Annotated in this window: 53 protein-coding genes and 1 tRNA gene (2 of these 54 only partly in view); 45 read left to right on the top strand and 9 right to left on the bottom strand. The window is 72.6% G+C overall.

Features of this window, described 5'->3' with window-relative positions; genetic code table 11:
* The 6 genes from ACWDBE_RS07495 to ACWDBE_RS07470 form a co-directional block, all read left to right on the top strand.
* Positions 1–367: the 3' portion of a GNAT family N-acetyltransferase gene (locus ACWDBE_RS07495; protein WP_449807456.1), read on the top strand. It extends 152 nt beyond the left edge of the window; only the last 367 of its 519 coding nucleotides appear in the window; its start codon lies beyond the left edge, outside the window; it ends in the stop codon at positions 365–367.
* 10 nt (positions 368–377) lie between these two features.
* Positions 378–1328: an ABC transporter substrate-binding protein gene (locus tag ACWDBE_RS07490; RefSeq protein WP_449807455.1), complete on the top strand. Its 951-nt coding sequence runs from the start codon at positions 378–380 to the stop codon at positions 1326–1328.
* Between the two features lie 28 nt (positions 1329–1356).
* A complete protein-coding gene (locus ACWDBE_RS07485) occupies positions 1357–2349 on the top strand; it encodes an amino acid ABC transporter permease (RefSeq protein ID WP_449807454.1) in 993 nt (330 codons plus the stop codon).
* Between the two features lie 38 nt (positions 2350–2387).
* Positions 2388–3140 carry an amino acid ABC transporter ATP-binding protein gene (locus ACWDBE_RS07480; protein ID WP_402401846.1) on the top strand — a complete coding sequence of 251 codons (753 nt, stop codon included), beginning with the start codon at positions 2388–2390 and terminating at the stop codon, positions 3138–3140.
* Between the two features lie 46 nt (positions 3141–3186).
* Positions 3187–4173: an ABC transporter substrate-binding protein gene (locus ACWDBE_RS07475; protein ID WP_449791569.1), complete on the top strand. Its 987-nt coding sequence runs from the start codon at positions 3187–3189 to the stop codon at positions 4171–4173.
* Between the two features lie 112 nt (positions 4174–4285).
* A complete protein-coding gene (locus ACWDBE_RS07470; RefSeq protein WP_449807453.1) occupies positions 4286–5491 on the top strand; it encodes a protein kinase domain-containing protein in 1206 nt (401 codons plus the stop codon).
* A gap of 86 nt (positions 5492–5577) precedes the next feature.
* On the opposite strand, the gene ACWDBE_RS07465 is transcribed toward ACWDBE_RS07470, so the two are convergent.
* Positions 5578–6327 carry a TetR/AcrR family transcriptional regulator gene (locus tag ACWDBE_RS07465; protein ID WP_449791571.1) on the bottom strand — a complete coding sequence of 250 codons (750 nt, stop codon included), beginning with the start codon at positions 6325–6327 and terminating at the stop codon, positions 5578–5580.
* Between the two features lie 119 nt (positions 6328–6446).
* Between ACWDBE_RS07465 and ACWDBE_RS07460 the strand changes: the two genes are divergently transcribed.
* The 4 genes from ACWDBE_RS07460 (at position 6447) to ACWDBE_RS07445 (ending at position 11997) form a co-directional block, all read left to right on the top strand.
* A complete protein-coding gene (locus ACWDBE_RS07460) occupies positions 6447–8171 on the top strand; it encodes a DUF885 domain-containing protein (RefSeq protein WP_449807452.1) in 1725 nt (574 codons plus the stop codon).
* A 223-nt stretch (positions 8172–8394) separates the two neighbouring features.
* Positions 8395–9933, top strand: coding sequence for an MFS transporter (locus ACWDBE_RS07455; protein ID WP_449791573.1), 1539 nt, complete (start codon positions 8395–8397; stop codon positions 9931–9933).
* 75 nt (positions 9934–10008) lie between these two features.
* A complete protein-coding gene (locus tag ACWDBE_RS07450; protein ID WP_449807451.1) occupies positions 10009–10914 on the top strand; it encodes a carbohydrate kinase family protein in 906 nt (301 codons plus the stop codon).
* 132 nt (positions 10915–11046) lie between these two features.
* A complete protein-coding gene (locus tag ACWDBE_RS07445) occupies positions 11047–11997 on the top strand; it encodes a trypsin-like serine peptidase (RefSeq protein WP_449791575.1) in 951 nt (316 codons plus the stop codon).
* A 117-nt stretch (positions 11998–12114) separates the two neighbouring features.
* Here ACWDBE_RS07445 and ACWDBE_RS07440 read toward each other — a convergent pair.
* Positions 12115–12186 (bottom strand) — tRNA-Arg (locus tag ACWDBE_RS07440).
* Between the two features lie 187 nt (positions 12187–12373).
* Between ACWDBE_RS07440 and ACWDBE_RS07435 the strand changes: the two genes are divergently transcribed.
* From ACWDBE_RS07435 to ACWDBE_RS07310, 26 genes are all read left to right on the top strand, one after another.
* A complete protein-coding gene (locus ACWDBE_RS07435; protein WP_449807553.1) occupies positions 12374–12805 on the top strand; it encodes a response regulator in 432 nt (143 codons plus the stop codon).
* 83 nt (positions 12806–12888) lie between these two features.
* A complete protein-coding gene (argS, locus tag ACWDBE_RS07430) occupies positions 12889–14550 on the top strand; it encodes an arginine--tRNA ligase (protein WP_449791576.1) in 1662 nt (553 codons plus the stop codon).
* A gap of 90 nt (positions 14551–14640) precedes the next feature.
* Positions 14641–16032: a diaminopimelate decarboxylase gene (lysA, locus tag ACWDBE_RS07425; RefSeq protein ID WP_449791577.1), complete on the top strand. Its 1392-nt coding sequence runs from the start codon at positions 14641–14643 to the stop codon at positions 16030–16032.
* Between the two features lie 139 nt (positions 16033–16171).
* On the top strand, positions 16172–17464 hold the full coding sequence (locus ACWDBE_RS07420; protein WP_380667946.1) for a homoserine dehydrogenase: 1293 nt from the start codon (positions 16172–16174) through the stop codon (positions 17462–17464).
* A 9-nt stretch (positions 17465–17473) separates the two neighbouring features.
* A complete protein-coding gene (gene thrC / locus ACWDBE_RS07415) occupies positions 17474–18622 on the top strand; it encodes a threonine synthase (protein WP_449807450.1) in 1149 nt (382 codons plus the stop codon).
* A 363-nt stretch (positions 18623–18985) separates the two neighbouring features.
* Positions 18986–19924: a homoserine kinase gene (gene thrB / locus ACWDBE_RS07410; protein WP_449791580.1), complete on the top strand. Its 939-nt coding sequence runs from the start codon at positions 18986–18988 to the stop codon at positions 19922–19924.
* A 604-nt stretch (positions 19925–20528) separates the two neighbouring features.
* The gene (gene rho / locus ACWDBE_RS07405) at positions 20529–22619 is read left to right on the top strand and encodes a transcription termination factor Rho (protein WP_449807449.1); all 2091 of its coding nucleotides are present in this window, start codon (positions 20529–20531) and stop codon (positions 22617–22619) included.
* Positions 22620–22759: 140 nt separating this feature from the next.
* The gene (locus tag ACWDBE_RS07400) at positions 22760–23875 is read left to right on the top strand and encodes an LCP family protein (protein ID WP_449791582.1); all 1116 of its coding nucleotides are present in this window, start codon (positions 22760–22762) and stop codon (positions 23873–23875) included.
* Between the two features lie 159 nt (positions 23876–24034).
* The gene (gene rpmE, locus ACWDBE_RS07395; protein ID WP_030057539.1) at positions 24035–24256 is read left to right on the top strand and encodes a 50S ribosomal protein L31; all 222 of its coding nucleotides are present in this window, start codon (positions 24035–24037) and stop codon (positions 24254–24256) included.
* Positions 24257–24404: 148 nt separating this feature from the next.
* Positions 24405–25481, top strand: coding sequence for a peptide chain release factor 1 (gene prfA, locus ACWDBE_RS07390; protein ID WP_449791583.1), 1077 nt, complete (start codon positions 24405–24407; stop codon positions 25479–25481).
* 58 nt (positions 25482–25539) lie between these two features.
* On the top strand, positions 25540–26406 hold the full coding sequence (prmC, locus tag ACWDBE_RS07385; RefSeq protein ID WP_359899971.1) for a peptide chain release factor N(5)-glutamine methyltransferase: 867 nt from the start codon (positions 25540–25542) through the stop codon (positions 26404–26406).
* A 158-nt stretch (positions 26407–26564) separates the two neighbouring features.
* On the top strand, positions 26565–27212 hold the full coding sequence (locus ACWDBE_RS07380) for an L-threonylcarbamoyladenylate synthase (RefSeq protein WP_392873119.1): 648 nt from the start codon (positions 26565–26567) through the stop codon (positions 27210–27212).
* Positions 27213–27244: 32 nt separating this feature from the next.
* Entirely contained in the window at positions 27245–27886 is a 642-nt protein-coding gene (locus ACWDBE_RS07375) for an arsenate reductase/protein-tyrosine-phosphatase family protein (protein WP_392874204.1), read from the top strand.
* Positions 27887–28041: 155 nt separating this feature from the next.
* Entirely contained in the window at positions 28042–29322 is a 1281-nt protein-coding gene (locus tag ACWDBE_RS07370) for a serine hydroxymethyltransferase (protein WP_449791585.1), read from the top strand.
* Positions 29323–29494: 172 nt separating this feature from the next.
* Positions 29495–30784, top strand: coding sequence for an MraY family glycosyltransferase (locus ACWDBE_RS07365; RefSeq protein WP_449791586.1), 1290 nt, complete (start codon positions 29495–29497; stop codon positions 30782–30784).
* Positions 30785–31080: 296 nt separating this feature from the next.
* On the top strand, positions 31081–31524 hold the full coding sequence (locus ACWDBE_RS07360; protein WP_392913608.1) for a hypothetical protein: 444 nt from the start codon (positions 31081–31083) through the stop codon (positions 31522–31524).
* Positions 31525–31791: 267 nt separating this feature from the next.
* Positions 31792–32622, top strand: coding sequence for a F0F1 ATP synthase subunit A (gene atpB, locus ACWDBE_RS07355; RefSeq protein ID WP_449791587.1), 831 nt, complete (start codon positions 31792–31794; stop codon positions 32620–32622).
* Positions 32623–32712: 90 nt separating this feature from the next.
* Positions 32713–32949: an ATP synthase F0 subunit C gene (gene atpE, locus ACWDBE_RS07350; protein ID WP_031074289.1), complete on the top strand. Its 237-nt coding sequence runs from the start codon at positions 32713–32715 to the stop codon at positions 32947–32949.
* Between the two features lie 41 nt (positions 32950–32990).
* The gene (locus ACWDBE_RS07345) at positions 32991–33545 is read left to right on the top strand and encodes a F0F1 ATP synthase subunit B (RefSeq protein ID WP_359830931.1); all 555 of its coding nucleotides are present in this window, start codon (positions 32991–32993) and stop codon (positions 33543–33545) included.
* Positions 33542–34357, top strand: a complete 816-nt coding sequence (locus ACWDBE_RS07340; protein ID WP_449807448.1) for a F0F1 ATP synthase subunit delta — start codon at positions 33542–33544, stop codon at positions 34355–34357. Before ACWDBE_RS07345 ends, ACWDBE_RS07340 begins: the two co-directional genes overlap by 4 nt.
* Before the next feature lie 156 nt (positions 34358–34513).
* A complete protein-coding gene (gene atpA, locus ACWDBE_RS07335; protein ID WP_396303043.1) occupies positions 34514–36088 on the top strand; it encodes a F0F1 ATP synthase subunit alpha in 1575 nt (524 codons plus the stop codon).
* A gap of 32 nt (positions 36089–36120) precedes the next feature.
* Positions 36121–37035 (top strand): F0F1 ATP synthase subunit gamma, encoded by a 915-nt coding sequence (locus tag ACWDBE_RS07330; protein WP_449791588.1) that lies wholly within the window; start codon positions 36121–36123, stop codon positions 37033–37035.
* 2 nt (positions 37036–37037) lie between these two features.
* Entirely contained in the window at positions 37038–38483 is a 1446-nt protein-coding gene (gene atpD, locus ACWDBE_RS07325; RefSeq protein ID WP_449791589.1) for a F0F1 ATP synthase subunit beta, read from the top strand.
* 186 nt (positions 38484–38669) lie between these two features.
* Entirely contained in the window at positions 38670–39053 is a 384-nt protein-coding gene (locus ACWDBE_RS07320; RefSeq protein ID WP_396247040.1) for a F0F1 ATP synthase subunit epsilon, read from the top strand.
* A gap of 148 nt (positions 39054–39201) precedes the next feature.
* Positions 39202–39702, top strand: a complete 501-nt coding sequence (locus ACWDBE_RS07315; protein WP_030057523.1) for a DUF2550 domain-containing protein — start codon at positions 39202–39204, stop codon at positions 39700–39702.
* Positions 39703–39743: 41 nt separating this feature from the next.
* Complete coding sequence (locus ACWDBE_RS07310; protein ID WP_392873091.1) at positions 39744–40316, top strand: cob(I)yrinic acid a,c-diamide adenosyltransferase; 573 nt, start codon at positions 39744–39746, stop codon at positions 40314–40316.
* A 12-nt stretch (positions 40317–40328) separates the two neighbouring features.
* On the opposite strand, the gene ACWDBE_RS07305 is transcribed toward ACWDBE_RS07310, so the two are convergent.
* Positions 40329–40922, bottom strand: a complete 594-nt coding sequence (locus tag ACWDBE_RS07305) for a hypothetical protein (RefSeq protein ID WP_449807447.1) — start codon at positions 40920–40922, stop codon at positions 40329–40331.
* A gap of 155 nt (positions 40923–41077) precedes the next feature.
* Here ACWDBE_RS07305 and ACWDBE_RS07300 point away from each other — a divergent pair, with 155 nt between their 5' ends.
* The 5 genes from ACWDBE_RS07300 to ACWDBE_RS07280 all read left to right on the top strand — a co-directional run bounded on the left by ACWDBE_RS07300 (position 41078) and on the right by ACWDBE_RS07280 (position 47216).
* Positions 41078–42286, top strand: a complete 1209-nt coding sequence (locus tag ACWDBE_RS07300; protein WP_449791591.1) for a sensor histidine kinase — start codon at positions 41078–41080, stop codon at positions 42284–42286.
* Positions 42283–42933 (top strand): response regulator, encoded by a 651-nt coding sequence (locus ACWDBE_RS07295; RefSeq protein WP_449791592.1) that lies wholly within the window; start codon positions 42283–42285, stop codon positions 42931–42933. The genes ACWDBE_RS07300 and ACWDBE_RS07295 overlap by 4 nt, the downstream gene beginning before the upstream one ends.
* 211 nt (positions 42934–43144) lie before the next feature.
* Entirely contained in the window at positions 43145–44014 is an 870-nt protein-coding gene (locus ACWDBE_RS07290; protein ID WP_449791593.1) for a 3-hydroxyacyl-CoA dehydrogenase family protein, read from the top strand.
* Between the two features lie 353 nt (positions 44015–44367).
* Positions 44368–44697: an STAS domain-containing protein gene (locus ACWDBE_RS07285; RefSeq protein ID WP_449791594.1), complete on the top strand. Its 330-nt coding sequence runs from the start codon at positions 44368–44370 to the stop codon at positions 44695–44697.
* 248 nt (positions 44698–44945) lie between these two features.
* On the top strand, positions 44946–47216 hold the full coding sequence (locus ACWDBE_RS07280; protein ID WP_449791595.1) for an ATP-binding protein: 2271 nt from the start codon (positions 44946–44948) through the stop codon (positions 47214–47216).
* A gap of 4 nt (positions 47217–47220) precedes the next feature.
* Here ACWDBE_RS07280 and nucS read toward each other — a convergent pair whose 3' ends face one another.
* A complete protein-coding gene (nucS, locus tag ACWDBE_RS07275; RefSeq protein WP_360187373.1) occupies positions 47221–47880 on the bottom strand; it encodes an endonuclease NucS in 660 nt (219 codons plus the stop codon).
* 482 nt (positions 47881–48362) lie between these two features.
* Between nucS and ACWDBE_RS07270 the strand changes: the two genes are divergently transcribed.
* Positions 48363–48755 (top strand): SCO5389 family protein, encoded by a 393-nt coding sequence (locus ACWDBE_RS07270; protein ID WP_392873067.1) that lies wholly within the window; start codon positions 48363–48365, stop codon positions 48753–48755.
* 82 nt (positions 48756–48837) lie between these two features.
* Here the strand turns inward: ACWDBE_RS07270 and ACWDBE_RS07265 are convergent, their stop codons facing one another.
* Positions 48838–49986, bottom strand: a complete 1149-nt coding sequence (locus tag ACWDBE_RS07265; RefSeq protein WP_449791605.1) for an LLM class flavin-dependent oxidoreductase — start codon at positions 49984–49986, stop codon at positions 48838–48840.
* A 370-nt stretch (positions 49987–50356) separates the two neighbouring features.
* Between ACWDBE_RS07265 and ACWDBE_RS07260 the strand changes: the two genes are divergently transcribed.
* On the top strand, positions 50357–50680 hold the full coding sequence (locus ACWDBE_RS07260; protein WP_449791596.1) for an ATP/GTP-binding protein: 324 nt from the start codon (positions 50357–50359) through the stop codon (positions 50678–50680).
* Between the two features lie 37 nt (positions 50681–50717).
* Here the strand turns inward: ACWDBE_RS07260 and ACWDBE_RS07255 are convergent, their stop codons facing one another.
* Positions 50718–51485, bottom strand: a complete 768-nt coding sequence (locus ACWDBE_RS07255; RefSeq protein WP_449807446.1) for an ABC transporter permease subunit — start codon at positions 51483–51485, stop codon at positions 50718–50720.
* A gap of 1 nt (position 51486) precedes the next feature.
* Positions 51487–52491, bottom strand: a complete 1005-nt coding sequence (locus ACWDBE_RS07250; protein ID WP_449807445.1) for an ATP-binding cassette domain-containing protein — start codon at positions 52489–52491, stop codon at positions 51487–51489.
* Positions 52492–52584: 93 nt separating this feature from the next.
* On the opposite strand from ACWDBE_RS07250, the gene ACWDBE_RS07245 reads away from it, so the two are divergent.
* Positions 52585–53382 carry an alpha/beta fold hydrolase gene (locus ACWDBE_RS07245; RefSeq protein ID WP_449791598.1) on the top strand — a complete coding sequence of 266 codons (798 nt, stop codon included), beginning with the start codon at positions 52585–52587 and terminating at the stop codon, positions 53380–53382.
* A complete protein-coding gene (locus tag ACWDBE_RS07240) occupies positions 53379–53699 on the top strand; it encodes a hypothetical protein (RefSeq protein ID WP_449791599.1) in 321 nt (106 codons plus the stop codon). The genes ACWDBE_RS07245 and ACWDBE_RS07240 overlap by 4 nt, the downstream gene beginning before the upstream one ends.
* A gap of 109 nt (positions 53700–53808) precedes the next feature.
* On the opposite strand, the gene ACWDBE_RS07235 is transcribed toward ACWDBE_RS07240, so the two are convergent.
* Positions 53809–54738: a cellulose-binding protein gene (locus ACWDBE_RS07235; protein WP_449791600.1), complete on the bottom strand. Its 930-nt coding sequence runs from the start codon at positions 54736–54738 to the stop codon at positions 53809–53811.
* A gap of 117 nt (positions 54739–54855) precedes the next feature.
* On the bottom strand, positions 54856–57671 hold the 3' portion of the coding sequence (locus tag ACWDBE_RS07230) for a hypothetical protein (RefSeq protein WP_449807444.1). It continues 2140 nt past the right edge of the window; 2816 of the gene's 4956 nt are visible here — the last part of the coding sequence; its start codon lies off the right edge, out of view; its stop codon occupies positions 54856–54858.

The raw sequence follows: 57671 nt of genomic DNA, 5'->3' as shown, positions 1-57671 counted from the left end.
CGAGCCGCACGGTGTGCTGCTGCTCCTGCTGGAGGACGGCGAGCCGGTGGCCGGCGGCGCGTACAAGCGCTACGACGAGCACACCGCCGAGGTGAAGCGGATGTGGACGCACTCCGCGCACCGCCGCCGGGGCCTGGCCCGTCGGGTGCTGGCCGAGCTGGAGCGGACGGCCGCCGCGGCCGGCTACACCCGGATCCACCTGACCACAGGGCCGCGCCAGCCCGAGGCCGTGAACCTCTACCTGGCGGCCGGCTACGCCCCGCTGTTCGACGTCTCGGCCGACCCCCTGACCATCGGCCCGCTCCCCTTCGAGAAGCGGCTGCCCGCCGGCGCGGCGCAGCCGCCCGTCCTGGCCCCGACCCCCTGAAAGGCCCCCCGTGAGAACCAGCACCGCCCGCCGCCGCCTGCTCGCGACCACCGCCCTGCTGCCGGTCCTGGCCCTGACCCTGGCCGCCTGCGGCTCGGACCCGAAGATCGCGGGCGCGGCGGTGGCGGGCGGCCCGTCCGCCGCCACCGAGGACCTCGTCTCCGGCCTCACCAGGTCGGACGCCGCCGCCGCGCTGCTGCCCGAGGAGGTCCGCAGGGCCGGCACGCTGAAGTTCGGCTCGTCCTTCGGCACGCCGCCCAGCGCCTTCTACCTCGACCAGGTCACCAAGAAGCCCGCCGGGATCGACGTGGACCTCACCGACGCCGTCGCCCGGCTGCTCGGCCTGACCGTGCAGCGCGAGGAGGCCGCCTTCGAGACCATCCTGCCCGCCCTGGACAGCGGGAAGTACGACGTCGGCACCGGCAACTTCGGGGTCACCGCGGCCCGGCTGAAGACCATCGACTTCGTCACCTACATCGACGACGGCCAGGGCTTCGCGGTGCGCAAGGACAACACCGCGATCCAGCCGGTCACCGACCTGGTCCAGCTGTGCGGACTGACCGTCGGCACCGGCGCCGGCACCACCTTCGAGACCACCCTCAACAGCCGGCGCGGCGTCTGCGCCGACGCCGGGAGGAAGCCGTACGAGGTCAAGGCGTTCAGTGAGAGCGGCGCCCTGCTGACCAGCCTCCAGCAGGGCCGGGTGGACGTCGAGATGTCCACCATCAACGGCCTGCGCCACCAGGCCGCCCGGGAGGCCTCCGGCACCCGCTTCCTCGGCGAGTTCCACCGCCTCGACGTCGGCTTCGCCCTGAAGAAGGGCTCGAAGCTCGCCCCGGCGCTGCAGGCGGCGGTCAACCAGCTGATCAAGGACGGGACGTACGAGCGGATCCTGCGCAAGTGGGGGGTCACCGAGTCGGCGATCACGGAATCGCGGATCAGCCCGCCCGAGCACGCCTGAGCGCCGCCCCCGTCCGAGGAGACCTCCGATGACCGTCAGCACCGAAGCACCGCCCGCCCCGTCGAGGCCGGCGGCCGCCCCCGACCTCGACGAACTGGCCGACCTGCGGACCGTCCCGGCCCGGCACCCCTGGCGCTGGGCCCTCGGGATCGCCGCGCTGGTCGTGCTCGCCCAGTTCGCCCACGGCCTGGCCACCAACCCCGGCTGGGACTGGGCCACCTTCCGGCTCTACTTCACCGCCGACACCATCCTCCGGGCGATCGGGCGGACCCTCGAACTCACCGCCTACGGCACGGTGCTGGGTTTCCTGCTGGGCACCGTGGTGGCCGCGATGCGGCTGTCCCGCAGCGCGATCCTGCGGTCCGTCGCCTGGGCCTACGTGTGGGTGTTCCGCTCGATCCCGCTGATCGTCCAGCTGGTGTTCTGGTTCAACCTCTCCTACCTGTACAAGCGGTTCGGCATCGGCATCCCGTTCGGCCCGACCTTCGGCGACGTGGAGACGGTCGGGGTGCTCGGCGCGCTCGGCGCGGCGGTGCTCGGCCTCGGGCTGCACCAGGCCGCGTTCGCCGCCGAGATCATCCGCGGCGGCATCATCGCGGTGGACGCCGGCCAGCGGGAGGCCGCCGCCGCGCTCGGCATCCCGCGCTGGCGCCAGGGGTGGCGGATCGTGCTGCCGCAGGCCATGCGGGGCATCCTGCCGGCCGCCGCCAACGAGGTGATCTCCCTGCTCAAGGGCACCTCGGTGGTCTACGTGATGGCCATCGGCGAGCTCTTCTACCAGGCGCAGGTCATCTACGGCCGCACCGGCCGGGTGGTGCCGCTGCTGATGGTCGCCACCGTCTGGTACGTGCTGCTGACCACCGTGCTCTCGATCGGCCAGTACTACGTCGAGCGCCACTTCGCCCGCGGCGCCGAACGCACCCCGCCGCCCACTCCGTGGCAGCGCGTCCGGGCCTTCGCCCGGAGCCTGCCCGACCGCACCCGGCCCGCCGCCGCCCGTACCTCCGGAGGACAGTCGTGACCGCCCTGACGAAGCCCGCCCCGGCCCCGGCCGCCCCGATGGTGCAGGTCCGCGGCCTGCACAAGAGCTTCGGCCGGCTGGAGGTGCTGCGCGGGGTCGACCTGGACGTCCCGGCCGGCTCGGTGACCGTGGTGCTCGGCCCGTCCGGCTCCGGCAAGTCCACCCTGCTGCGCGCGATCAACCACCTGGAGAAGCTCGACCGCGGTCACGTCGCCATCGACGGCGAGCTGATCGGCTACCGGCGCTCCGGCGACCGGCTGTACGAGCTCAGGGAGCGCGAGGTGCTGCGCCAGCGCACCGGCATCGGCTTCGTGTTCCAGAACTTCAACCTGTTCCCGCACCTCACCGTGCTGGAGAACCTGGTCGAGGCGCCGGTCGCCGCGCTGCGCCGCCCCAGGGCCGAGGCCAGGGCGACGGCGCTGGCGCTGCTGGAGCGGGTCGGGCTGGCCGACAAGGCCGCCGCCTACCCCCGGCAGCTGTCCGGCGGGCAGCAGCAGCGGGTGGCGATCGCCCGGGCGCTGGCGCTGGAGCCGAAGGTGCTGCTGTTCGACGAGCCGACCTCGGCGCTCGACCCGGAGCTGGTCGGCGAGGTGCTGGACGTCATCAAGGACCTGGCCCGCAGCGGCACCACGATGATCGTGGTCACCCACGAGATCGGCTTCGCCCGCGAGGTCGCCGACACCGTGGTCTTCATGGACGGCGGCGTGGTGGTCGAGCAGGGCCCGCCCGCCGAGGTCCTGGACCGGCCGCGGCACGAGCGCACCCGGGCCTTCCTGGCCAAGGTCCTCTGACCCTCCCGCCCTCTCTCAATCCCCTTTCACCGAACAGGAGTTCGCCATGTCCCTACCCCGTCGCGCCCTGGTGGCCGCCGCCGGCGCGCTCGCCGCCGCCCTCGTCCTGGCCGGCTGCGGCGGCAGTGCCACCGGCGCGGCGGGCCCCGCCCCGGCCAAGGGCAGTACCGCGCCGAACGGCACGGTGGTGAACCTGTCGCCGAACCAGAACCGGGTCACCACCCCCAAGGTCGACGCGATCGCCGCGCTCGTCCCGGAGGAGATCAGGAAGAAGGGGACGCTGGCCGTCGTCGGCTCGGTCGGCAGCATCCCGCCGCTGGGCTTCTACGCCGACGACGACAAGACGATCATCGGCGTCGAGCCGGACCTCGCCTCGCTGATCGGCGACGTCCTGGGCCTCAAGGTCGCGTACGACACGGTCTCCTGGGAGAACATCTTCGTCGGCCTGGACAGCGGCAAGTACGACGTGGGCGTCTCCAACATCACCGTCACCGAGGAGCGCAAGGAGAAGTACGACTTCGCCACCTACCGGCTGGACGTCCTGGGCTTCGAGGCGAAGAAGGGCAGCGGCCTCAAGGTCACCGGCGCCAAGGACCTCGCCGGCAGGTCGGTCGGCGTCGCCACCGGCACCAACCAGGAGAAGCTGCTGGTCTCCTGGAGCGAGGAGAACGTCAGGAACGGCCTCAAGCCGATCGACATCAAGTACTTCCAGGGCACCGAGTACTACCTGGCGCTCGCCTCCGGCCGGATCGAGGCCTACAGCGGCCCCAACCCCAGCCTGGCCTTCCACGCCGTGCAGACCGGCGAGACCGAGGTCGTCGGCACCTACTCGGGCGGCGGCGCGGACGTCCTCGGCAAGATCGCGGCGACCACCCGGAAGGACAACGGGCTGGTCAGGGCGCTGAACGGGGCGATCGACGAGGTGATCGCGAACGGCACGTACGGGCAGGTGCTCAAGCGCTGGGGCCTGGACGGCGAGGCGGTGCGGAAGTCCGAGATCAACCCGCCCGGCCTGCCCAAGGCCAAGCCGTAGCGGGATCCGGGCACACCGGCCCGCGGTCGTTCACCCGTTCGTCCCCACCCGCCGCTATGGTGACCCCTCCGACGGCGAACGCCGGGCGGACGCGGTCGAGTTGGGGGAGGGCATGGAGAAGGGCGAGGTGCTCGGCGGTCGCTTCCGGCTGGAGCAGCAGCTGGGCAGGGGCGGGTTCGGCGTGGTCTGGCGGGCGACCGACACCACCATCGACCGGGAGGTCGCGGTCAAGGTGCTGCTCGCCGAGCACGCCACCGACCGGGAGGCGGTCAGCCGCTTCGTCCGCGAGGCCCGGACGGCCGGCGGCCTCAACAATCCGCACATCGTGACGGTGTACGACTACGGTTGGACCGAGACCGGCTCGGGGAAGATCCCGTACCTGGTCATGGAGCTGGTCCGCGGCCGGGCGCTGTCCGAGGTGCTCAAGGCCGGCCGGCCGGACCACAAGCAGGCGCTGCGCTGGATGCGGCACGTGTGCAAGGCGCTGGACGCCGCGCACCGCTCGGGGATCGTCCACCGGGACATCAAGCCCGAGAACGTCATGATCGCGCAGGAGGGGGAGCGGGCCAAGGTCCTGGACTTCGGCATCGCCCGACTGGTCACCCAGACCGTCCGGCTCACCTCCACCGGCAACGTGGTCGGCACCGTCCCGTACCTGGCCCCCGAGTGCTGGTCCGGCGGCACGGTGGACGGCCGGGCCGACCTCTACGCCCTCGGCATCATGCTGTACGAGGCCTGCACCGGCGCGCGCCCGTTCCGCGCCGCCTCGGCCGCCGAGTACATGTACAAGCACCTGGAGGAGGTCCCGCCCCCGGTGCGCGGCAAGGACCCGGCACTGGTCGGGCTGATCGCCGAGCTGCTCGCCAAGCGGCCCGAACAGCGGCCGGCCGGCGCCGCCGAGGTGCTGGAGCGACTGCGTGGCATCCGGCCCGGGATGCTGCGCCCGGAGGATCCCAGCCCGGAGCAGCTGCGCCGGCGGGCCGACCGGGCCTGGCGGCACGGCGAGGCCGGCGAGACGGCGGAGGCGGTGGAGATCCTCACCGCGCTCGTCCCCGCCTTCGCCCGGATCTGCGGCCCGGAGGACCCGCGTACCCTGCGCACCTGCCACGACCTGGCCCTCTGGCTGGCCGCGGACGGCAGCCCCGGCGCCGCCGTCGACCTGCTGGACGAGCTGACCCGGGCGCCCGGCGCCACCCCGGAGGCCCGGGCGGACGCTCGGCGCGACCTCGCGCACTGGCAGCGGGAGGTCGCGAGGTCGGGACCGGGCCGGCCGCGGGCCGGCGAGGCGGCGAGCCTGGGGGCGCTGCTCGGCGGGTGACCGGGGCCGGCGGCCCGCGGCGCGGAATCCGCCCGGTGGGCCGCCGCGGGCCGCCCCGACCCCCGGGACGGGGCCGGGGGCCTCACTCAGCCGCCGAGCACCGCCCGCAGCCGCTCCGCCCGCTCCGGCCGCGGCCCCTCCAGCGCCAGCACCCCCGCCAGCACCTCGGCCGTCTGCGGGTCGTGCAGCGCCGTCGCCGCCGCCATCGCGGTGAACTGGTCCACCAGCCAGTCGCGCAGCTCCGCCACCGGCAGTGCGCGGCCCTCGTCCAGCCAGCTCAGCGACGCCCCCTCGACCACCGCGATCCAGGAGCGCACCAGCAGCGTCAGCCGCGGACCGGCCTCCCGCACGCCCAGGTGGCGCAGCGTCCGGCGCAGCGCCGCCCGCCGGACGTCGTCCACGATCGCCGAGGTGCGGGCCGTCTCCACCACCGAACCGCCGCGCAGCAGCGCCGAGTAGCCCGCGTCGTGCTCGGCGACGAAGGCGAAGTAGCCGTCCAGCACCGTCGACAGCTGCTCGGACGGCGTCCCGCTCACCCGGACCGCGAAGCGGCGGGTCAGCTCGTCCGCCGCGGTGCGCAGCGCGGCCTCGTACAACTGCTGCTTGCCGCCCGCGAAGTAGCGGTACACCAGCGGGCGGGAGGCCCCGGCGGCCTCGGCGACGTCGTCCAGGCCGACCTCCTCGGGCGGCCGGGAGGCGAACAGCTCCAGGGCGACCGCGATCAGCTGCTCGCGCCGCTGCTGGACCGGCAACCGCCGGTAGCCGGTGCGGCGCGGACGCGGCTCGGACGCGGCCGGAACGGGTGCCTGACCTGCCGAAGTGGGGCTGGCTTCCATGGCGGCCAAGCGTAATCGGCGTCGGGCCGATCCGGTCCTGTCGGGCCGAACGGATTTTCGCAGACGAACCCCGCTCGCAAAGGGGTTGCAAAGCAGCGGTGCCACGCAATGATGGCGGAATGTCTGAAGAACTGATCACCGCCGACGGCGCCACCCCCCGCCGCATCGCCGACGACCACGTCCGCGAACTGGCCGACCTCGACCCGCTGACCGCGGTCTACCTCGGCCTCAACCTCGACGACGACCGGCTGCCCGACCTCTCCCCGGCCGGCCCCGAGGCCGTTGCCGACCTCGCCCGCCGCACCCTGGCGAAGCTCGACGAGGCCGAGCGGGCCGGTGCCGCCGAGGACGAGGCGGAGCGCCGCTGCGCCCGGCTGCTGCGCGAGCGGCTGTCCGCCGAACTCGCCGTCCACGACGCGGGGGAGAGCTTCCGCTCGCTGCGCAACCTCGGGTCCCCGGTGCACGACCTGCGGGAGTCCTTCACGCTGATGGGCACCGACACCGAGGCCGAGTGGCAGGTGATCGGCCGCCGCATGGCGAGGATCCCGGTGGCGTTCGAGCAGTACCGGCGGACGCTGGCCGAGGGCGTCGAGCGCGGGCTGCTGTCCGGCCCGCGCCAGGTGGCCACGGTGCTCGGGCAGTTCGCCGAGTGGCTGGGGGAGGACGCGCCCGCGCAGGAGCGGATTCCCGGTGCGTGGTTCGGTCAGTTCGTCCAGGGCGCGCCGGAGTCGCTGCGGCCCGAGCTGTCGAAGCACGCGGTGGCCGCCGCCGACGCGCTGGCCGAGCTGCGCGACTGGCTGCGCGACGTGTACGGCCCGGCCGTGGCCGGCGCCCCGGACACCGCGGGCCGGGAGCGCTACGCCCGCTGGGTGCGCTACTGGACCGGTGCCGACCTGGACCTGGACGAGGCCTACGCCTGGGCGTGGAGCGAGTTCCACGACCTGCTGGCGCAGATGGAGGTCGAGGCCGAGAAGGTCCTGCCGGGCGCGGGCCCGCTGGCGGCGATGCAGTGGCTGGAGTCCGACGGCCCGGCCATCGAGGGCGCCGAGGCCGCCCGGGAGTACCTCCAGGGCCTGATGGACCAGGCCATCGGGGACCTCCAGGGCACCCACTTCGACCTGGCCGAGCCGGTCACCAGGGTCGAGTCGAGGATCGCGCCGGCCGGCAGTGCCGCCGCGCCGTACTACACCGCGCCCTCGCTGGACTTCAGCCGCCCGGGGCGGACCTGGCTGCCGCTGGTCGGCCGGGACCGCTTCCCGGTCTGGGACCTGGTCTCCACCTGGTACCACGAGGGCGTGCCGGGCCACCATCTCCAGCTCGCGCAGTGGAACTACGTCGCCGACCGGCTCTCCACCTACCAGGTGAGCCTCGGCGGGGTCAGCGCCAACCTGGAGGGCTGGGCGCTGTACGCCGAGCGCCTGATGGACGAGCTCGGCTACCTCACCGACCCGGGCCACCGCCTGGGCTACCTCAACGCGCAGATGATGCGCGCGCTGCGGGTCATCGTCGACATCGGCATGCACGTGGGCATGGACTTCCCGGCGGACTCCCCGTACCGGCCGGGCGAGCCGGTCGGCCCCGAGCACGCCCGGGAGTTCTTCGGCCTGTACTGCGGCCTGTCCGCCGAGTTCCTGGACAGCGAGCTGGTCCGCTACCTGGGCCTGCCCGGCCAGGCGATCGGCTACAAGCTCGGCGAGCGCGCCTGGCTGCGGGGGCGGGCGGCGGCGAAGGCGGCGCACGAGGCGCGCGGCGAGGAGTTCGACCTCAAGGCCTGGCACATGGCGGCGCTCTCGCAGGGTTCGCTGGGGCTGGACGACCTGGTCGAGGAGCTGTCGGCGCTGTGACCGGTGCGCCCCGGTGACGGTGCGCTGAGCGGGCCGGGGCACACGCGGTGGCCGCGATCGGGGGAACCAGGCCCCCGGGACTCGGTCCGGAGCCCCGGGGGGCCGGTTCTTTTGTCCCAAAGATCCGGTTTGGAGAGGTTTTGCCTTGCGGTCCGTCCCGGCCGGAGTTTGGCTGGAAGGCGAATGCGTGACCTCTCCGCCCCCACACCGGAAGGCCCGGCCTGTGACTGCGCAAACCGTCACCGGTCATGAGGACGCGGACCGTCGCCGCTGGTGGGCGCTGGCCGTCATCGCCACCGCCCAGCTCATGATCGTCCTCGATGTCACCATCGTGAACATCGCGCTGCCGTCCGCCCAGCGGGAGCTGGGCATCTCGGACGCCGACCGGCAGTGGGTGATCACCGCCTACACGCTCGCCTTCGGCGGTCTGCTGCTGCTCGGTGGCCGGCTGGGCGACCTCTTCGGCCGCAAGCGCGTCTTCACCGTCGGCCTGCTGGGCTTCGCCCTCGCCTCCGCCCTCGGCGGCGCCGCGGTCGGCCCCGCCATGCTCTTCGGCGCGCGTGCCCTCCAGGGAGCGTTCGCCGCCCTGCTCGCGCCCTCCGCGCTGGGGCTGCTCTCCACCACCTTCTCCGATCCGCGCGAACGCGGTACGGCCTTCGGCGTCTTCGGCGCGATCGCCGGCGGCGGCTCCGCGATCGGCCTCATCGCCGGCGGTCTGCTGACCGAGTACCTGGACTGGCGCTGGTGCCTGTTCGTCAACGTGCCGATCGCCGTCGTCGCCGCCTTCGCGGCGTTCGACCTGCTGAAGCGCGACCACGTGGAGAAGGGCCGCCGGATGCCGCTGGACCTGCCCGGGGCGCTGCTCGGCTGCGGCGGCCTGCTGGCGATCGTCCACGGCACCTCCGAGGCCGTGACCAGGGGCTGGGGCGACGCTCTGGTGATCGGCTCGCTGGCCCTGGGCGTGCTGCTGCTCGCGGCGTTCGTCCTGGTCGAGCGGCGCACCGCGCACCCGCTGCTGCCGGTGCACATCGTCGCCGACCGCAATCGCGGCGGCGGCGCGCTCTCGGTGGGCCTGGCGATGGTCGGCATGTTCGGCACCTTCCTGTTCCTGACCTACTACCTCCAGGCCATCAAGCACTTCTCGCCGGTCGTGTCCGGGCTGTCCTTCCTGCCCATGACGGTCTCCGTCGTGCTGACTTCGACGGGCTTCGCGGCCCGGATGATGACCAGGGTGCCGACCCGGGTCCTGGTCGGCCCCGGGCTGCTGCTGGCCGCGAGTGGCATGGCCTGGCTGACCCGGATGCGGGTGGACAGCCCGTGGGCCGCCCTGGTGCTGCCGGCCGAGTTGCTGATCGGCATCGGCATGGGCCTGGTGTTCACGCCGGCGATGAGCCTGGCCACCCTCGGGGTCGCCCCGAACGAGGCCGGCGCGGCCGCCGCCACGCTCAACTCGGCTCAGCAGGTGGGTGGTTCGGTCGGCACCGCGCTGCTGAACACGGTCGCCGCGAGCGCCACCGCGAGCTTCCTGGCCACCCGGATCGCCTCCGACCCGGTGGTGCGGGCCCAGGGCGCCGTGCACGGCTACGTGGTCGCGATCTGGGTGGCGATGGGCGTCCTGCTGGTGGCCGCGCTGGTCGCGGTGCTGATGATCGACCACCGGCCGACGCCCGGCGAGGCCGCGGTCGTCCCGGTCGGTGCGCAGGCGGAGGCGGCGGAGACGGCGTCCACGGCGCACGTGGTGGAAGGACCACCGATCGACTGAAATTTGCAGCAAGTCTTGCAGTCAGCCTCCGGTGCCTGCTTGACTCCCGGCACCGTTCAGGATCAAGGAGGCGCCATGCTGCCCGAGTTCGACCTGCTCGTCGTCGGCGGCGCCGGGGTGGACACCATCGTCCGGGTCGAGCGGCTGGAGATCCCGCCCGGGGACTCGCAACTCGTCGAACCGGTGCGGGACTACGTCGGCCACACCGGTAACGGGGTCGCCCTCGGCGCCCACCACCTCGGACTGCGCACCGCGTTCGTCGACTTCCTCGGCGACGACGCCCAGGGCGACCTGATCCGCGCCCACTACGCGCGCCACGGCCTGCACTTCGCCCACCTGGTGAGCCCGCACGGCACCCCGCGCGGGGTCAACCTGGTGGACGCGGACGGCCGCCGGTTCTCCTTCTTCGACGGCCGCCACCCCGCCGACCTGCGGCTGCCGCGCGACCTCTACCTGCCGTACGCCGAGCGCAGCCGGCACGTCCACCTGTCCATCACCGGCGTCAACCGGGACATGTACGGCGACCTGCGCCGCCTCGGCCGCACCACCTCCACCGACCTGCACGACTGGGACGGCGTCGACCCGTACCGCCGCGACTACGCGTTCGGCTCCGACCTGGTCTTCCTCTCGGTGGCCGGCTGCCGCGGCCGGCACGAGGAGGTGATGCGCGCGATCCTCGCCGAAGGGCGCGCACAGGTGGTCGTCGCCACCGCCGGCGCCGAGGGCTGCCACCTGCTCACCCGGGACGACCCCGCGCCGCGCCACCTGCCCGCCGTCGACCCGGGCCGCCCGGTGGTGGACAGCAACGGCGCCGGCGACGCCTTCGTGTCGGGATTCCTGTACGCGTGGTTCCGGAGTCGCTCGCCGCTGGACTGCGCCCGGGCCGGTACGGTGGCCGGGGCCTTCGCCTGCACCGCCGCCGGGACGCACACCGCCTTCGTCGGAGCCGACGAACTGGACGCGGTGCTCGCCGGATCCTGACACCGGGGGGGCGCGGGCGGTCGACGGGTTTCTCATCGAGCTCCCAGGAGCCCGTCACATCGCTACCAGGCTGAGGCGCCATAGTCGTTGGTCGAAGGCCGCCCCCCGACCGCCCCGGCAGGAGAAACAGGCATGGGCAAGCACCGCCGCCAGACGTCGCGCCGCCGCCGCGGACTGCTGGTCCCGTCCCTGTTCACCGCGCTGTCCGCGGTGGTGATCGCCGTCGCGCTGACCGGGACGCACGGGCCGGACCTGTCCGACACGACGGCCGCCGGGAAGGCGGCCCGCAGCACCCGGGCCGCCGCCGCTCCGCCCCCGGCCACCGACCCGGCGGCCTCCGCCCCGCCCGCCCCGGTCGCGGCCCCGGCGCCCTCCTCGGACGCCGCCCCGGCGGCAGCCCCCGCGACGGCCACCCCCACCCCGGACGTCGCCCTCGGCACCACCCGCTCGGCCCCGGCCGGCGACCGCGAGTCCCGGACCGTCGGCGCGCTGTTCAGCGGCGCCCCGGAGGCCGGCGACCACTTCTGCACCGCCAGCGTGCTGCACAGCCCCACCGGCAACCTGCTGCTGACCGCGGCGCACTGCCTCAGCAGCACCGACGGTGTCACCTTCGCCCCCGGCTACCGCGACGGCTCCGCCCCGTACGGCACCTGGCAGGTGACGGCGATCCACACCACCGCCGACTGGTCCCGGAAGGGCGACGTGGCCGAGGACTTCGCGATCCTGGAGACCGCCCCCAGCAACGGCCGCAACGTCGAGGACGTGGTCGGCGGCAACCGGCTGGGCGCCGACGAGCCCTTCGACGCGACCGTCCGCCTCTACGGCTACCCCGCCGACTCCGAGGAGCCGGTCCTGTGCACCAACGCCACCGCGCAGCAGAGCGCCTCCCAGCGGGTCGTGCACTGCCCGGCCTACCCGTCCGGCACCAGCGGCGGCCCCTGGATCGACACCGCCACCGGCGACGTGGTCGGCGCGATCGGCGGCTACCAGCAGGGCGGCGACACCGACGACATCTCGTACAGCGCCTACTTCGACCACACCATCGCCGAGCTGTACGCCCAGGCCGAGGCGGCCGCCTCCTGAGCCCACGGGGCCGTCCCGGACGGGCCGGGCGGGCCCGGAAACACGACGAAGGCCCAGGTCGGTGGATAAACTCCACTGAACTGGGCCTTGGTTACACTCTCGCAATCGCTGCGTGAGTGCCCCCGGTAGGATTCGAACCTACGCACCCGCCTCCGGAGGGCGGTGCTCTATCCCCTGAGCTACGGGGGCCTGTTGGCCTGTCGGTCGCTCGCGCTTCCGACGTGGAGAACACTACCAGGCTTCGGACGCGGTCCGTGCACGGGTTTCCGGAAGACCGTCCGGGCGTCGCCGGCGGTGTCGCGGGGCGGGGGAGCGGAAGTGCCCAAAGGCCGGACGGGGCGGCGGGGCCGCCGATACCCTCGGTGAGGTGTCGGGAGTGTCCGGGCGGGTCCTCGTGGTGGACGACAGCGAGGTGATCCGCCAGCTGATCAGGGTCAACCTGGAGCTCGAGGGCTTCGAGGTGGTGACCGCCGCCGACGGCGCCGAGTGCCTGGAGGTCATCCGCCGGGTGCAGCCCGACGTGGTCACGCTGGACGTGGTGATGCCGCGACTGGACGGCCTGCGGACGGCGGCCCGGCTGCGCGCCACTCCGGACACCTGCCGGCTGCCGATCGCGATCGTGAGCGCCTGCACCCCGGCGGACCTCGACCTGGGGGAGACGGTCGGGGTGGACGGCTATCTCGGCAAGCCCTTCGACCCGGCCGATCTGGTGGCCCTGGTCCGGCGGCTGATGCGGCTCGCGGGGCAGCCGGGCGGACCGCCCGAGGCAGTTCGCCCTGAGCGAACAGAACGCACGGATCACGACTGAGACCCCGTAACGACGGCGCGGCGGCGTCCCGACAGGTAAACCGAGTGGCGGGCGGGCACCCCGTCTCGCCTACGCTTGGCGTCGTGACCCCCGCAGACCTTTCCCAGGCAATCCAGGCCGCCGTGAGCTCCGCCGTCGAGGCGGGCGAGCTGGCCGTCGCCGTGCCCGAGCACGTGACGGTCGACCGGCCCAAGAACAGGGACCACGGCGACTACGCGACCAACGTGGCCCTCCAGCTCGCCAAGGCGGCCGGCAAGCCGCCGCGAGCCGTTGCCGAACTGCTGGTCGAGCGCCTGCGAGGGATCACCGGCGTCGCCAAGGTCGACATCGCCGGTCCGGGCTTCCTGAACATCACCCTGGACACCGCCACCGCCGGTGCGCTGGCGCGCACCATCGTCGAGGCGGGCGAGGCCTACGGCCGCAACGACGCCCTCGAGGGCTTGAAGATCAACCTGGAGTTCGTCTCCGCCAACCCGACCGGCCCGATCCACATCGGCGGCGTCCGCTGGGCCGCCGTCGGCGACTCGATGGCGCGCGTGCTGCGGGCCTCCGGCGCCGACGTCACCACCGAGTACTACCTCAACGACGCCGGTGTGCAGATCACCAAGTTCGCCGCCTCGCTGCAGGCCGCCGCGAACGGCCGCGAGGTGCCCGAGGGCGGGTACGTCGGCGAGTACATCGTCGACATCGCCAAGGCGCTCACCGAGGCGGTCCCCGGCGTGCTCGACCTGCCCGAGGCCGAGCAGCTGCAGGTCTTCCGCACCGAGGGCCTCAAGCTCATGATCGCCGAGATCAAGCGCTCGATGGACGAGTTCGGCACCCACTTCGACGTGTGGTTCTCGGAGAAGACGCTGCACGACTCCGGCGCCGTCGAGAAGGCCATCGACCGGCTGCGCGACCAGGGCCACGTCTTCGAGCAGGAGGGCGCGGTCTTCCTGCGCACCACCGACTTCGGCGACGACAAGGACCGCGTCCTGATCAAGGCCGACGGCGACAAGACCTACTTCGCCGCCGACGCCGCGTACTACCTGTCCAAGCGGGACCGCGGCGCCGAGGTCGCGCTCTACATGCTGGGCGCCGACCACCACGGCTACGTCAACCGCCTCAAGGCCATCTCGGCCTGCGCGGGCGACGACATGAACCGCAACATCGAGGTGAAGATCGGCCAGTTCGTGAAGATGCTTCGCGACGGCGAAGAGGTCCGCATGTCCAAGCGGGCCGGCAACATCATCACGATCGACGACGTGGTCGAGTGGATCGGCGTGGACGCCGCCCGCTACACCCTGGCGCGCTCCTCCACGGACTCGACGATCACGCTGGACATCAACCTGCTGACCAGCCAGACCACCGAGAACCCGGTCTTCTACGTCCAGTACGCCCACACCCGGATGTGCGGCGTGGCGCGCAAGGCCGCCGAGCTGGGCGTGGACAAGGGCACGGCCGAGCAGTTCAAGCCCGAGCTGCTGGCCACCGAGTGGGAATCCGACGTGCTCGGCCACCTCGCGGAGTTCCCGCGGGTGCTGGCCACGGCCGGCGAGCTGCGCGAGCCGCACCGGGTGGCGCGCTACCTGGAGGAGCTCGCGGGCAAGTACCACCGCCTGTACGAGAACTGCATGTTCCTGCCCAAGGGCGACGAGGAACTCACCGACACGCACCGCGCCCGCCTCTGGCTGGTCGAGGCGACGCGCACCGTGCTCGCCAACGGCCTCACGCTCCTGGGCGTGACGGCGCCCGAGCGGATGTAGGCACCACCCCCAAGCGCACAGCGGGGGCGGCTGACGGTCAACGGGGACCGTCGCCGCCCCTCGCCATAGGTCTCGAAGGAACCCAGCACCATGAGCCGTTCCGCACACCCCGCAGGCCCCCGCCACGGCGACGTCCTGCCCGAGGGCCACTACCAGGCCCCGCCCGCCGACCTGAACGCGCTCGACCCCAAGGTCTGGTCGCGCACCGTCGCCCGCGACGCCGAGGGTGTGGCCACCGTCGGCGGCATCGACGTCAAGCGGCTGGCCGCCGAGTTCGGCACCCCCGCCTACGTGCTGGACGAGGAGGACTTCCGCTCCCGGGCACGCGCCTGGCGGGACGCCTTCGGCGCCGACGCGGACGTCTACTACGCCGGCAAGGCGTTCCTCTCCAAGGCCGTCGTGCGCTGGCTGCACGAGGAGGGCCTCAACCTCGACGTGTGCAGCGCGGGCGAGCTCGCGGTCGCGCTGGCCGCCGGGATGCCGCCGCAGCGGATCGCGCTGCACGGCAACAACAAGTCGGCGGACGAGCTGGAGAACGCCGTGAAGACCGGCGTCGGGCACATCGTGCTCGACTCCTACGAGGAGATCGAGCGCCTCGCCGCGATCGCCGCCCGCCAGGGCGTGCGCCAGCCGGTGCTGATCCGGATCACCGTCGGCGTCGAGGCGCACACCCACGAGTTCATCGCCACCGCGCACGAGGACCAGAAGTTCGGGCTCTCCCTCAACGGAGGGGCGGCCGCCGAGGCGGTGCGCCGGGTGCTCGGCCACGACAGCCTGGAGCTGCGCGGCATCCACTCGCACATCGGCTCGCAGATCTTCGACATGGCCGGCTTCGAGGTGGCCGCCCGCCGGGTGGTCGGCCTGCTGGCCGGGATCCGCGACGAGCACGGCGTCGAGCTGCCCGAGATCGACCTCGGCGGCGGCCTCGGCATCGCCTACACCAGCGAGGACGACCCGCGCGAGCCGGCCGAGATCGCGGCCGCGCTGGCCGAGATCGTCCGCCGCGAGTGCGCGGCCGCGAACCTGAACGCCCCCCGGCTGAGCGTGGAGCCGGGCCGGGCCATCGTCGGCCCGACGGCGTTCACGCTGTACGAGGTCGGCACCGTCAAGCCGCTGGAGGGCCTGCGCACCTACGTCAGCGTGGACGGCGGGATGTCCGACAACATCCGCACCGCGCTGTACGACGCCGAGTACTCGGTGGCCCTGGTGTCGCGCACCAGTGACGCGGAGCCGATGCTGGTGCGGGTGGTCGGAAAGCACTGCGAGTCCGGCGACATCGTCGTCCGGGACGCCTTCCTGCCGGCCGACCTGGCCCCGGGCGACCTGATCGCGGTTCCCGCCACCGGCGCCTACTGCCGGTCGATGGCGAGCAATTACAACCACGCCCTCAAGCCCCCCGTGCTCGCCGTCAAGGACGGTGCGGCGCGGGTGATCGTCCGGCGCGAGACGGAGGAGGATCTCCTGCGTCTGGATATCGGATGACGAAATTCTCGTCTCAGATCATGGAACGACCGTAGATCCGTACGGAAAGTCCCGGAGACTGGTACGGACCGAAGTTTCCGGCGGTCCAGGAAAACCCGCCGGAAATACCGAAGCACGAATGAATGCAGAGCGGAGTCGGATGATGCGTACGCGCCCGCTGAAGGTGGCGTTGCTGGGTTGTGGTGTGGTGGGCTCCGAGGTGGCGCGCATCATGACGACGACGGCCGACGACCTCGCCGCTCGCATCGGTGCTCCGGTCGAGCTGGCCGGGATCGCGGTCCGCCGCGCCGGGCGGACCCGTCCGGGCGTCCCCGAGCACCTGGTCACCACCGACGCCGAGGCCCTGGTCAACCGGGGCGACATCGACGTGGTGGTCGAGGTGGTGGGCGGCATCGAGCCGTCCAAATCGCTGATCCTGTCGGCCTTCCGGCAGGGCGCCTCGGTGGTCAGCGCCAACAAGGCGCTGCTCGCCAAGGACGGCACCGAGCTGCACGCCGCGGCCGCCGAGGCCGGGGTGGACCTGTACTACGAGGCCGCGGTGGCGGGCGCGATCCCGCTGCTGCGCCCGCTGCGCGAGTCCCTCGCGGGCGACAAGGTCAACCGGGTGCTGGGCATCGTCAACGGCACCACCAACTTCATCCTCGACAAGATGGACACCACCGGCGCCGGCTACTCGGAGGCGCTGGAGGAGGCCACCGCGCTGGGCTACGCCGAGGCCGACCCGACGGCCGACGTCGAGGGCTTCGACGCCGCCGCCAAGGCCGCGATCCTGGCCGGCATCGCCTTCCACACCAAGGTCACCGCGGCGGACGTCTACCGCGAGGGCATCACCGAGGTGACCGCGGCCGACATCGCCTCCGCCAAGGAGATGGGCTGCGTGGTCAAGCTGCTCGCGATCTGCGAGCGGGCCGCGGACGGCGAGTCCGTCACCGCGCGCGTCCACCCGGCGATGATCCCGCTGTCGCACCCGCTGGCCTCCGTCCGCGAGGCGTACAACGCGGTGTTCGTCGAGGCCGAGGCGGCCGGCCGGCTGATGTTCTACGGCCCCGGCGCGGGCGGCTCGCCGACCGCCTCCGCGGTGCTCGGCGACCTGGTCGCGGTCTGCCGCAACAAGCTGGCCGGCGCCACCGGTCCCGGCGACTCGGTGTACACCCGGCTGCCGGCCAAGCCCATGGACGAGGTGGTCACCCGCTACCACGTCAGCCTGGACGTGGACGACCGCGCGGGCGTGCTCGCCCAGGTGGCGTCCGTCTTCGCCGAGCACGGCGTGTCCATCGACACCGTGCGCCAGCAGGGCCGCGACGGCGACGCCTCGCTCGTCGTGGTCACCCACCGTGCCACCGACGCCGCGCTGTCGGCGACGGTCGACAAGCTCCGCGCGCTGGACAGCGTGCGGGACGTGGCCAGCATCATGCGGGTCGAAGGGGAATAAGGAACAGCCATGAACGCCGTTGCCGAGAACGTCGTCCGAGGCGCGCACACCCACCAGTGGCGCGGCCTGATCGAGGAGTACCGGGACCGTCTGCCGGTCACCGCGGCCACCCCGGTGGTCACCCTGTTGGAGGGCGGCACGCCCCTGGTCCCCGCCCAGGTGCTGTCTGAGCGCACGGGCTGCGAGGTCTACCTCAAGGTCGAGGGCGCCAACCCGACCGGCTCCTTCAAGGACCGCGGGATGACGATGGCCATCTCCAAGGCCAAGGAGGAGGGCGCGCAGGCGGTCATCTGCGCGTCCACCGGCAACACCTCGGCCTCCGCCGCCGCCTACGCGGTGCGGGCCGGGATGGTCTGCGCGGTGCTCGTCCCGCAGGGCAAGATCGCCCTGGGCAAGATGGGCCAGGCGCTGGTGCACGGCGCCCGGATCCTCCAGGTCGACGGGAACTTCGACGACTGCCTCACCCTTGCGCGTGAACTGTCCGAGAAGTACCCGGTGGCGCTGGTCAACTCGGTCAACCCGGTGCGGATCGAGGGCCAGAAGACCGCGGCCTTCGAGATCGTCGACATGCTCGGCGACGCCCCGGACATCCACGTCCTGCCGGTCGGCAACGCGGGCAACATCACCGCGTACTGGAGGGGGTACCGCGAGTACTCCCGCCCGTCTCCCGCCGCCACCCCTGATGGAGGCGCTACGCGCCCCGTCCTCCCTGCCCTCGCCACCCGCACCCCGCGGATGTGGGGCTTCCAGGCCTCCGGCTCCGCCCCGATCGTGGACGGCGCGCCGGTGCTCAAGCCGCAGACCATCGCCACCGCGATCCGGATCGGCAACCCGGCATCCTGGGACTTCGCACTCGCCGCGCGGGACGAGTCCGGCGGCCTCATCGACAAGGTGACGGACCGTCAGATCCTGTCCGCCTACCGGCTGTTGGCCTCGCAGGAGGGCGTCTTCGTGGAGCCCGCCTCGGCCGCCTCGGTGGCCGGTCTGCTGGCCAAGGCGGAGGCCGGGCTCGTCGACCCGGGCCAGCGGATCGTCTGCACCGTGACCGGCAACGGCCTGAAGGACCCGGACTGGGCGGTGGCCGGCGCGCCGCAGCCGCAGGTCGTCCCGGTCGACCCGGAGGCGGCCGCCCGCAGCCTCGGACTGCTCGACCGGTAACGGGGCCTGACACTCCGACGGGCCGCCCCTTTCGGGGGTCGGCCCGTCGGAGTTCCCCGTTGACACTTTTGAGTCGACCGGGCTTCACACCGCGATCCCTTTCCGCCCCTCCCCCGGCGGGGAGGGGTGCGCATTCCGGCCAGAACCGGCAACACACCAGATCGAAGGCCCACGGGGTGTACCGCTGGGGAACCTCTCTTCGATACTCTGGCCTCGGCCGTGTGGCACATGCCCCGGGCCCGGGCGGATCCGGGCCGCGCCGACCGCCGTGACCGCCCGCCCCCGAGGGGCCTCGGTCCGTTCCCCGCCCTCGCACCGACGACGCGCTCCGCGCCGCCCGATTTCCCCAGGAGAGTCCACCGCATGGCCGGTCCCGCGTTCCGTGCCGCCGCCGTCCGGGTCAGGGTTCCCGCGACCAGCGCCAACCTCGGCCCGGGCTTCGACGCCTTCGGGCTCGCGCTGGGTCTGTACGACGACGTGGTCGTCCGGGTCGCCGACTCCGGCCTCTCCGTCGACATCGCCGGTGAGGGCGCCGACACGCTGCCGCGCGACGAGCGCCACCTGCTGGTCCGCTCGATGCGCGCCGCCTTCGACCGGCTCGGCGGCCAGCCGCGGGGCCTCGAAGTGGTCTGCGCCAACCGGATACCGCACGGCCGCGGCCTCGGCTCCTCCTCGGCCGCCATCTGCGCCGGCATCGTGGCCGCCCGCGCGGTCACCATCGGCGGCCCGTCCGCGCTGGACGACGACGCGCTGCTGGCCCTCGCCTCCGAGCTGGAGGGCCATCCCGACAACGTCGCGGCCTGCCTGCGCGGCAACTTCACCATCGCCTGGACCGACGAGGAGTCGGCCAAGGCGATCGCGTTGGAGCCGTCCGAGCGGGTCGTCCCGGTGGTGTTCGTGCCGGCCGGCGAGGTGCTCACCGAGACCGCGCGCGGGCTGCTGCCGAAGACCGTCCCGCTCGCCGACGCGGCCGTCAACGCCGGCCGCTCCGCACTGCTGGTGGAGGCGCTGACCCGGCGCCCCGAACTGCTCCTCGCCGCCACCGAGGACCGGCTGCACCAGGACTACCGAGCCTCCGCCATGCCGGACAGCGCCGCCCTGGTCGGCGCGCTGCGCGCCGAGGGCGTCCCCGCGGTCATCTCCGGGGCCGGCCCGACCGTCCTGGCGCTCACCGACGAGGCGGGCGCCGACAAGGTGCTCGCCTTCGCCGGGCACCACGGCCACGGCGGGGACCCGGCGTTCGCCGCGCACCGCCTGGACGTCGACCGCACCGGGGCCGTCGTGCTCCCGCTGGACGTCTGAGCAGCACGAACGGGCCGCTCGGGGGCCCGGCACCGGCGTCCTGCCGAGCCGGGTCCGGCGGACACGATTGGCAACCGCAAGGCTGGGGAATGTCTGAGGGGGTCGGTAGTGTTAACCTCATTGCTGCACCAGGTGCCCTCCGGGGCTAGGTGCGCCGCGTCCCGATCCCAGCGCTCCACGGCAGTGGAGTCCCGGCGATGCACGGGGCGACGATTCTCCGGGAGCCCACCGCAGCGCGTACGCAGCCTGCCTGCGCGACATGCGGCCGCATCCCGAAGCCGTGACGGCACCTGACTCCCACCCGCGGCCTCCCACCTGGAGGCCAGGACGGGCGGAGCGCGGGCCACCGTCACGCGACGGGGGCCCGGGATTCGCAGGGAGCGTGGGGGTTACGCCCTCAGGGGAGGTCGACACACGACCGGCCCACGCGCCACTCAGCACCACCGTGCTTCATGCACCGCACCTCGTACGTAGCTCTCCCTCGACGGGCTCCCGCCATTCGAGGGACCACCGCCTCGGACCGACGCAGTCGAGCGTTGGTCAGGACAGCACAACCGGTCGCCGAGCCAGACAGGCCGACGTCCGCTCCAGGGAAGGACCCTTAGTGAGCGACTCCACCGATCTGATGGGCGCGCGCCCGGACGCCGACGCGTCGGACGCAGCCGCCGCCCCCGCTGCCCCGGCGCGGCGCCGCCGCAGTGCCGCCGCGGGCCTGGACGGCATGGTCCTGGCCGAGCTCCAGAAGCTCGCCGCGGACCTTGGCATCACCGGTACCGGGCGCATGCGCAAGAGCCAGCTGATCGAGACCATCAAGGAGAAGAGCGGCGGGGACCCGCTGCTCGCCGCCGGTGGCACCGCCCCGGCCGCCAAGCGCACCGCCGCCAAGGCGGACGCCGAGGTCCCGGCCGAGAAGCCGGCCCGCCGCGCCAAGGCCGCCGCCAAGGCCGAGGCCCCGGCCGCCGCCGAGCCGCAGGCCCAGATCGAGATCCCGGTCCAGGCCGCCGCCGAGACCGCCGCGCCGGCCCGTACCGAGCGCACCCGCCGCCGCGCCACCTCGGCCGCCGGCGCGCCCGGCGCCCCGGCCGCGGAGGCCGCCGCCGAGGCCACCGTCGCCGTCGCCGAGTCGAAGCAGGCCGAGGCCCGCCCGGCCGAGACCCGCGGCTTCGAGGGTCGCGAGGACGGCCGCGAGAGCCGTCGCGACCGCCGTGAGCGCCGTGAGCGCCGCGAGGGCGGCGAGCGTACTGAGCGCACCGACCGCCAGGAGGGCGGCGAGGCCCAGGACGGCGAGGGCCGCGAGTCCCGCCGCGACCGCCGCAACCGCCGCGAGCGCGCCGACCGCCAGTCCCAGCAGGGCGGCGGCCAGCAGCAGGCCGGCCAGGGCGAGCAGCAGGGCCGCCAGGCCCCGCAGGCCCAGCAGCCGCAGGCCCAGCAGGGCGGCTACGAGGACGACGAGTTCGGCGAGGGCCGCCGTGGCCGCCGCGGGCGCTACCGCGACCGCCGTGGCCGCCGCGGCCGCGACGGCTTCGAGGCCGGCACCGTAGAGCCGCAGATCGGCGAGGACGACGTCCTGATCCCGGTCGCGGGCATCCTCGACATCCTCGACAACTACGCGTTCGTGCGCACCTCCGGCTACCTGCCGGGCCAGAACGACGTCTACGTCTCGCTCGCCCAGGTCCGCAAGAACGGCCTGCGCAAGGGTGACGCCATCACCGGTGCGGTGCGCCAGCCGCGCGAGGGCGAGCGCCGCGAGAAGTTCAACGCCATGGTGCGCCTGGACTCCGTCAACGGCATGGACCCGGAGAGCGGCCGCGGCCGCCCCGAGTTCAACAAGCTCACCCCGCTGTACCCGCAGGAGCGGCTGCGCCTGGAGACCGACCCGGGCGTGCTGACCACCCGGATCATCGACCTGGTGTCGCCGATCGGCAAGGGCCAGCGCGGTCTGATCGTCGCGCCGCCGAAGACCGGCAAGACCATGGTGCTCCAGGCGGTCGCCAACGCGATCACCCACAACAACCCCGAGTGCCACCTGATGGTCGTCCTGGTCGACGAGCGTCCGGAAGAGGTCACCGACATGCAGCGGTCGGTGAAGGGCGAGGTCATCTCCTCGACCTTCGACCGCCCGGCCGAGGACCACACCACCGTCGCCGAGCTGGCCATCGAGCGCGCCAAGCGCCTGGTCGAGCTGGGCCACGACGTGGTCATCCTGCTGGACTCGATCACCCGCCTCGGCCGCGCCTACAACCTGGCGGCGCCGGCCTCCGGCCGCATCCTGTCCGGTGGTGTCGACTCGACCGCGCTGTACCCGCCGAAGAAGTTCTTCGGTGCCGCGCGCAACATCGAGAACGGCGGCTCGCTGACCATCCTGGCCACCGCGCTGGTCGAGACCGGCTCGCGCATGGACGAGGTGATCTTCGAGGAGTTCAAGGGCACCGGCAACATGGAGCTCAAGCTCGACCGGAAGCTCTCGGACAAGCGCATCTTCCCGGCCGTCGACGTGGACGCCTCCAGCACCCGCAAGGAGGAGATCCTGCTCGGCAGCGAGGAGTTGGCCATCGTCTGGAAGCTGCGCCGGGTGCTGCACGCGCTCGACTCGCAGCAGGCGATCGAGCTGCTCCTGGACAAGATGAAGCAGACCAAGAGCAACGCCGAGTTCCTGATGCAGATCGCCAAGACCACCCCCGGCTCCGGCGACTGACCGTAGCCGGACGGCTGTCGAAGCACGGAACCCCGGATCGCGCGAGCGGTCCGGGGTTCCGCGCGTCCGGGCCGCTTTGTTCCAGACTCGGGACAACTTGAGACCGTTTGGATCATGTTGTCCGATTTACTCTGGGCCGTATGGCCGAACACAAGAGGGTTACGAGTCGCCGCCGCAGGCTCCTTCGGACGGCCGCCTGCGCGTTCGCCGCGTTCGTCGTCGGCGGCGCCCTCCTCGGCTACTTCAGACTCGACGGCAACATCAAGAGCGTCGACATCGACGGCGGGCTCGGTGACGCCCGGCCGCCGGCCGCCACCGACGGCTCCTTCAACATCCTGGTGCTCGGCTCCGATTCGCGCGGCGGCGACAACGGCTCATTGGCCGGCGGCGACACCGGCGCCACCGCCCGCTCGGACACCGCCATGGTGGTGCACATCAACCAGGACCACTCCCGCGCCCAGGTCGTCTCGATCCCGCGCGACACCCTGGTCACCCGCCCCGACTGCACCGACCCGAGCGGCCGGACGGCGCCCGGCGCCAAGCGCGCGATGTACAACAGCGCCTTCGAGACCGGCGGCGCGGTCTGCGCGGTCAAGACCACCGAGCAGCTCACCGGGCTGCGGATGGACCACTACCTGCAGGTCGACTTCGCCGGCTTCGCTCGGGTCGTGGACGCGATAGGCGGGGCCACCGTGACCACCACGGTGGCCATCCACGACAAGGACAGCGGGCTCGACCTGCCGCCCGGCGAGCACCGCCTGAACGGACAGCAGGCGCTGGCCTTCGTGCGCACCCGGCACGGCGTCGGCGACGGCAGCGACCTCGGCCGGATCGAGCTCCAGAAGCAGATGGTGAAGTCGCTGCTGCAGCAGGTCGGGGGGAGCGGGATGCTCACCAACCCGGTCAAGCTCTGGTCCGTCGGCGACACCGTGACCAAGAGCATCACCACCGACTCCGCGCTCGGCTCGGTGAACTCGCTGGTGGGGCTCGCCCAGGAGCTCAAGGGGATAGGCCCGGACCAGCTGAGCATGGTCACCCTGCCGGTGGAGACCGCCCCCGGCGACCCGAACCGGGTGGTCCCGCAGCAGCCGGCGGCCGGGCAGGTCTGGACGGCGCTCAGGGCCGACCGGCCGTTCCCGCCGGCGGTCGTCGCCGCGCAGCCGGAGAACCCCGCCCAGGCGGCCCCCACGGCCACGCCGTCGGCCCCTGCGCGGACCACGGGGAAGCCGGGCGCGAAGGCCACCACCACGCCCTGACGGACGCCGCCGCCGGGCGCGCGGGGGCCCGGAATATCCCGGAACGCGACCCGGTTTGGGAAGATGCGGCCGGTCCTGGCAGACTGGTCCGTCGGTCCCGGTTCACGTGCGGCGCTCCAGCCGCCGACCCGGTGCCCTCCCGAAACCTAGGAGAACCCCTTGAAGCCCAACGTTCACCCCGAGTACGTGGTCACGCGCGTGACCTGCACCTGTGGCGCCGAGTTCACCACCCGCTCGACCGAGACCAGTGGCGAGATCCGCGCCGAGGTCTGCTCGCAGTGCCACCCGTTCTACACCGGCAAGCAGAAGATCCTCGACACCGGTGGCCGCGTGGCCCGCTTCGAGGCCCGCTTCGGCAAGCAGCACAGCGCGAAGGCCTAGCGCTCCCTCGGCGCCGGTTCCCGGCGTCCCCGTACTCGTTGTCGGGGGCGCTTGGGGGCCGGCGCCGTTCGCGTCCCCCGCGAGTGCGCGCCCCCGCGAGTCCCCACCCCCCCACACGTTTCCGAGTCCCCGGGAAGAAGGCCACCCCATGTTCGAGGCAGTCGAAGAGCTCCTCGTCGAGCACGCCGACCTCGAGACGAGGCTGGCCGACCCGTCCGTCCACGCGGACCAGAACAACGCCCGCAAGCTGGCCAAGCGCTATGCCGAGCTGACCCCGATCACCCGGGTCTACCGGCAGTGGCGGCAGGCCGGCGAGGACATCGAGGCCGCGCGCGAACTCGCGGCCGAGGACCCGGAGTTCCTCTCCGAGGTGAAGGACTCCGAGGCGCGCCGCGACGAGCTGACCGAGGAACTGCGGCTGCTGCTCGTCCCGCGCGACCCGAGCGACGACAAGGACGTCATCCTGGAGATCAAGGCGGGCGAGGGCGGCGAGGAGTCCGCGCTGTTCGCCGGCGACCTGCTCCGGATGTACCTGCGCTACGCCGAGCGGATCGGCTGGAAGACCGAGATCATCGACTCCAACGAGTCCGACCTCGGCGGCTACAAGGACGTCTCGGTGGCCGTGAAGACCAAGGGCAGCACCGAGCCCGGCCAGGGCGTCTGGGCCCGGCTGAAGTACGAGGGCGGCGTGCACCGCGTGCAGCGCGTCCCCGCCACCGAGTCGCAGGGCCGCATCCACACCTCCGCGGCGGGCGTGCTGGTCACCCCCGAGGCGGAGGAGGTCGAGGTCGAGATCCTCGCCAACGACCTGCGGATCGACGTCTACCGGTCCTCCGGCCCCGGCGGCCAGTCGGTCAACACCACCGACTCCGCGGTCCGGATCACCCACCTGCCGACCGGTATCGTGGCGTCCTGCCAGAACGAGAAGAGCCAGCTCCAGAACAAGGAGCAGGCGATGCGCATCCTGCGTTCGCGGCTGCTGGCCGCCGCGCAGGAGGAGGCCGAGCGGGAGGCCTCGGACGCGCGCCGCAGCCAGGTCCGCACGGTGGACCGCTCCGAGCGGATCCGCACGTACAACTACCCCGAGAACCGCATCTCGGACCACCGCACCGGATTCAAGGCGTACAACCTGGACCAGGTCCTGGACGGCGACCTGAACGCGGTGATCCAGTCCTGCGTCGACAAGGACGCGGCGGCCAAGCTCGCCGCGGCCCAAGAGAACTGAGACCGGCGCGCCCCAGCCCGCGTTTCGCCCGGAGCCGGAGAGACAAGAGGTCGTACGGATGAACCTGCTGCTCGCCGAGGTGGCCCAGGCCACCCAGCGGTTGGCCGCGGCCGGCGTGCCGTCGCCGCGCTTCGACGCGGAGGAGCTCGCCGCCTACGTCCACAACGTCAAGCGCAGCCAGCTGCACACGGTGAAGGACGCCGACTTCGACGCCCGCTACTGGGAGGCGGTCTCCCGCCGCGAGGCGCGCGAACCGCTCCAGCACATCACCGGGCGGGCGTTCTTCCGTTACCTCGAACTGGAGGTCGGCCCCGGGGTGTTCGTGCCCCGGCCGGAGACCGAGACGGTCGTCGAGTGGGCGATAGACGCGGTGCGCGACATGGACGTGGCCGAGCCGCTGGTGGTGGACCTGTGCTCCGGCTCCGGCGCGATCGCGCTCGCCCTGGCCCAGGAACTCCCGCGCTCGACCGTGCACGCCTTCGAACTGGACGAGGGCGCGCTGGAGTACACCCGGCGCAACATCGAGGCCAGCCCCGACCGCGCCCGGGTCACCCTGCACGCCGGTGACGCCACCAGGGCCTTCGAGGACGACCGCTCCTGGGACGGCCGCTTCGACCTGGTCATCTCCAACCCGCCGTACATCCCGCTCACCGAGTGGGAGTACGTCGCGCCGGAGGCCCGCGACCACGACCCGCAGATGTCGCTGTTCTCCGGCGAGGACGGCCTGGACACCATCCGCGGCATCGAGCGCGTCGCGGCCCGGCTGCTGCGTCCGGGCGGCGCGGTGGTGATCGAGCACGCCGACCAGCAGGGCGGCCAGGTGCCGTGGATCTTCAACGAGGAACACGGCTGGACGGACACCGCCGACCACCGGGACCTGAACAACCGGCCGCGCTTCACGACCGCCCGAAGGGTCGGGTCGTGAACAGTCGAGCACCGTACGACCGCCCGAAGGGTCGGGTCGTGAACAGTCGAGCACCGTACGACCGCCCGAAGGGTCGGGTCGTGAACGCCAAGCACCGTACGACTGCTCGTAAGGCCGTGCTGTAACGCCATGAGCCACTCCGGAAGGGGACCGCACCGATGAGCCGCCGTTACGACTGTGCCGACGCCGGGGACCGCGCCACCGGTCTGCGCGAGGCCGCCTCGGCCATCCGCCGCGGCGAACTCGTCGTGCTGCCCACCGACACCCTGTACGGGGTCGGTGCGGACGCCTTCTCCCCGGAGGCCGTCGGCGAGCTGATGGCCACCCGCGGTCGCGGCCGCAACACGCCCTCCCCGGTGCTGGTCGGCTCGCCGACCACCCTGCACGGCCTGGTCACCGACTTCTCCGAGCAGGCCTGGGAGCTGGTCGACGCCTTCTGGCCCGGCGGGCTCACCCTGGTCGCCCGGCACCAGCCCTCGCTGCGCTGGGACCTCGGCGACACCCGCGGCACCGTCGCGGTCCGGATGCCGCTGCACCCGGTCGCCATCGAGCTGCTGAACGCCACCGGCCCGATGGCCGTCTCCAGTGCCAACCGGATCGGCGGGGCCTCCCCGCTGACCTGCGACGAGGCGCAGGCCCAGCTCGGCGACGCGATCTCGGTCTACCTGGACGGCGGGCCGGCCGTGGACTCCGCCACCTCGTCGATCGTCGACGTCACCGGCAAGGTCCCGGTCCTGCTGCGGGCCGGTGCGATCAGCGTCGAGCAGCTGAGGGAGGTCGTCCCCGACCTGGAGGCCGGCAGTTGACGCCCACCGCCTCGCTCCACTCCGGGCCGGGCATGGCGCCGTACCTGAGTGTGGGCCCCAGGCCGCTGGACCACTTCCGGATCCTGTTCGTCTGCACCGGGAACATCTGCCGCTCGCCGATCGCCGAGCGGCTGACCCGGCGTGAGCTGGACACCCGGCTGAGCCCCCGGGTGGCCGGGCGGATCCTGGTCGAGAGCGCCGGCACCTGGGGCCACGTGGGCGCGCCGATGGAGGACCACGCCGCGACCGTGCTGGACGAGTACGGCGCCGACAGCGGTGGCTTCACCGGCCGCGAGCTGCTGGACGAGCACGTGGTCGAGGCCGACCTGGTGCTCACCGCGACGCTGGACCACCGGGCCCAGGTGATCTCGATGGGCCACGAGGCGGGCCTGCGCACCTTCACGCTGAAGGAGTTCACCCGCCTGGTGCGGACGATAGACCCGGGCACCCTGCCGGACCCCCGGCGCGGCGCCGACGTGACCGAGCGGGCCCGCGCGCTGGTCCGGGCGGCCGCCGCGCTGCGCGGCTGGCTGCTGGCCGCCACCCCGGAGTCGGACGAGCTGGACGACCCGTACGGGGCGCCGATCGGCATGTTCCGCAACTGCGGCGAGGAGATATTCCACGCGGTCGACCCGGTGGTCACCGCGCTCACCGGCGTCCCCGCGCCGCGCTGACGCCCCCGGGCCCCGTCGTCGACGGGCCCCGGACGTGGGCGCAGGACGCGGGCCCCGGCGCCGAATGGGTCGTCCGGTCGCGGCTCGGCAGGCCGGGCGGCGACGACGGTCCTACGCTGGGTGACACAGTCCCCGCAGCGTCCGGGAGCCCCGCCATGACCGTCACTGATGCCGCGACCGGCCCGACCTCGACGACCGGGCGCCCCCGGGTGTCCGAGGCGCTGCACCGCGCCGATCCGCAGCTGGCCGACCTGCTGGCCGCGGAGGCCGAGCGGCGCGCCGAAACGATCCAGCTGCTGGCGGGGGAGAACCTGACCAGCCCGGCCGTCCTGGCGGCGCTCACCGGCCCGCTGATCGACAAGTACGCCGAGGGCTACCCGGGCCGCCGGCACCACACCGGCTGCGCGCTGGCGGACGCCGCCGAGCTGCTGGCGATCGACCGGGCCCGCGAGCTGTTCGCCGCCCCGCACGCCAACGTCCAGCCCCGGTCGGCGACTTCGGCGATGCTGGCGGCGTACGCGGCGCTGCTGCGGCCCGGTGACGGGGTGCTGGCGATGTCGCTGGAGCACGGTGGCCACCTCAGCTGCGGCTCGCGCGCCAACTTCTCCGGCCGCTGGTTCGACTTCACCGGCTACGGCGTGCGCGAGGACGACGGGCTGATCGACCTGGACCAGGTCCGCGACCTGGCCCGGCAGCACCGCCCCAAGGCCCTCGTGGCGGGCTCGATCTCCCACCCCCGGCACCCGGACTGGGCGGCGTTCCGGGAGATCGCCGACGAGGTGGACGCCTACCTGGTCGCCACCGTCGCGCAGACCACCGGGCTGATCGCGGCCGGGGTGGCGCCCTCCCCGGTGCCGTACGCGGACGTCACCGTCGCGGCCACCCACAAGCTGCTGCGCGGTCCGCGCGGCGGACTGCTGCTGTGCACCGCGGAGCTGGCCGAGCGGATCGACCGGGCGGTGTTCCCGTTCAGCCAGGGCGGCGCGGCGATGAACGAGGTGGCCGGCAAGGCGGTGGCCCTCGCGGAGGCCTCCCGGCCCGAATACCGGGCGTACGCGCAGCGGACGGTGTCCGGGGCGCGGGTGCTCGCCGCGGGGCTCGCAGAGGCCGGTATGCGCCCTCTGACGGGCGGGACCGACACCCACCTGGTGACCGCCGACGTCAGCCCGCTCGGCATCAGCGGCGCGGAGGCCGAGCGCCGCTGCGCGGCGGCCGGGCTGCTGCTGGGCAAGTGCGCACTGCCGTACGACCCGGCGCCGGCCGCCGAGACCTCCGGCATCCGGCTGGGCACGGGCACGGTGACCAGCCAGGGAATGGGGGAGCCGGAACTGGCCGAGATCGCCGGGCTGATCGCGCGGGTGCTCGCCGGCGGCGCCGTCGCCCCGGCCGCGGCGCGGGTGCGGGAGCTGGCGCTGGCCCTCGCCGGCCGGGCCTGACGGAGCGCTCGCGCGGGCATTCGAAACTCCTACCCGGGAGGGCGAACCGCGATGCGTGGTCCCGGCGTCCGACTCAATAAGGTGTGTGCCGTGGCGACGCACCTCGAACCCCGGGAAGGCAGGGGAGTACCTTCGGTACTTCCCCGTTCGACAGTGATGCAGGAGGCCAGTGGTGCGTGAGTATCTGCTGGTGCTGTTCTGCACCGCCGCCGTCACCTACCTGCTGACCGGCCCGGTCCGGAAGTTCGCCATCGCCGCCGGTGCCATGCCCCCGGTGCGCGCCCGCGACGTGCACCGCGAGCCCACGCCGCGGCTCGGCGGCATCGCGATGTTCGGCGGACTCTGCGCGGGCATCCTGGTCGCCTCCCAGCTCGACAACCTGAGCAAGGTGTTCTCGCAGGGCACCGACATCCGCGCGCTGCTGTCCGGCGCCGGGATCATGTTCCTGCTCGGGGTGCTCGACGACAAGTGGGGCGTGGACGCGCTGGTGAAGCTCGGCGGTCAGATGATCGCCGCCGGTGTGATGGTCTGGCAGGGCGTCACGGTGATCACCCTCCCGGTGCCCGGGTTCGGCCCGGTCGCGGTGACCCCGACCCAGGGCATGATCATCTCGGTCACCCTGGTCGTCGTCATGGTCAACGCGGTGAACTTCATCGACGGCCTGGACGGCCTGGCCGGCGGCATGGTCTGCATCGCAGCGATGGCGTTCTTCCTGTACAGCTACCGGCTCTGGTACGGCTACACGATCTCCGACGCGGCCCCCGCCGTGCTGTTCAGCGTGCTGCTGATCGGCATGTGCCTGGGCTTCCTGGCGCACAACATGCACCCCGCGCGGATCTTCATGGGCGACTCCGGCTCGATGATGCTGGGCCTGATGCTGGCGGTCGCCGCGATCTCCATCACCGGCCGGGTCGACCCGGACCTGATCAGCAACGAGGCCGGTTCCCAGACCGCCGCCGTGCACGCCCTGGTGCCGATCTACATCCCGCTGCTGCTGCCGCTGACGGTCATCGCGCTGCCGCTGGCCGACCTGCTGCTCGCGGTGGTGCGCCGCACCTGGGCCGGCCAGTCCCCGTTCGCCGCGGACAAGCGCCACCTGCACCACCGGCTGCTCCAGGTCGGCCACTCGCACAGCCGCGCCGTACTGATCATGTACTTCTGGGCCGCGCTGATCGCCTTCGGCTCGGTGGCCTTCTCGGTGACCAACACCGGCCGCACCGTCGTCCTGACGCTCGCCGGCCTCTGCCTGGTCGGCCTGGTCGTGCTGCTCACCCCGTGGTTCCGGCCGCGCGCCCCGCGGGCGGTGCAGTCCTTCCTCCCCCCGCGCTACCGCCGGCACCAGAGCGGTCCGATGGCCGAACTGTCGGCGAAGGACAAGCAACTCCTCGGTGAAGCCGGGAGGGACCCGGCCGTGGACTCCACCGCGGTCGGCCACCAGGGCGAGGCCAGCGGCCGCCGCTGACAAGGGAGTTGAGGTGCGGTCAGCTGCCGTTCACCCGAATGGCGGAGCCGTTGCGCCGTTGGTGTGACAGGTGCCACACATTCATGGTAAAGCTCTCATCAAATAGTTTGTGATACCGTTCACGAGTACCGAGAACACGCCGAAAGACCTCACAGGTGGATGACTTCCGTCCCTGTCGGTCTCCCTCACCGGGCCCGCTTCTCCCTGGCGGCCCGCGGCGATGGCTCGGTCCGGTGTCACCCGCCACCGCTGTGCCCGTCCCCCCGCCACATCGACATGCCGCCGGAGCTGCCGACATGCCGTCCACCGACGCCCGGATCCTCCGAGGCGCCGCGATTCCCACTGCGGTCGCCGGGATCATCGCCATGGCGATCTCCTTCGCAGTCGCCGGTGGGAAGGGGCTGCTCGGCGCCCTGTTCGGCGCGCTCCTCGTGATGGCCTTCTTCACCTTCGGTCAGATCGCGCTCGACCGGCTGACCAGGTCGAACCCGCAGATCATGATGGCCGCGGCGCTGCTGGTGTACACCACGCAGATCCTGCTGGTCGGCATCGTGCTCGCGGTCTTCAAGGACACCGAACTCTTCAACCGGCAGGCGTTCGCCTTCACCCTGCTCGGCTGCGCCCTGATCTGGACGGGCTTCCAGGTGCGCGGCGCGCTCAAGGCCAAGACCTTCTACGTCGACCCCGACGCCTCCGAAAAGAAGGGCGACAAGCCCTCCGACAAGGGGCGTCAACAGTGACGAGGCCCGACTGTCCCCCCAACGAGGGGGGCGGTGTTTATGCCGCGCTGACGGGCTGCTATCGTCCGTCGCAACAACGGAGTACGGGAAGAGGCCTGGTCTGTCCGGAGAGCGGACGGATCGCCCCCCTGATCCGCGCAGTCTTCGATGATCCCGCTGTGGTGCAGTGCACCGGCGCGCGGGGTCGGCGAGAAACCCATCAAGTTCCAGTGCCGCTCCGTGGCCGCAGGCCACGCCGACACACCGAGGTTGCCGTATCCATGCGTCATGACGAAGGAGTCCGTGGTGAGTGCTGAACTCACGCCCCTCGCCTCAGGCAGTTGCCACTTCGGGGACGCTGGCTGCGGCTTCCCGGCCCCGGGTCTGAACGAGTTCCAGTTCAAGCCGATCTTCACGATCGGCAGCATCGAGTTCAACAAGCCGATGCTGCTGTCGATCATCGTCGCGCTCCTGGTCGTGGTGTTCTTCTGGGCGGCGTTCGCCAAGCCGCGCCTGGTTCCCGGCAAGCTGCAGCTGGTCGGCGAGATCGGGTACGACTTCGTCAAGCGCTCCATCGTGCTGGAGACGATCGGCAAGAAGGGCGAGAAGTACGTCCCGATGCTCGTCTCGATGTTCTTCTTCATCTGGTTGATGAACATCATGTCGATCATCCCGTTCGCGCAGTTCCCGGTGACGGCGGCGATCGCGTTCCCGGCCGGCCTCGCGGCGGTCGTGTGGATCACCTACATGACGCTGACCTTCAAGAAGCACGGCTTCGTCGGCGGTCTGAAGAACCTCTGCTGGCCGTCGGGCATCCCCGGCTGGGTCATGTTCATCCTGGTGCCGATCGAGTTCTTCTCGAACATCTTCGTGCGCCCCTTCACGCTCGCGGTCCGAGCCTTCGCGAACATGTTCGCCGGCCACCTGCTGATCGTGATGTTCTCCATCGCCTCCTGGTACCTGCTCAGCCCGTCCCTGGGCGCGCTGTACGGCTCGGCCTCGTTCATCGTCGCCGTCGGCCTGACCGCCTTCGAGCTGCTGGTCCAGTTCCTGCAGGCCTACATCTTCGTGATGCTGGCCAGCAGCTACATCGCCGGTGCCCTGGAAGAGGCGCACTGAGCCCCGGGGCCACCGCCCCGCCGAGAACCACCTTCCGATCGCCCGGTGGCCAATCACCACCGGTTCACCACCCTGCAAAGGACAACGTCAATGAGCATCCTCGCTGAGGGCACTGTCTACGGTTCCGTCGCCTCCCTGGGCTACGGCCTCGCCGCCATCGGCCCCGGCATCGGCGTCGGTCTGATCTTCGGTAACGGTGTCCAGGCCATGGCCCGCCAGCCCGAGGCTGCCGGTCTCATCCGTTCCAACATGTTCATCGGCTTCGCGCTGACCGAGGCGCTCGCCCTCATCGGCATCGTCATGCCGTTCGTCTTCGGCAACAAGTAATCCCGCCGTAGACCCTTTCTGAGGAAGGTCCAGATATGAGCATGGCGATCGTCCAGCTCGCGTCCGAGGAGAAGATGAACCCTCTCCTCCCCGCGTGGCCCGAGATCATCATCGGCCTGCTCTGCTTCTTCATCGTCTTCGGTCTGCTCGGCAAGAAGCTCCTCCCCAGCATCGAGAAGGTGCTGTCGGAGCGCCGGGACGCGATCGAGGGCGGGATGGAGCGCGCCGAGGCCGCCCAGGCAGAGGCCCAGGCCCTGCTTGAGCAGTACCGCGCCGAGCTCGCCGAGGCGCGCCACGAGGCTGCCCGCATCGTCGAGCAGGCTCGCGAGCAGGGTGCCGCCCAGCTCGCCGAGATGCGCGAGGAGGGCCAGCGCCAGCGCGAGGCCATCGTCGCCGCCGGTCACGCCCAGATCGAGGCGGACAAGAAGCAGGCCACTGCCGCCCTGCGTCAGGACGTGGGCTCGCTGGCCACCCAGCTGGCGTCCCGCATCGTGGGTGAGTCCCTCGAGGACCACACCCGGCAGAGCGGCGTCATCGACCGCTTCCTGGACGAGCTGGAGGCCAAGGCCGCCGTTGCTCAGGGTGCGGCCAAGTGATCGGCGCCAGCCGCGAGGCCCTCGCCGCCGGCCGGCAGAACCTCGAGAGCCTGACCGACTGCACCTCGGTGGACGCGGCCAAGCTCGCCGAGGAGCTCACCGCCGTCACGGCCGTGCTGGACCGTGAGGTGTCGCTGCGCCGCGTCCTGACCGACCCGTCCCGGTCGGGCCAGGACAAGGCCCAGCTGGTCACCTCGCTGCTGACGGGTCAGGTCTCCGGCGAGGCCGTCGACCTGGTCTCCGGTCTGGTCCGCTCCCGCTGGTCGGGCTCGCGCGACCTGGTGGACGCGACCGAGGAGCTCGCCGCCTACGCGGAGATCATCGCCGCGGACAAGGCCGGCGCCCTGGACGACGTCGAGGACGAGCTCTTCCGCTTCGGTCGGGTGGTGAGCGGCTCGCACGAGCTGCGTGCCGCGCTGACCGAGCCGAAGGCCGGTGCCGTCGCGAAGGCCGAGCTGATCAAGAAGCTGCTCGGCGGCCGCGCCAACGCCGGCACCGTCCGGCTGGTCACCGCCCTCGTCAACGTGCCGCGTGGCCGTAGCCTGGAGCAGGGCCTCGAGTCCTACTCGAAGCTCGCCGCCGCGCGTCGCGGCCGCGTGGTGGCCCTGGTCACCACCGCGGTGCCGCTGTCGGACACCCAGAAGGAGCGCCTGTCCGGTGCTCTGGCCCGGATGTACGGCCGCCAGGTCCACCTGAACATCGACGTCGACCCCGAGGTCGTCGGCGGCGTCCGGGTGCAGATCGGCGACGAGATCATCAACGGCACCGTGTCGAGCCGCCTCGAGGGCGCTCGCCAGTCGCTCGAAGGCTGAGCACCGAAGCAGCACATCCGACCCTCGGTCGGGAAACCGGCTCCCCAAGGAGCCGGCAAATCGTACGGCCGGTTCGCAAGACCCGGCCGAGAGTCGAATACTTGCGGCCCTCAATGGCGGGCCGAGGATCGCAAACTAGGAGAGCAGGGAAGCCTGATGGCGGAGCTTACGATCCGTCCGGAGGAGATCCGGGACGCGCTGGCCGACTTTGTCCAGTCGTACCAGCCGGACGCCGCTTCTGTGGAAGAGGTCGGCACGGTCACTGACGCGGCGGACGGCATCGCGCATGTCGAGGGCCTGCCCTCGGTCATGGCGAACGAGCTGCTGAAGTTCGAGGACGGCACGCTCGGCCTCGCGCTGAACCTCGACACCCGCGAGATCGGTGTCGTCGTCCTCGGTGAGTTCGGCGGCATCGAAGAGGGCCAGACCGTGCGCCGCACCGGCGAGGTCCTCTCGGTTCCGGTCGGCGACGGCTACCTCGGCCGCGTCGTGGACCCGCTGGGCAACCCGATCGACGGCCTCGGCGACATCGCCGCCACCGGTCGCCGCGCCCTGGAGCTGCAGGCCCCCGGCGTCATGGCCCGCAAGTCGGTCAAGCAGCCGCTGCAGACCGGCATCAAGGCCATCGACGCGATGACCCCGATCGGCCGCGGCCAGCGCCAGCTGATCATCGGTGACCGCCAGACCGGCAAGACCGCGGTGGCCGTCGACACGATCATCAACCAGCGCGACAACTGGCGCTCGGGCGACCCGGAGAAGCAGGTCCGCTGCATCTACGTCGCCGTGGGCCAGAAGGGCTCCACCATCGCGTCCGTCCGCGGCGCACTGGAGGAGGCCGGCGCGCTGGAGTACACCACCATCGTGGCCGCTCCCGCCTCCGACCCGGCCGGCTTCAAGTACCTCGCCCCGTACACCGGTTCGGCCATCGGCCAGGAGTGGATGTACGACGGCAAGCACGTCCTGATCATCTTCGACGACCTGTCGAAGCAGGCCGAGGCCTACCGTTCCGTCTCCCTGCTGCTGCGCCGCCCGCCGGGCCGCGAGGCCTACCCGGGTGACGTCTTCTACCTGCACTCCCGTCTGCTGGAGCGCTGCGCCAAGCTGAACGACGCCCTGGGCGGCGGCTCGATGACCGGTCTGCCGATCATCGAGACCAAGGCCAACGACGTCTCGGCGTACATCCCGACCAACGTCATCTCCATCACCGACGGCCAGTGCTTCCTGGAGTCCGACCTGTTCAACGCCGGCATCCGCCCGGCCGTGAACGTCGGTATCTCGGTCTCCCGCGTCGGTGGCTCCGCCCAGATCAAGGCCATGCGCTCGGTCGCCGGCCGCCTGCGTCTGGACCTCGCCCAGTACCGCGAGCTGGAGGCCTTCGCCGCCTTCGGTTCCGACCTGGACGCGGCCTCCAAGGCCCAGCTGGAGCGCGGTGCGCGCATGGTCGAGCTGCTGAAGCAGGGCCAGTACCAGCCGTTCCCGGTCGAGGAGCAGGTCGTCTCCATCTGGGCCGGCACCACCGGCAAGATGGACGACGTCCCGGTCGCCGAGATCCGCCGCTTCGAGCGCGAGTTCCTGGACCACGTCCGCCTGCAGCACAAGGACCTGCTCGCCGGCATCGTCGAGACCGGTCTGCTGGCCGACGGCACCGTCGACGCGCTGACCAGCGCGATCGAGGCCTTCAAGCAGGGTTACCAGACGGCTGACGGCAAGCTGCTCTCCGAGCAGGCCTGAGTCCGGTAGCGAGGGAAAGGACGTAACGACCCATGGGAGCACAGCTTCGGGTCTACAAGCGCCGGATCCGCTCTGTCACCGCGACGAAGAAGATCACCAAGGCGATGGAGATGATCTCCGCGTCGCGCATCGTCAAGGCGCAGCGCGCGGTGGCCGCCTCCACTCCGTACGCCGACGAGCTCACCCGGGCGGTGACGGCGGTGGCCACCCGGTCCAACGCCAAGCACCCGCTCACCACCGAGAACCCGAACGCCAAGCGCGCCGCCGTCCTGCTGATCACGGCGGACCGCGGCCTGGCGGGCGGCTACTCGACCAACGCCATCAAGGCCGCCCAGACGCTCACCGAGCGCCTGAAGGCCGAGGGCAAGGACGTGGTGACGTACATCATCGGCCGCAAGGGCGTCTCGTACTACACGTTCCGCGGTCTGACGATCGCGGACTCGTGGACGGGGTTCTCGGACAAGCCGACGTACGGTGACGCGAAGACCGTCGCGGTCGACCTGATCGCGGCCTTCACGGCCGAGACCGGTGGGGTGGACGAGCTCCACCTGATCTCGACCGAGTTCGTGTCGATGCTGACGCAGAACGCGGTCGAGGCGCGGCTGCTGCCGCTGAAGCTGGACGAGGTCCAGCTCAGCGACCAGAAGCCGGCCAAGTCGGAGATCTTCCCGCTGTACGACTTCGAGCCGTCGGCGGAGGGCGTCCTGGACGCGCTCCTGCCGCGGTACGTCGAGAGCCGGATCTACAACGCGCTGCTGCAGTCGGCCGCTTCCGAGCACGCCGCCCGCCGCCGTGCGATGAAGAGCGCGACGGACAACGCCGGCGAGCTCATCAAGTCGCTCACGCGGCTTGCCAACTCGGCCCGTCAGGCCGAGATCACCCAGGAAATCAGCGAGATTGTCGGTGGCGCCAACGCGCTCGCTGACGCCAGCCGCGGGAGCGAATGAGTATGACCACCACTGTTGAGCCGACCACGGCGACGGGCCGCGTCGCGCGGGTCATCGGCCCGGTCGTCGACGTGGAGTTCCCCGTCGACGCGATCCCGGACATGTACAACGCCCTGCACGTCGAGGTGGACAACCCCGACGGCTCGGGCAAGAAGACCCTGACCCTCGAGGTCGCCCAGCACCTCGGCGACGGCATGGTCCGCGGCATCTCGATGCAGCCGACCGACGGCCTGGTCCGCGGTTCGCAGGTCACCGACACCGGTGCCGCCATCTCCGTCCCGGTCGGCCAGATCACCAAGGGCAAGGTCTTCAACGCCCTCGGCGACGTGCTGAACGTGGACCAGGCGGAGTTCGACAAGCAGGTCGAGGTCCGCTGGCCGATCCACCGCAAGGCCCCCGAGTTCAAGGACCTCGAGTCCAAGACCGAGATGTTCGAGACCGGCATCAAGGTCATCGACCTGCTCACCCCGTACGTCCAGGGTGGCAAGATCGGTCTGTTCGGTGGCGCCGGTGTCGGCAAGACCGTTCTGATCCAGGAGATGATCTACCGCGTCGCCGAGAACTTCGGTGGTGTGTCGGTGTTCGCCGGTGTCGGCGAGCGCACCCGTGAGGGCAACGACCTCATCGACGAGATGGTCGACTCGGGCGTTCTGGACAAGACCGCGCTGGTCTTCGGCCAGATGGACGAGCCGCCGGGCACCCGTCTGCGCGTCGCGCTGTCCGCGCTGACCATGGCGGAGTACTTCCGTGACGTCGAGAAGCAGGACGTGCTCCTCTTCATCGACAACATCTTCCGGTTCACCCAGGCCGGTTCCGAGGTGTCGACCCTGCTCGGCCGCATGCCCTCCGCGGTGGGCTACCAGCCGAACCTGGCCGACGAGATGGGCCTCCTGCAGGAGCGCATCACCTCGACCCGCGGTCACTCGATCACCTCGATGCAGGCGATCTACGTCCCCGCGGACGACCTGACCGACCCGGCGCCGGCCACCACCTTCGCCCACCTGGACGCGACCACCGTTCTGTCGCGCCCGATCTCGGAGAAGGGCATCTACCCGGCCGTCGACCCGCTGGACTCCACGTCCCGCATCCTCGACCCGCGGTACATCGCGCAGAACCACTACGACACGGCCGTCCGTATCAAGGGGATCCTGCAGAAGTACAAGGACCTCCAGGACATCATCGCGATCCTCGGCATCGACGAGCTGTCCGAAGAGGACAAGATCACGGTGCACCGTGCCCGTCGCATCGAGCGCTTCCTCTCGCAGAACACCTACGTGGCGAAGCAGTTCACCGGCGTCGAGGGTTCGACCGTGCCGCTGTCGGAGACCATCGAGGCCTTCAACGCGATCGCGGACGGCAAGTACGACTCCGTCCCGGAGCAGGCCTTCTTCATGTGCGGTGGCATCGAGGACCTCGAGAAGAACGCCGCCGAGCTGGCGAAGAAGTAATCGCGGCCGGTAGCAGCTGTGCATGACCGTGAGGGGTGGCCCCCGAGCCTGGGGACCACCCCTCACGTCGCATCGGCTGTGATTCCGGTCAAATCCGTGCCGCCGGTTTCATGCCGGAGGCGCGGGGCCGTTATTCTTACCGAAACTCCCGAGTAATCGGGCGTTGCATGAGCCTAGGAGCCCACGTTGGCTGAGCTGCACGTCGAGCTGGTCGCAGCCGACCGCAAGGTGTGGTCCGGTGCGGCCACCATCGTCGTCGCCCGTACGGCCTCCGGTGACACCGGCATCATGCCGGGCCACACCCCGGTGCTGAGCGTGCTGGAGACCGGTCCCGTCACCATCCGCACGGTGGACGGCGGCACCGTGATCGCCGCGGTGCACGGCGGCTTCATCTCCTTCGCCGACAACAAGCTGTCTCTGCTCGCGGAGATCGCCGAGCTGGCGGACGAGATCGACGTCGCGCGTGCCGAGCGCGCACTGGAGAAGGCCAAGGCGGACCTGGACGAGCACGCCGAGCGGCGCGCCGAGGTCCGTCTGTTCGCGGCGCGCGGCCTCAAGGCCCACGCCTGAGTGCGCCGGACCCCGGCTTAGCGGGGTCGACCGACGGTCCCGGGGACGCGTGAGCGTGACCCCGGGACTGTCGTCGTAGTTGGTAGGTCAGCGCGGTCGCTTGATACGACCGCTACGGGGAACGCGGGTAGCGAGGAGGTAGGTGAGCATGGTCCTCGCGCTTGTGGTGTGTGCGGCGGTCGTGGCCCTGGGAGTGATCGGGCTGATGGCCTTCGCCGTCCGGCGCCGCCTGATCCAGCGGGTCGGCGGCACCTTCGACTGCAGCTACCGACTCAAAATGCCTGCCGACGCCTCGACGCAGCCCGACCTCGACGAGAACGGCAAACCCACCTCGGCCCCGGTCCCCCCGACCGACGGCAAGGGGTGGGTTTTTGGTATCGGCCGCTACAGCGGTGACTCGATCGAGTGGTTCCGGGTCTTCTCGTACGCCCCGCGCCCGCGCAAGGTGCTTCCGCGCCGGGAGATCGAGGTGCTCGGCCGGCGCTACCCGGAGGGCCAGGAGGAGCTGGCCCTGCTCTCCGGATCGGTGGTGCTGCGCTGCCTGCACAACGGGGCGCCGCTGGAGCTGGCGATGAGCGAGGACGCGCTGACCGGCTTCCTGGCCTGGCTGGAGGCGGCCCCGCCGGGGCAGAGAGTCAATGTCGCGTAATGCGGGTTAACGCCGCCTAACCCGGCCGCTACCCTGGCCGCATGGTCAATCTGACGCGCATCTACACCCGTACCGGCGACGACGGCACCACGGCGCTCGGCGACATGAGCCGGACCACCAAGACCGACCCGAGGCTGATCGCGTACGCGGACGCCAACGAGGCCAACGCCGCCATCGGGGTGGCGCTGGCCGTCGGCGAGCTGCCGGAGGACATCACGGCGGTGCTCGTCCGGGTCCAGAACGACCTGTTCGACGTCGGCGCCGACCTGTCCACCCCGGTGGTGGAGGACCCGAAGTACCCGCCGCTGCGGGTGTTGCAGTCCTACGTCGACCGGCTGGAGGCGGACTGCGACGAGTACCTGGCGCGGGTGGAGAAGCTGCGCAGCTTCATCCTGCCCGGCGGCACGCCCGGGGCGGCCCACCTCCACCTGGCCTGCACGGTGGTGCGGCGGGCCGAGCGCTCGACCTGGGCGGCGATCGCGGAGCACGGCGACAGCGTCAACCCGCTGACCGCGAAGTACCTCAACCGGCTGTCCGACCTGCTGTTCATCCTGGCCCGGGTGGCCAACAAGGAGCGCGGCGACGTGCTCTGGGTGCCGGGCGAGAACCGCTAGGAGCCGGCCGCCTCAGAGCCGGTCGGCCGGGGTCTTCTCCTTGACCACCCGGCCGTTCTCGACCAGGACGCCGGCCGGCGGCTCCTTGGGCCAGAGCGAGTAGCAGCCGGCCACGACCACGTTGACGACGGCCGCGATGCCCAGCTTGAGGTACCACTGGAGGAAGGTGCCGAAGTGGGCGGCGCCCGCGGAGAGCGGGACGAGCAGGGTGATCAGGCCGAGCGTGACCGCGGCTGACACGACGGTCCGGCCGGCGAACTGCCACTCGTACCTGGTCCGCTCCGGCCCGTACTTCGGCGAGGGCAGCGGCTTGGGGCCACCGGCGAAGCGGTACTGGAAGTGCCGGTCGGCCCAGCGCACCAGCGAGGGGCCGTAGCCGATCGAGAAGCCCGCGTAGCTCGCGGCCAGGGCGTGCGTCCAGCTCGCGGTGGCGCCGCCGCGCAGGTCGAGGACGGTGAGGGCGTACAGGGTGAGGTCCACCACCGGCAGGCCGACCAGCAGCGCGGTGCTGGTGCGGCGCCATCGGAGCAGGTAGCGGGTGGCGAGGCCGAGGCCGAGCAGGATCCAGAAGGAGATCTCGGCCGCGACGATGAGGGTGACGATCACGTTCTGCTCCCGGACGTTGCGTGGTGCTCCCAGCCTCGTGCGCGGGCGCGCCGGTGTCGTCGTCGCGTGGTGCCGTCCGGGCCTGCATCCTTCGATGTAGCGGGCTCCTCCGTGGACCGGAGCCGGGTGGGGCGCGGGAGTGGTGAGATGGGAACGTGCCGCTCCCCTTCCCCGCCCTGTCCCCGCGCCGGCAGGACCAGCTGATCGCCCTCTTCGGGCTGCTCGGCGGCTCGGTGCTGATCGTCTTCAAGGCGTACGACCAGGCCGACCGGGTGCCGCCCTGGGTGGTGCTGCCGCCGCTGCTGGTGATGGCGGGGCTGGAGCTGGTCCGGCGGACCAGGCCGGTGCTGGCGGTGTCGCTCGGCGGGTTGGTCTTCGCGGGGAGCGTGTTCGCCGGCAACCTGGTGGCCACGCTGATCATGTACACCGATCTGCTGTACGCGGCGGTGCTCTACGGCAGCCCGCGGATGTCCCGGATACTGCACCTGACCGGCGGGGCCACCGTGCTGGCGCTCTCCACGCTGGCGGCGATCTACGGCGGCACCTCCCTCGCGCTGCTGGTGGTGGTGGTCAGCGCGCTGGTCTTCCTGGGGCCGGTGTGGACCGGCGACGTGGTGCGCAAGCACCAGCAGGAGGCGGAGGCCGAGCGGCTGCGGGCGGAACAGACCGCGCTGCTCTCGGAGATGGACCGGCGCGAGGCGATCGGCGCCGAACGGGCGCGGATGGCAAGGGAGTTGCACGACGTGGTGGCCAACCACCTGTCGGCGGTCGCGATCCACGCCACCGGCGCGCAGTCGGTGGCCAGGCGGCGCCGGCTGGCCGAGGACGACCCACTGGTGGAGGTGCTGGCGGTGATCCGGGAGAACAGCGTCCAGGGATTGGCCGAAATGCGTCGCATGATCGGACTGCTCCGGGACAGCGGCGGGGGAGAGGTGGACGAGTCGTACGCGGCACCCGACCTGGCCGCGGTGGACGCCCTGGTGGCCAAGGCCCGGGCGGCGGGCCAGGACGTCGGGCTGGACTTCGAGCTGGACGAGCGCGGTGAGCGCGGCGAACTCCCGGCGCCGGTCGGGCTGGCCGCGTACCGGATCGTCCAGGAGTCGCTGACCAACGCGCTCAAGCACGCCGGGCCCGGACTGGTCAGTCTGCGGCTGGAGTTCGCGTCCGAGGAACTCCGGATCGCCGTCGACAGTCCCTACCGGGCCGGGCCGGGCCGCGAACTGCCCGGCGCCCGGGCCGGGCTGGTGGGCATGGCGGAGCGGACCGGGCTGCTCGGCGGCAGCTTCGAGGCCGGGCCGAAGGACGGGTACTGGAGCGTGCGCGCGGTGCTGCCGCGCGCCCACGGGAACGAGGGGCGGGCATGACGATCCGGGTGCTGGTGGCCGAGGACCAGGCGGCGGTACGGGCGGCGCTGGTGATGATCCTGCGCGCCGAGCCGGAGTTCGAGGTGGTCGGGCAGGCCGCCGACGGCGAGGAGGCCGTCCGGCTGGCGCTGGAGCTGCGGCCCGACGTGGTGCTGATGGACATTCAGATGCCCCGGCTGGACGGCGTCTCGGCGACCCGGGAGGTGGTCGCCGCCGGGGCGGGCCAGGTGCTCGTGCTGACCACCTTCGACCTGGACGAGTACGTCTACGGCTCGCTGCGGGCGGGCGCGTCCGGGTTCCTGCTCAAGGACCTGGAGGCGGACACCCTGATCGAGGGCATCCGCACGGTGGCGCGCGGGGACGGGATGCTGGCGCCCTCGGTGACCAGGCGGCTGATCGGGGCCTTCGCCCGCCCCGAGCGGCCGGTCGGGCCGGAGGCCAGGGCCGCGGTGGGGGCGCTGACCGGCCGTGAGCGGGAGGTGCTGGCCTGCATCGGGGCGGGGATGTCCAACGGGGAGATCGCGGCCCGGCTGGTGATGGCGGAGGCGACCACCAAGACGCACGTCAGCCGCATCCTGGCGAAGCTGCGGCTGCGCAGCCGGGTGCAGGCGGCGATCCTGGCCCAGGACCTCGGGATGACCGTCTGACGGTCTGACCGTACGGCCGTCCGTCCGTCCGCCCGACCGTCCGAGCGCCTGACCAGGTCGGTTGCAGATCACACTCTCGATTGCTACTGCACCGGGGATTTGGGCATTAGAGTCCCGGAAACGAGCGACGCGGCTCGCCGGCGGTGACCCCTGCCCTGAGCCGCCTTCAGGGCCCGCCCGCGGGGCGGCGACGGCATCGGGAGACCCAGCCATGAGCAATGCGTCCAGCAAGCAGATCGCCGTGATCGGTGCCGGCCTGATGGGCGCCGGCATCGCCCAGGTGTCGGCGCAGGCCGGCCACCCGGTGGTGCTGCGGGACGTCACCGAGGAGGCGCTCCAGCGGGGCCTGGCGGGCATCCGCGCCTCCTACCAGAAGTTCGTCGCCAAGGGGAAGCTGAGCGCCGAGGACGCCGAGGCCGCGCTGGGCCGGATCACCACCACCACCGACCTGGGCGCCGTCGCCGAGGCCGACATCGTGGTCGAGGCCGTGTTCGAGAAGATGGAGGTCAAGGAGGGCGTCTTCCGGGAGCTCGACAAGCTCGCCAAGGACGGCGCCGTGCTGGCCTCCAACACCTCCGCCATCCCGATCACCCGGATCGCCGCCGCCACCGAGCGCCCGGAGTCGGTCGTCGGCGTCCACTTCTTCTCGCCGGTGCCGATGATGAAGCTGGTCGAGCTGGTCCGCGGCTACAAGACCAGCGACGAGACGCTGGCCGCCGCCCGCGCCTTCGCCGAGGGCGTCGGCAAGGAGGTCGTGGTGGTCAACCGCGACGTGGCCGGCTTCGTGACCACCCGCCTGATCACCGCGCTGGTCGTCGAGGCCGTCAAGCTGTACGAGTCGGGCGTGGCCACCGCCGAGGACATCGACACCGCCTGCCGGCTCGGTTTCGGCCACGCGATGGGACCGCTCCAGACCGCCGACCTGACGGGCGTGGACATCCTGCTGCACGCCGCCCGCAACATCTACACCGAGACCCAGGACGAGAAGTTCGCCGCGCCGGAGATCATGGCCCGCATGGTCACCGCCGGTGACCTGGGCCGCAAGAGCGGCCGCGGCTTCTACCCGTACGAGGGCAAGTGAGCCTGCCGGGCTGAACGGCCGCCGGGCCGTGCGACCGGAGTGTCGTACGGCCCGCTCCACCGGGCCGGGTGAGTTTCCTCACGCCGGGTGCCGCAGACGGGTGATTTGGGCGGGAATCGAGCGTAGGTGTGGGGCCGACCTGCGTATATTCCCTCGGACGGGTGAAGTTGCTTCAGATCTGGCCGGAACCAGCAACCTGTGGAGCCGGTTCACCGTCAGATGAAGGAACCCGGCATTCCGCCCGGGTCCGGGTGTGGGGCTGCGGCCCGCCCGGATGCACCCCCCGCTCCCGCACCCGGTACGGCCGGGGCGGGCCCGCCCCGCACCAGGCCGTCCAGGCGAAGGAGGAGAGCATGCGCATCACCGGCGACCACACGGCGCTGGCCATCGAAGGCCGCCTCGACGTGCGCACCGCCGCCGACGCGCGGGCCCGGCTGCACCAGGCGGTGGACGGCGGCCTCGGCGACCTCGTGCTCGACCTCGCCCGGCTGGAGTTCTGGGACGCCACCGGGCTCGGCGTGATCATGGGCACCCACCGGCGGGCCGGCCGGATCGGCCGCCGGCTGGTGCTGCGCTCCGTCCCGGCCCAGCTCCAGCGGCTGCTGGTGGCCACCAAGCTGCACCGCATCCTGACCGTCGACGGCGTGACCGGCGTCGCCGAGGCGCACGGGATCGCGCTCTAGCCGATCCCGCGCCGCGCGCCGGACCGCGCGCCCCCGCACCCCCGGGCCCCACCCGCGCAACGTCCCTGGTCAGCGCTACCGGCCGGTCGTACGCCGCGGACCGCCCTGCACGGGCGGGTCCGAATGTGCAAGAGTCTGCCCGTCAGAAGACGGCCGCCGGGGCTGCCTCCAGCCCGGCCGCGGCCGCTACCGGGACGTCAGCCGGGCGGCGCGGGGCGCCGCCGGCCGAGCACGATGCGGAGCAGAACGTGGCACAGCCATCCGGGGACTTCCGGCAGGACGCCGTCCGCACCCGTGGCGGCGAACTGGTCTCCGGCGGCCTGCTGGTGGGCGTCGGTGCCCCGGACGGCTCCGAGGCCCGGCCCTGCCCCGAGGAGTGGCGGCCGCACCCGCGCCGGATCGAACGCAGCGAGCCCGCCCGCGGCCCGGTCGGCGGCGTCGGCCGCGCGGTCGGCCCGCTCGCGCTCGGCGCCGGGCCCGCCGACCTGCCGCTGCTGGACCGCGAGGCCGACATCGCCGAACTGCTCGGCCTGCTCGCCGAGGGCCGGTCGATACGCCTGGTCGGCCAGGCCGGCTCGGGCCGCAGCGCACTGCTGTCGGCCGTCGCCGAGGCCGCCGCCGACCTCGCCCCCGGAGGTGTGGTGCAGCTCTGCGGCCACCGCCGGACCGTCCCCGACCTGCTCCAGGACCTCTTCACGGCCACTCACCACGCCCCCGGCTACCGCCCCGACCCCGGGCAGCTGGCCGCCCACCTCGCCGAGGTCGGCGCGATCGTGGTGATCGACGCCGCCGAGCCCTCCGGCGCCGAGCTGGAGCAGCTGCTCGCCGCCGCCCCCGGCTGCGCCTTCCTGATCTCCGCCGCCCCCGACGGCCCGCCGCTGCCCGCCGGCTCCCGGCTCCAGGACCACCTGGTGGCCGGGCTCTCCCGCTCCGCCTGCCTCGCCCTCACCGCCCGGCTGGCCGGGCGGCCGCTGGACGTCGACGAGAAGGCCTGGGCGGTGGACCTCTGGTTCGAGTCCGAGGGCCTGCCGCTGCGCTTCGTCCAGGCCGCCGCGCTGCTGCGCCAGCGGGACCTCGCGGTGGACGCGCTGGTCGCCGCCGAGGACGACCGGATGGACGTCTTCGGAGCCGTCGAGGAGCCCGCCCACGACCCGGACCCGGCGATCCGGGAGAACGCGCTGCGCCGCACCGTCCCGCTGCCCTCGGTGGCGCAGACCGCCTCGCCCGCGGTCCGGCTCGCCGAGGGGTTGAGCGAGCCCGCCCAGGCCGTGCTGCGCCTCGCCGTGGCGCTCGGCGGCGAGTGCCCCACCGCGCCGCACCTGCCGGCGCTGATCGACGTCGGACAGGGCGAGGCCGCCCTCGCCGAACTCACCGACGCCGGACTGGCGGTGTCCATCGGTGGCCACCACCGGCTGACCGCCGGTGCGCTCGACCTGCTCGCCCCGCACTGGCCGCCCCGCGGCTGCGTCGACGGCGCCGCCCGGCACTTCGCCTGGTGGGTCGGGCACAGCTCGGTGACGCTGGAGCAGATCGCCGCCGAGGCGGAGGTGATGATCGGCGTGCTGCTCGCCGACCGCACCGCCGGGCGGCACGACGCGGTGGTCCGGCTCGCCCGCGCGGCGGCGCCCGCGCTGGCGCTGGCGCTGCGCTGGGGCGCCTGGGAGCGGGTGCTCCAGCTCGGTCTGGAGGCGGCCCGCCGCACCGGTTCGGCGGTCGACCAGGCCTGGTTCCACCACGAGGCGGGCGTGCACGCGATCTGCGTCCAGCAGCCCTCCCGGGCCGTCGCCGAACTGGAGACCGCGCTCACCCTGCGGAACACGGCGGGTGAGCAGCGCGGGGTGGCGGCCGCGCGCCGGATGCTCGACCTGCTGCGCGCCGACGGCCGGCAGCTGCCCGCCGCCGCGCCCGCGGCGGCGCCCGGCCGCGCCCCGGTGATCCGCAAGATCGCGGCCCGGGTGCCGGCCGGTCTGAAGTCCAGTCGGCGGCGCCGGGCGGCGGTGCTCTCCACGGCGGTGCTGACCCTGGGGGTGCTCGGCACGGCGGTGGCGATGAGCTTCAGCGGGCCGGAGGAGGTCAAGGGGAACGATCCGCACACCAGCCGGCCGGACCGCGGCAGCGGCAGCGAGGACCCGCCGTTCCCGCAGTCCTCCGGCAGCGCCGGGCCGGGGACGACCGGGGCCGGGCCGGGCAGCCCGGCGGGGCAGGTCGGCAGCCCGGAGCCGTCCGCGAGCGGCAGCGCCTCGCACTCGCCGAGCGCCTCGCCGACGAGGAAGCCGAGCTCCTCGCCGAGCGCGGGCGAGTCCCAGCCCGCGCAGCAGCCGCAGCCGCCCGCACCGGGCCAGCCGCAGCCGCCGGCCCCGCAGCCGGGTCAGTCCCAGTCGACCGGAGGGCCGTCGCAGCCGACGGAGCCGAGCCGCAGCCCGTCCTCCCCGGCGGCCACCCCGACGTCGCCTGCCACGTCGGGATCGCCGACGACCCCGGGCGGGACGACCAGTCCGGCCGCCCCGGGACCGTCCTGAGCGGTCAGAACAGCTTGAGCTTGTCGTCGTCGATGCCGCGCAGCTCGTCGTAGTCCAGCACCACGCAGCCGATGCCGCGGTCGGTGGCCAGGACGCGGGCCTGCGGCTTGATCTCCTGCGCGGCGAAGACGCCCTTGACCGGGGCCAGCAGCGGGTCCCGGTTGAGGAGTTCGAGATAGCGGGTCAGCTGCTCGACGCCGTCGATCTCGCCGCGGCGCTTGATCTCGACGGCCACCGTGGCGCCGTCGGAGTCGCGGCAGAGGATGTCGACCGGGCCGATCGCGGTGGGGTACTCGCGGCGGATCAGCGACCAGCCGGCACCGAGCACCTCCATCCGGTCCGCGAGCAGCTCCTGGAGGTGTGCCTCCACGCCGTCCTTGATCAGGCCCGGGTCGACCCCGAGCTCGTGGGACGAGTCGTGCAGCACCTCCTCCAGCGTGATGATGAGCTTCTCGCCGGCCTTGTTCTCCACCGTCCAGATCCCGTCGGCCTCCTTGAGGGCGCACGGCGGGGACATCCAGTTGAGCGGCTTGTAGGCGCGGTCGTCGGCGTGGATGCTGACGCTGCCGTCGGCCTTGACCAGGATCAGCCTGGTGGCGGAGGGCAGATGGGCGGAGAGCCGACCGGCATAGTCGACTGAGCAGCGGGCAATTACGAGACGCACGGTCGACCACGCTAGCCCACCGGGGCCAGTTGATGCGATTCCGCGACGGCAGGGTGAAGAAGGCGCGAACCCGTCCACCATGGAGGGCCTGTGGTTCCGCTCCCCGCCCGTCGAGGTCTGGCGCCGCCCCCCTTCGGGTCGCTACGGTGTGTGACGGCACGCTCGCGGGATCGCTGTCAACGGGGATGGAGACTTCAGATGAACGACCCGACGGGATCCGGCCAATCCCGTGCAGCGCAACATATTTCCGAAGCAATCCGCAGGAATGACCGGCCTGTCGCGCCGTTGACTGCCACGCTGTTCTGAGCGCGTTCGGTGTCCAGGACGTCACGTCCCGTGGTGCCGCCGCTGTCGCGAAGGTGCCGGAAACCCCTGTCCCTCGGTGTTCCGGACGTCCCGCGCGAATCAGCCACCCTCACTGTGAGCTTGACCTACGCACGACCACCCGGGCGCCGCGCGGGTGGACCGCGAGAGGAGAATCCATGTCGCTCGACGTCTCACCGGCCCTGCTCGAGAAGGCCGAGCGGGGCGAGGTCGACGAGCGGGAATTCGTCGACTGCGTCCGCGTCTCGCTGCCGTACGCCTGGGACCTGATCAGCTCGCTGGTCGCCCAGGCGAAGGTCGACGGCACCGACTTCGCCGACAACCAGGTACCGCCCCCCAGCGAGAAGGCCCGGGGCCAGCTGCTGCGCGCCCTCGCAAGCGACGCCATCCGGGGCGCCCTCCAGCGCCACTTCGGGGTCCGGCTGGCGTTCCAGAACTGTCACCGGGTGGCGGTGTTCCTGCCGTCGGAGGCCAACGAGGCGCGGTACGACCGCTTCACCTCGGTCCGGGAGCAGCTGCTCAACCAGTCCGAGGAACTGCGGGACTGCTGAGCCCCCGGCCGTACCGCGCCGCGGCGCCGGCCGCCCCGTCCCCGGGTGCGGGGGAGGGGCGGCGGCCCGGCCCGGACGGGACCTAGCCGAGCTGCGGCAGCACCTCGGAGCCGAGCCGGGCGATGTTGTGCAGGGTCGCCTCCTGGTCGCCGCTGCCCTCGGCGAGCAGGGCGAAGCGCCGGATGCCGGTGCGCTCGGCGGTGGCCAGCAGCCGGTCGGCGCACTGCCGCGGGGTGCCCACCGCGTGCAGGTCGCAGAGCAGTTCGGTGTACTGGCGAGGGTCGCGCATCTTGCGCTCGCGGCCGTCCACGGTGCGGTGCGCGCCGAGCCCGTACTCGAACCAGCCGGGCATCGCGTTCAGCAGGGTGGAGCGGGCCTCCGCGGCGCGGTCGTCGACCTGGGCCACCCCGGCCGCGACGTGCTGACGGCCGACCCGGCGCAGCTGCTCCTCACTGCGCCCGGCGGCCAGCCAGGCGGTCCGGTACAGCTCCAGCATCCGCAGCTTGTCGTCGTCCCCGGAGTGCATGCCGAGCAGCATCGGCAGGCCTCGCTCGGCGGCCAGCCGCACCCCGCCCGGTGAGGTGCAGGCGACCACCACGGGCGGGCCGGCCACCGGCCGTCCGTCGGAGGTGAGTTCCTCGCCGAGGCCCTCGTCGTCCCGGCGCTGGCGCGGGAAGCGCACCGGGCCGGAGCGCTCGCCCAGGCCGAGCCAGCTGACCAGGCCCGGCCGTCGCAGCGGCTCGGTGGCCCGGGGCACCACGGCGACCTCGGGGAAGGCGAACTGCGGGCCGTCCGCGCCCACCCGGGCGCAGCGCAGCCAGCGCAGCAGCAGGTCCAGCCGCTCAGGGAACCCGGTCTCGAAGGCGTCCACGCCGCCACCGAACACGTCCAGGTCGATCCACGGCCCGCCGCGGCCCACTCCGAGCGTGAAGCGTCCCCCGGAGGTGAGGTGCAGCAGCGCGGCCTGCTCGCCGAGCCCCACCGGGTGGCGGGTGGAGAGCACGCTGACCGCGGTGCCGACGCCGATCCGGCGGGTGCGGCCGAGCAGCATCGCGGCCAGCGTGGCGGCGTCCGGGCACACCCCGTACGGCACGAAGTGGTGCTCGGCCAGCCAGACGCTGTCCAGGCCCGAGTGTTCGGCCTCGACGGCCGCGCTGACGGTGCGCTCCAGCACCTCGCCGTGGCCCTGCCCGGGGAACTGCGCGGACAGCAGGAACAGGCCGACCCGCACCGGACCGGTGGACGGCGGCACCGCGCCCGCCCGCAGGGTCGCCGGCAGCGGCTCGCCCGCGACGGCCGTCACCGGGGGGACGGAGGTCAGCGTCGGGCCGGGGGCGGGCCGACCGCTCTCGGCGCGGGCGCTGGTCTTGCTCATCGTTGGTCCTCCTCGGGTGCGCGCAGGGTCTGCGGGCCCCGCCTTCTCCCCTTGTGGGTATCCGATGTCATGTGCCAATGGCACGCGGAGCCCTGGATTTCCCCGATGATCGGGTGGATCTCGGCAAAAACGCCGGAGTACCGGACAGAGCCGTGGTAGGAGCGATGGGGTAGCCCGATCGGCCGTAGGCTGGACGACCCAGGCCCAGGAGGAGAGGGAGTCCGCCGTGTCGCCGCGCCGCAACCGGATCAAGAGCGCCGCCCCCCACGTGAGTGCGGAGCCGACCGCCCCGCTCGGCGGTTCGCTGCGCCGTACCGAGACCTACCAGGGCGACGAGTGGGTGGTCCAGACGGTCGCCGGGACGGCGGGGCGGTTCTACCGCTGCCCGGGCTGCGACCAGGAGATCCCGCCGGGGATGGGCCACGTGGTGGCCTGGCCGACGCACGGCGCGGGGGTGGACGACCGGCGGCACTGGCACCGGGCCTGCTGGGGGGCGCGGGAGCGCCGGGCCTCCAACCTGCTGCGGGGCCGCGGCGCTCCGCGGTACTGACGGCCCGCCGGGGGGCCGCCGCGCGTCGCGGGCCCGGCTACGCGTCGCGCTTCTTGAACACCAGCACGCCGCCGACCAGGGCCGCCGCCGTCCAGGCGAGGCAGATCAGGAAGCCGGCCCACGGCCCGTACGGCTGGCCCTGCTGCTCGTACACCAGCGTCATCCGGGAGCCCGCGTAGTCGGGGAAGTAGTGGGCCAGGGTCTTGACCTTCGGCACCGCCGAGAGGATCGGCGAGAGCAGGAAGAAGAACGGCACCAGCACGCCGAGCGCGAGCGTCTGGTTGTGCAGCATCGTGGTGACGCCCGCCGCGAACAGGCAGAGCATCGTCAGGTACAGCGCGGCGCCGAGCACCGCGCGCAGCACGTTCGGCTCGCCGATCGTGGTGGAGTGCGGGCCGAGCAGCGCCTGGCCGGCGAAGAAGGTGACGAAGGCCGTCAGCACCGAGACCGCCAGGGCGAGCGCGCCGAGCACCACCAGCTTGCCGGCGAGCAGGGTGGCGCGCTGCGGGACGGCGGCCAGGGTGAGCCGGATCATGCCGCTGCTGTACTCGTTGCCGATCGCCAGCACGCCGAACACGATGATCACCAGTTCGCCGAGCACGATGCCGGAGAAGGCGGTGCTGGTGGGGTCGAACGGATTGGGGTCGTGCCGTCGGAACTCGGTGAAGTTGTCGTTGGTGAGCAGCGACAGCAGCGCGCCGATGCCGACCGTGACGACGAAGGTCAGCGCGAGCGTCCAGAGCGTCGAGCGGACGGTGCGGATCTTCGTCCACTCGGAGCGCAGGACCGCGGGGAAGGACGCCATCTCAGATCTCCTCCTGCCGTGCCGTGGCGGTCTGCCGGGCGCCGTCCGCCTTCCAGCCGGCGCCCCACCCGGCGGGCGCGCCGGCCGCGTCCCGGCCGGGCCCCTCGCCCGCGTGGTACTCCACCGCGTCGGCCGTCATCTGCATGAAGGCGTCCTCCAGCGAGGCCTGCTGCGGGCTGAGCTCGTGCAGCACCACGCCGTGCCCGGCGAACAGCTCACCGAGGTGCGTGATGTCCCCGTCGACCACCTCGTAGGAGCCGTCCGGGCCCGGTTCGTGCCGCAGGCCGGCCTCGGCCAGGACGTCGAGCAGCCGTTGGGGCTCCGGGCTGCGCAGCCGTACGGCGGAGCGGGAGTTGCGCCGGATGAACTCCGGCATCGGCAGGTCGGCGAGCAGGCGGCCCCGGCCGATGACCACCAGGTGGTCGGCGGTGACGGCCATCTCGCTCATCAGGTGGGAGGAGACGAAGACCGTGCGGCCCTCGGCGGCGAGGCGCTTCATCAGGTTGCGGACCCAGAGGATGCCCTCCGGGTCCAGGCCGTTGACCGGCTCGTCGAACATGATGATCTCCGGGTCGCCGAGCAGGGCGGAGGCGATGCCCAGGCGCTGGCCCATGCCGAGCGAGAAGCCGCGGGCCCGCTTGCGGGCGACCGGGGTGAGGCCGACCAGGGCGAGCACCTCGTCCACCCGGCGCTCGGGGATGCGGTTGCTCTGGGCGAGCCAGAGCAGGTGGTCGCGGGCGGTGCGGCCGGGGTGGACGGCCTTGGCCTCCAGCAGCGCGCCGATGTACTTGAGCGGCTCGCTGAGCTGGCCGTAGTGCCTGCCGTCGATGGTGACCCGCCCGGCGGTCGGGCGGTCGAGGTCGAGGATCATGCGCATCGTGGTGGACTTGCCGGCGCCGTTGGGGCCGAGGAAGCCGGTCACCACGCCCTGGGGGACCCGGAAGCTGAGGCGGTCCACCGCAAGGGTCTTGCCGTAACGTTTTGTCAGCTCGTGCAGCTCGATCATTCGTGCTCCCTCAGTTCCTTGCCAGGCTAGGACAAAGGGGGTATCGCGGCCCGCTGAGTGGGCCCGCCGGGCGTGCCGGAATAGGTTGGGCGCATGACCCAGAGTCCCTCCGCAGTGTCGGTCCGCGAGAGCGGTACCGGAACACCACTCGTGCTGCTGCACGCCTTTCCGTTGAACGCCTCGATGTGGTCCTCCCAACTGGACGAGCTGCCCGGGCTGACCGGGGACGAAGTGCGCGTGCTCGCCCCCGACCAGCGGGGGTTCGGCGGCACCGCGCTGGGGAGCGACGAGCCCTCGCTGGACCTGGTCGCGGACGACCTCGCCCTGCTGCTGGACGCGGCCGGGATCGAGCGCGCGGTGGTCGGCGGGCTCTCCATGGGCGGCTACGTGGCACTGGCCTTCGCCCGCCGCCACCCCGGCCGGCTGTCCGGCCTGCTGCTGGCCAACACCCGGGCCACCGCCGACACCGACGCCGTACGGGCCAACCGGGAGCGGATCGCCGCCGCCGTCACCGCGCGGGACAGCGTGCAGCTGCTGCTGGACGAGCAGGTCGCGGCCGGGCAGCTCGGCCCGGACTCGCAGCACCTGGTGGCGCGGGTGCAGGAGCTGGTCGCCGCCGCGCCGCCGGCCGCCGTCGCCTGGGCCCAGCGGGCCATGGCGGCCCGCCCGGACGCCCTGGACGTGCTGGCCGGCCTGCGGGTGCCGGTCTCGATCGTGGCGGGCGCCCAGGACGCCCTGGTGGCGGTGGAGGAGGCCGAGGCGATGCTGCGCGCCAGGCCGGACGCCGAGCTGACCGTCCTGCCGGGGGTGGGCCACCTGAGCGCCCTGGAGGCGCCCGGGGCCTTCGACGCCGTCGTGCGCGCCCTGCTCGCCCGGGTGTCCGTCGGATGAGCCAGGAGAGCCAGGACTCGGCGGCCTGGGACTTCTCGGCACTGGAGGTGACCGGCCGGATGCCCGTGACCAACCGGGGCGAGGGGCTGGTGGAGCTGACGCTGGAACCGCTCGGCGAGGACTACTGGATGCGCCCGGGGGAGACCTTCATCGTCACCTCGTACGGCGACTACGGGCCCGGGCACCCCTTCGAGGTGCAGTACTGGCCGGACTCGGTGTCGGTCTGGTGCACCTCCTGGTTCGGCACCGTCTCCGACGACGAGGGCAACCAGCTCAGCAGCGGGTACCAGCGGCCGGACGGCGCCTACCCCAGGTGAGGGCCCCGGCCCGACGGGCCCGGCAGAGTCGGCGGCGATGACGGCGCGAAAGCCGACGGGCCCTCACCCGCGGGGGTGAGGGCCCGTCGTGCCGTTCGGCCGGTGCGCGTCAGCGCGACTGCTGGGCGGGCACGCCCATGGTGTCGTCGGTCGGCAGCGAGGCGGCGGCCACGGCCGCGCCGGTCAGCGTGGCCAGCATCTCGCGGACGTTGGTCAGCTGGGCGTTGATGCTGTCGCGGCGGTTGGTGAGCGCCGCCAGCTCGCGCTCCGATTCGCTGCGGATCCGGTCGGCCTTGGCGTTGGCGTCGGCCACGATGTCCTCGGACTGGCGCTGGGCCGTCTCGACGGTCTGGCGGGCGCGGCGCTCGGCGTCGGTGCGCAGCTTCTCGGCCTCCAGGCGCAGCTGCTCGGCCCGGTGCTCGATCTCGGCCAGGCGCTTCTCGGCCTTGGCCTGACGGGCGGCCAGGTCGCGCTCGGACTGCTCGCGGCGCTTGGCCAGGTTGGTCTCGAACTCCAGCGCGGCCTGGGCGGCCTTGGTGCGGGTCTCCTCGAAGAGGGCGTCCGCCTCCTCGCGCTTGTTCTGGGCGTCCTTGTTGGCCTCGGCGCGCAGCTGGGCGGCGTCGCTCTTGGACTTGTCGACGATCCGCAGCCCCTCGTCCTCCGCCTTGGCCTTGCGGTCCTTGGCGTAGTTCTCGGCCTCGGTGCGGACCTGCTGGGCGGCGGCCTCGGCGAGCTCGCGGTGCTGCTCGGCGGCGCGGTGCGCCTCGTCGCGCAGGTCCTTGGCCTCCTCCTCGGCGAGTCGCAGGATCTTCTCGACCCGGGCGCCGAGACCGGCGTAGGAGGGCTCCTGCTCCACGACCGCCGCCTGGGCGGACTGGGTCTCCAGGTGGAGTTCCTCGATGCGCTTCTCCAGCGCGCTGATCCGGGTCAAGGCACTGTCACGGTCGGCCACCAGCTTGGTGATCCGCTCGTCGACCTGGGCGCGCTCGTACCCACGGCGCACCAGGTCGAAGCCGTGAGGGGAGTGACTGTCGCTCATGGGGTTCTGGGCTTCCTGTCGTCAAACCGCTGAGGTGGTTGAGGGAATCCTGACACGGTACCGGAGTGTCGACGGCGATACGCCGTTCTCTCACGGACAATGACCGCCAATGTCCGCTCAATCGGGTGGTGAGCTCTTGGAGCGATTGCCACCCGACCGGGGGGAGCCAACTCCGGCACCGGCCTTGGCGCCCCCGTCCTTCTTGTTGCTGCCCCCGTTGGCCTGGGCGACCGGTGACGGCGCCTCGAACGCCTCCAGGGCGGACAGGACGTCCTGGACCCTGGAGATCTCGGTGTTGATGTCCTTGCGGCGGCGCACCAGTTCGTCCAGCTCGCGGCGGCCCTCGTCGGTGACCCGCTTCGCCTCGGCCTTCGCCTCGGCGAGCAGCCGCTCGGCCTCCGCCTTCGCCAGTTCGATCTGCTCGTCCGCGGCCTCGTCGGCCTCCCGCAGCCTCTTCTCCGCCTCGGCGGCGGCCCGGTCCAGCCGCTCCTCGGCCTCCGTCTCCGAGGACCGCAGCTTGGCCTCGGCCTTCTCGATGAGCGACTCGGCCCGGTCGGTGGAGGTCGCGAGCTTGGTCTCGGCCTCCTTCAGCAGGCCCTCGGCCTTGCGGACGGCGGACAGCCGGACCTTGCTGGCCTCCGCGGAGGCCTCCGAGGTCAGCTCGGCCGCGCGGTCCTCGGCCGCGGCGATCAGGGCCGCCGCGCGGTCCTCGGCCTCGGCGACGGTGGACACCGCCTGCTCCTCGGCCTCGGTCAGCTGCTCCTGAGCGGCCGTCACCAGCGCGTCCACCCGCTCGCCGGCCGACTTCATGGCCGCCGCGTTCTCCTTGCGGGCGCGCTCGTGCAGGGCCTCGACCTCGGCGTCGGTGCGCTCGCGCAGCTCCTCGGCGCGCTCGCGGATCGCCGTCGCGTCCCGGCGGGCCTCGGCGAGCAGGGCGTCCGCGTCGGAACGGCCCTTCTCGACCGCGGCCTGACCGGCCGCCTCGCCCGCGGCGACCAGCCGGTCGGCCTCCTTGCGGGCGGCGGCCACCATCGCGTCCGCCTGCTCCTCGGCGGCGGCGGTGGTCGCCAGCGCCGTGGTCTGGGCGTCCTCGCCGAGTGCCTCGGCGTCCGCGAAGGCCTTCTCCAAGACGGACTTGGCCTGGTCGCGGGTGGCCTTGTCGAACTGCTCGGCGGCCTCCCGGGTCTGCGCGTCGTAGGCGTCGGCGCGGGAGTGGGTGGCCGAGTCGTACTCGTCGGCCAGGGTGCGGGTGGCGAGGGCGTACTCGTCGGCCTCGGCGCGCAGGCCGGCGGACAGCTCCTCGGCGTCGGCGATGCTGCGGGCGCCCTGGGCCTCGGCCTCGGCCACCGTACGGGCGGCCTGTGCCTCGGCGTCGGCGCGCAGCCGCTCGGCGGCCTCCTGGGCGGCGCGCAGCTCGGCCTCGGCGTCCGCGCGCAGCTGCTCGTCGTAGGCCAGGGCCTCGGCGCGCTGCCGGCCGAGCTCCTGCTCGGCGGCCTCCCGCTCGGCGGCCAGCTCCAGCTCGGTCTGCTCGCGCAGGGCGGTGGTCTCGGCCTCGGTACGGGCCCGCAGGTCGGCGGTCTCGCGGTCGACGAGCTCGCGCTGCTCGGCGGCCTCGCGCTCGACCAGGGCGCGCAGCTCGGCGGCGTACGTGTCGGCGGCCTCGCGCTGCTCGGTGGTCTCGCGCTCGGCGAGGACGCGCAGCTCGGTGGCGTCCTGCTCGGCGGCCTCGCGGACCTCGGCGGCCTCCTCCTCGGCGGCGGCCTTGAGCGCGGCGATCTGCTCGGCGGCGGCCTCGTGCATGCCGGCCACCGACTGGCGGACCTCGGCGGCCTCCTCCTCGGCGACGGCCACCAGCTCGGCGCCCTCGGCCTTCGAGGCGGCGATCAGCTCGGCGCGGTCGGCCTTGGCCTGCTCCAGCTCGGCGGTCGCCTCGGCCCGGATGCCGTCGGCGGTGGCGCGGGCCTCGGACAGCTCGCGGCCGGCCTCGGCCCGGACGGTCGAGGCCTGCTCGTTGGCCAGGGCCAGCTCGGCGGCGGCCTTCTCGCGGGTGGTCTTGGCGTCCTTGACGGCCTCGGCGCGGCGCTGCTCGGCGGTGGCCTCGGCGCGCTCCAGCACCTCGTCGGCGGCGGTGTGCTGCTCGGTCGCGTAGGCGTCGGCCTGCTCGCGGGTCTCGGCGGCGTACGCGTCGGCGGCGGTGCGCTGTTCGCCGGCGTAGGCCTCGGCGGCCTCGCGGACCTCGGCGGCGTGCTTGTTCGCGGCCTCGCGGACCTCGGCGGTCTCGGCGGCGGTGCGCCTGGTGAGGTCGGTGGCGTGCTGTTCGGCCTCGGTGCGGACGCGGTCGGCGTGGGCCTCGGCGGCTTCGCGCTGCTGGGTGGTTTCGCGCTGGGCGAGGGCGCGCAGCTCCGCGGCGGCCTGCTCGGCCTCCGCCCGGGTCTCGGTGGCGTACGTGTCGGCGGCGGTGCGCTGCTCGGCGGCGTAGGTGTCGGCCTGCTCGCGGGTCTCGGCGGCGTACGCGTCGGCGGCGGTGCGCTGTTCGCCGGCGTAGGCCTCGGCGGCCTCGCGGACCTCGGCGGCGTGCTTGTTCGCCGCCTCGCGGACCTCGGCGGTCTCGGCGGCGGTGCGTTCGGTGAGGTCGGTGGCGTGCTGTTCGGCCTCGGTGCGGACGCGGTCGGCGTGGGCCTCGGCGGCTTCGCGCTGCTGGGTGGTCTCGCGCTGGGCGAGGGCGCGCAGCTCCGCGGCGGCCTGCTCGGCCTCCGCCCGGGTCCGCGCCGCGGCCTCCTCGGCCTCCTCGCGGGCGGCCTCGGCGGCGTCCAGGTGCTCGGAGGTCTCCTCGCGCTCCCGCCGCAGCCCCTCGGCGGCCTCCTCGCGCTCGCGCAGGCTCTCCTCGCGCAGCGCGTTCGCGGCGGCCTCGGCCTCGGCCCGGGCGCGGGCGG

This window comes from Kitasatospora sp. NPDC001132, assembly GCF_053598415.1.
This window is presented reverse-complemented; position numbering and strand designations above follow the sequence as displayed.

Coding starts and splice junctions, on each gene's coding strand:
- ACWDBE_RS07240 (WP_449791599.1), top strand. CDS start 53,379: ATGAGCCAGGAGAGCCAGGACTCGGCGGCCTGGGACTTCTCGGCACTG.
- ACWDBE_RS07460 (WP_449807452.1), top strand. CDS start 6,447: ATGTCTGAAGAACTGATCACCGCCGACGGCGCCACCCCCCGCCGCATC.
- ACWDBE_RS07375 (WP_392874204.1), top strand. CDS start 27,245: ATGGCGCCGTACCTGAGTGTGGGCCCCAGGCCGCTGGACCACTTCCGG.
- ACWDBE_RS07330 (WP_449791588.1), top strand. CDS start 36,121: ATGGGAGCACAGCTTCGGGTCTACAAGCGCCGGATCCGCTCTGTCACC.
- atpA (WP_396303043.1), top strand. CDS start 34,514: ATGGCGGAGCTTACGATCCGTCCGGAGGAGATCCGGGACGCGCTGGCC.
- lysA (WP_449791577.1), top strand. CDS start 14,641: ATGAGCCGTTCCGCACACCCCGCAGGCCCCCGCCACGGCGACGTCCTG.
- atpE (WP_031074289.1), top strand. CDS start 32,713: ATGAGCATCCTCGCTGAGGGCACTGTCTACGGTTCCGTCGCCTCCCTG.
- prfA (WP_449791583.1), top strand. CDS start 24,405: ATGTTCGAGGCAGTCGAAGAGCTCCTCGTCGAGCACGCCGACCTCGAG.
- atpD (WP_449791589.1), top strand. CDS start 37,038: ATGACCACCACTGTTGAGCCGACCACGGCGACGGGCCGCGTCGCGCGG.
- ACWDBE_RS07480 (WP_402401846.1), top strand. CDS start 2,388: ATGGTGCAGGTCCGCGGCCTGCACAAGAGCTTCGGCCGGCTGGAGGTG.
- ACWDBE_RS07400 (WP_449791582.1), top strand. CDS start 22,760: ATGGCCGAACACAAGAGGGTTACGAGTCGCCGCCGCAGGCTCCTTCGG.
- ACWDBE_RS07245 (WP_449791598.1), top strand. CDS start 52,585: ATGACCCAGAGTCCCTCCGCAGTGTCGGTCCGCGAGAGCGGTACCGGA.
- thrC (WP_449807450.1), top strand. CDS start 17,474: ATGAACGCCGTTGCCGAGAACGTCGTCCGAGGCGCGCACACCCACCAG.
- ACWDBE_RS07255 (WP_449807446.1), bottom strand. CDS start 51,485: ATGGCGTCCTTCCCCGCGGTCCTGCGCTCCGAGTGGACGAAGATCCGC.
- ACWDBE_RS07360 (WP_392913608.1), top strand. CDS start 31,081: ATGCCGTCCACCGACGCCCGGATCCTCCGAGGCGCCGCGATTCCCACT.
- ACWDBE_RS07370 (WP_449791585.1), top strand. CDS start 28,042: ATGACCGTCACTGATGCCGCGACCGGCCCGACCTCGACGACCGGGCGC.
- ACWDBE_RS07420 (WP_380667946.1), top strand. CDS start 16,172: ATGATGCGTACGCGCCCGCTGAAGGTGGCGTTGCTGGGTTGTGGTGTG.
- thrB (WP_449791580.1), top strand. CDS start 18,986: ATGGCCGGTCCCGCGTTCCGTGCCGCCGCCGTCCGGGTCAGGGTTCCC.
- ACWDBE_RS07380 (WP_392873119.1), top strand. CDS start 26,565: ATGAGCCGCCGTTACGACTGTGCCGACGCCGGGGACCGCGCCACCGGT.
- ACWDBE_RS07465 (WP_449791571.1), bottom strand. CDS start 6,327: ATGGAAGCCAGCCCCACTTCGGCAGGTCAGGCACCCGTTCCGGCCGCG.
- ACWDBE_RS07235 (WP_449791600.1), bottom strand. CDS start 54,738: ATGAGCGACAGTCACTCCCCTCACGGCTTCGACCTGGTGCGCCGTGGG.
- ACWDBE_RS07475 (WP_449791569.1), top strand. CDS start 3,187: ATGTCCCTACCCCGTCGCGCCCTGGTGGCCGCCGCCGGCGCGCTCGCC.
- ACWDBE_RS07285 (WP_449791594.1), top strand. CDS start 44,368: ATGCGCATCACCGGCGACCACACGGCGCTGGCCATCGAAGGCCGCCTC.
- ACWDBE_RS07345 (WP_359830931.1), top strand. CDS start 32,991: ATGGCGATCGTCCAGCTCGCGTCCGAGGAGAAGATGAACCCTCTCCTC.
- atpB (WP_449791587.1), top strand. CDS start 31,792: ATGACGAAGGAGTCCGTGGTGAGTGCTGAACTCACGCCCCTCGCCTCA.
- prmC (WP_359899971.1), top strand. CDS start 25,540: ATGAACCTGCTGCTCGCCGAGGTGGCCCAGGCCACCCAGCGGTTGGCC.
- ACWDBE_RS07450 (WP_449807451.1), top strand. CDS start 10,009: ATGCTGCCCGAGTTCGACCTGCTCGTCGTCGGCGGCGCCGGGGTGGAC.
- ACWDBE_RS07315 (WP_030057523.1), top strand. CDS start 39,202: ATGGTCCTCGCGCTTGTGGTGTGTGCGGCGGTCGTGGCCCTGGGAGTG.
- ACWDBE_RS07470 (WP_449807453.1), top strand. CDS start 4,286: ATGGAGAAGGGCGAGGTGCTCGGCGGTCGCTTCCGGCTGGAGCAGCAG.
- ACWDBE_RS07310 (WP_392873091.1), top strand. CDS start 39,744: ATGGTCAATCTGACGCGCATCTACACCCGTACCGGCGACGACGGCACC.
- ACWDBE_RS07485 (WP_449807454.1), top strand. CDS start 1,357: ATGACCGTCAGCACCGAAGCACCGCCCGCCCCGTCGAGGCCGGCGGCC.
- ACWDBE_RS07270 (WP_392873067.1), top strand. CDS start 48,363: ATGTCGCTCGACGTCTCACCGGCCCTGCTCGAGAAGGCCGAGCGGGGC.
- ACWDBE_RS07445 (WP_449791575.1), top strand. CDS start 11,047: ATGGGCAAGCACCGCCGCCAGACGTCGCGCCGCCGCCGCGGACTGCTG.
- ACWDBE_RS07250 (WP_449807445.1), bottom strand. CDS start 52,491: ATGATCGAGCTGCACGAGCTGACAAAACGTTACGGCAAGACCCTTGCG.
- ACWDBE_RS07295 (WP_449791592.1), top strand. CDS start 42,283: ATGACGATCCGGGTGCTGGTGGCCGAGGACCAGGCGGCGGTACGGGCG.
- ACWDBE_RS07290 (WP_449791593.1), top strand. CDS start 43,145: ATGAGCAATGCGTCCAGCAAGCAGATCGCCGTGATCGGTGCCGGCCTG.